The sequence below is a fragment of the Pseudomonas sp. Pseusp11 genome (assembly GCF_047304405.1).
GTDB lineage: Bacteria > Pseudomonadota > Gammaproteobacteria > Pseudomonadales > Pseudomonadaceae > Aquipseudomonas.
In genome coordinates this window covers 1-56,237 of record NZ_JBGLZF010000001.1, presented here as the reverse complement: position 1 = coordinate 56,237, position 56,237 = coordinate 1, and the positions used below count along the sequence as shown (strand labels likewise).

Genomic DNA, 56,237 nt, shown 5'->3' with positions numbered 1-56,237 from the left:
CATTCCGGTGCAGCACGACCTCAACCCCTACCTCGATACCCTGCGTTTCGACGGCGTGCACATTCTGGTGGGCTTGATCGAGCCGATCGATCCGCCGGTGCATGCTGCCAAACTGGTATTGGGTCGTCGCATGCTGGCCGGCTCACTGATCGGCGGCATCGCCGAAACCCAGGAAGTACTGGACTTCTGCGCCGAGCACGGCATCTCCTGCGACATCGAAATGCTCGACATCCGCCAGATCAACGAGGCTTACACCCGCATGATCGCCGGTGACGTGAAATACCGCTTCGTGATCGACATGGCGACGCTGAAACTCTAAACCTTCAGGCCCAATTCCGCCGACAGCCGGGCTGTGACCCCTTTGATCAGGGGAATCAGCTCGGCCATTTTTTCCAGTGGCATGTACGGCACGGTGCTGGCGATGCTGATGCCGGCGACAATGCGCTTGCTGGCATCGCGGATCGGCGCCGCCACGCAGCGAATCGACGGTTCGTTGTCCTCCAGGTCGAAGGCGTAGCCGCCGGCCACGTACTCGATCATGCGCTGCTGAAACTGTTCCCAGGATTGCTCCGGGTGCTGCGGCCAGAACTGATTTTTCCCACCCACCGGCAAGCTGATTTCATACAGCCGTTGCCATTCTTCCTGCGAGTCATCAAGCATCAGCGCCTTACCGATCCCGGTACGCGCCAACGGCATGCGATGGCCGACCCGCGAACGCATTTCCGGGCCATTGCGCCCCGGATTCTTGAGCAGGTACAGCACCTCGTCGCCTTCACGAATCGCCAGGTGAATGGTGTCGCCGGTCAACGCCGACAACTCATCCAGATACGGCCCGGCCAACGTCACCAGCGGCAGCTCTTCGCGCGCCTGAAAACCCAGCTCGATCAGTTTCGGCCCCAACAGATAGCCGACCTGCGGCACTACCCGCAGATAACGCTCGTCCACCAGGCAACTGGCCAGACGATGGGTGGTGCTGCGCGTCGTGCCGATCAGTCGGGCGATTTCCTTGAGATCGCGGGCGCCACTGGCCACCGCCTGCACCACACCCAGGCCACGAAGCAGTGTCTGGGTGCCGGTCGGCGCGGCGTCCTTGGCGATTTTTGGGGCGTCTTCCTGCATATCCAGCCTTTACCGTTGAGCGAGGGAACGGGCGGCATTATGGTCGCCGGACAGCTGCGACTACAACTTGATACGCTCGACCTTGCCCACCAGCAACACGTAGGACAACGCACCCAGCAACGCCAGAACAGAGATATAGGTGATCGCCGGGGCAAACGAATCACCGGAGGCAAGGAAACCGATGACGATCGGCGTGGTAATCGCCGCCAGGTTGCCGATGAAATTGAACACCCCACCGGTCAGTCCGAGCAAGCGTGCCGGGGCCAGGGTCGACACCAGCGACCAGGTGATCGAGGCCAGACCGTTACCGAAGAAGGCCAGCGCGAGAAAGGCGATCACCAGCGGCGTCGACTCGACGAAGTTGGCGCCGATGATCGAGGTGGAAATCAGCAAGCCACCGATGATCGGTAACTTGCGAGCAAAGCCTACGGTGTAGCCGCGACGGATCAAAAAGTCCGAGAAGAACCCCGAACACAGCACGCCGACAAACGCTGCGAGAAACGGCAGTGACGCCAGCAAGCCAGACTTGATGAAGTCCATGCCGCGATATTTCACCAGGTAAGTCGGGAACCATGTCAGAAAGAACCATAAAGTCGAATTGAGGCAGAACTGGCCGAGGTAAATGCCCCACAATTTGCGCTTGCTCAGGACAATTCCGAGGTCGATCCAGCTGAATTTCGCCTTGGCCCTGGCGGCTTCGGCCTGAATATCCACCAACCCGCCACCCTCGCGGATCAGCTCGATTTCCGCGTCATTGGCGCCCTTGAAATCCCGTGGTTCGCGATACACCGCGTACCAGATCACTGCCCAAAGGATGCCCACCACACCGGTGCTGACAAACACCATGTGCCAGCCATATTGGTGTTGCAGCCAGGCAAGCACCGGCGTCAGGAACGCCAGGCCGACGAACTGCCCGGAGGTGTAGAAACCGATGGCCGTGGCGCGTTCGCGCTCGGGGAACCAGGTGGTCACTACGCGGCTGTTGATCGGGTACGCCGGCGCCTCCAGGGCTCCGACCGCCATGCGCAAAACGAACAATGCAATGAAACTGGCGGCGAAACCGAGCATCACCGTGGCCAGCGACCACAACAGCAATGCGACGCTATAGAGAATACGCGGCGGCACCCGGTCCACCAGCCAGCCGCCGGGGATCTGCATGGCGGCGTAGGTCCAGCCGAATGCGGAAAAAATCAGCCCGACGTGGATCGGATCGATGCCCAAATCGCTGGTCAGCGCCGGGGCGGCAATGGACAGGTTGCTGCGGTCCAGGTAGTTGATCACCACCGTGATGAACAACAGGACCATGATGAAAAAACGCTTGCGACTGGGCGTCACCAACGACGCCTGCCCGGTGAGGGTTTGCGGTTGCATGGGGGTGCCTCTTCTTATGTTTATTGAGGTCATGGTGTTTGATCGCTCCTACGCCCTGCGTGGGAACGATCACCGCGTGAGTATCACCACTCGGCAAAACTGCCATCGGCATGGCGCCAGATCGGGTTGCGCCAGCGGTGGCCGACCGCCGCGCGTTCGATCACGTACTCCTCGTTGATCTCGATGCCCAGGCCCGGCCCATTGGGGATCTTCACGAAGCCTTTGTCGTAGTCGAACACCCGCGGGTCTTTCACGTAATCGAGCAGGTCATTGCTCTCGTTGTAATGGATGCCCAGGCTCTGTTCCTGAATGAACGCGTTGTAGCAAACCGCGTCCAGTTGCAGGCACGCCGCCAGGGCAATCGGCCCCAATGGGCAATGCAGCGCCAGCGCCACGTCGTAGGCTTCGGCCATGTTGGCGATCTTGCGGGTTTCGGTGATACCGCCCGCGTGGGACGCATCGGGCTGGATGATGTCGACGTAACCTTCGCTGAGCACACGCTTGAAATCCCAGCGCGAGAACAACCGCTCGCCAAGGGCAATCGGCGTGCTGGTCAGCGGCGCCAGTTCTTTCAGCGCTTCGTAGTTCTCACTGAGCACCGGCTCTTCGATGAACATCAGTTTGTACGGGTCGAGTTCCTTCATCAGCACCTTGGCCATCGGCTTGTGCACCCGACCATGGAAGTCCACGCCGATGCCGACATTCGGGCCGACCGCATCGCGCACGGCGGCAACGTTGGCCAGCGCCTGGTCGACTTTCTCGAAGGAATCGAGGAATTGCAGCTCTTCTGTGCCGTTCATTTTCACCGCGGTGAAACCACGGCTGACCGCTTCTTTCGCGGCGCGAGCAGTGTCCGCCGGACGATCACCACCGATCCACGAATAAACCCGGATCTTGTCCCGCACCTGGCCGCCCAGCAAATCGCTGACCGACACCCCCAGCGCCTTGCCCTTGATGTCCCACAACGCCTGGTCGATACCGGCCAGCGCGCTCATGTGGATCGCCCCGCCCCGGTAGAAGCCGCCACGGTAGAGCACGGTCCAGATGTCTTCGATGTTGCGTGGATCTTTACCGATCAGGTAGTCGGACAACTCCTCGACCGCAGCAGCGACGGTGTGTGCGCGGCCTTCGACCACGGGCTCGCCCCAACCGGTCACGCCCTCGTCGGTCTCGACCTTGAGGAAGCACCAGCGCGGCGGAACGATGAAGGTGGTGAGTTTGGTGATTTTCATCTCTATTGTCTCTCTTGTAGATGCAGCGCTCACAGCGCCAGAAAGTCTTAACGCAGAGCGTTCCATGCAGCGACATATGCCTTGGCGCGCACCGCTACTTCGTCAGCCGTCATGCCCGGTTTGAACAACCCGGAGCCGAGACCGAAACCTTTGACGCCGGCCTCGACAAACACCTGCATGTTGTCTGGCGTAATCCCGCCCACCGGCACCAGCACCGTCCCCGCCGGCAACACCGCCAGCCAGGCTTTCACTACGGCTGGGCCCATCTGCTCGGCCGGGAACATCTTCAGCACATCCGCCCCTTCGGCCAGCGCGGCAAAGGCTTCGGTCGGCGTCGCCACGCCCGGCGACAGGAACAGCCCTGCTGCCTTCGCCGCGCGCAACACCTTGGCATCGCTGTGGGGCATGACGATCACCTGCCCGCCCGCCGCTTTCACTTGCTCGACCTGTTCCGGCGTCAGCACCGTGCCCGCGCCGATCAGGCAATCGGCGGGTAATGTGCTGCGCAGGATGCGGATACTTTCGTACGGCTCAGGGGAATTAAGCGGCACTTCGATGACGCGAAATCCGGCCGAATACAGGACTTCGCCGACGGCTGCCGCCTCTTGCGGACTCAGGCCACGCAAGATCGCGATCAGACCGTTTTGTGCCAATGCTTGCTTGAGCATGTCAGACCTCCAGTCAGGTTTAACGGGATGGGTTTGCAGTGACCAGTCCGGCGGCGACCGCCAACTGCCACAAGCCGCGTTCGGTGGCCTGCTCGGCCAGGGTCACCCGGGTAAAACCGCAGGCGTCGAGCGCCCGGCTGTAGCGAGTGCAGAGTTGGGCATTGCCGATAAGGATGATCGAGGGCAGGTGCACGCTATTGCGTCGACGCCGCTGAACATTGGCCAGGGCCAAAAGTTCATGGCCGATCAACAGGCCGGACAGATAGTCCGGTTGAGCGCTAGCGCTCAGCTCGCCGGTCAGCCCCAGGCTGCGTGCACTGAACAATGTCGACAGCGGCCCGATCTCGCCGTCCGCCGACAGCGCCACTTGCACGCCACGGTCAAAAGCATCGCCATCAAAAGCCCCGCCGCGCTGCTGAGTGCGCCCCAGAATGCTGTGTTCGCTGAGCACGGCGAAGACTTCGCCGGTCATGAAGGTATCGAAATGCACGATGCAGCCGTCGGCCACTTGCACCCATTTCGAATGACTGCCCGGCAGGCCGATCAACAGATCGCTACCCGCCTCGCCCGGCAGATTCTGCAATACGCCGAGGACCTGGGTTTCCTCGCCACGCATGACGTTGGGCAAGTGCGAACGCTGAATCACACCCGGCACGATGTGCACATCGACACCGCGAAGACTGCGAACGGTTTGTAGGGAAGTTCCGAGATTGGCGACGTTCGCCGGCGTGTCGCAGTAAGCCGCTTCGCACCAGCCCTGAGCACTGCCAACCATGCCACAGGCAATCACCGGCACATCGGGCTGCACGTCGAGCCAGTCACCGCAAGCCTCATCGAAGGCCAGTTCAAAGCCGTCGGCGCATGCCTGACCGGCGATGGTTCGCGGCGTCCTGGGCAGCTGCATGATCCCGGACGACAGCGCACGCTGTTCCAGCACCTGGCCACCGAAGCCGAGTTTGTAAGCACGTAATGAGGTTGTCCCCCAATCGAGCGCGATCAATTGCGCCAGCATCGCTTCACCTGTTTTGTTTTTTGGACAGTGAGTGAGCTGGACTATAAACCTGGACGCAGGAAAATCTCAATATATAAATATCAGTCCCATATTATGGGATTTACAAATATAACTAGATTTTCTTCGCCAAAGCTCTGCAACGCAGCCTCACCCACCGCGTGGGTGAGACCGCCGAGATTGCGGATTTCAATCAGGGGTATACGTACTGGAAATCGGCCTTCGATGAGGGAAAGGCCGGGGTTTTTAAGATCACCGTGAGGCAGGCACTTGATGGTTTGATGAGCGGTAACTGTGAAGCGAGTGTGCAGTAAGGCTGCTTGCTAGCCTAACCGTTCGCTATTACTCTTTAGCAGCTGCCTTCAACAGATCTGCTGTCGGCACGCGCATAACATTTGAGAAGTATGTTTTGTAACGAGTGGTATGAACTCTGAACGTGCACAACATGAACTCACGCTTATCGAGAATCTCACGCAGTGCTTGACCGGTGAGAATAGTCTCTTTCCCTTGCAGTTCCTCAGCCTCGCGGAAGAGGATCATTGAAATATAATGCTCACCTGAAGAGTCTTTCACAAATTCGACAGTCCCTCTTCCAGAGCGTTTTATGTAATGCCCGACGGAAAAGTCAAGATCATCTTCCAGCGCACATACCAATCCCTCACCGATCTTGGACTTGAACAAACCCAAAAGCTCTGTATCACTGGTAAACCTTATCTGATAGGAATTACCACTCGGTGAAGTTTCCACCTTCTCGTAATGAAGCGTCGCGATGGGTCTTCCGTGATTTGAAGAGCACGAAGCACACAACACCATAAAAAGACAAAAAACAAAATTGCGCATAGTTATTTCTCTTTAAAGTAGCTGAGTATGGACTCCGCCAACAACTGGCGAGCAGACTTTCCACCGTCTAACGGCTTCGCGAACATAATGTTCGCATCTGCATGATTGACATCCACCCTGCCACTTACATTCGGACCCGACGTAATCTCCCATTGCTCACCGAAGTCCGCAACAAAGTCAGACACGTTCCGGTCTTTTACTTTTGCAGCTCGGACATTGATCCAGAATTCTGCTTTGGGTTTAGGAGTCAACCTGTAAATATTGGAAATGCCGTAGACAATTTTCCCTTCGCCCACCGGGTCCAGAGTAATCAACATCCTTATTTTGTACCCCTTATCCGTCAACACACTGGAGAGGTGTGCACCGTTCCAGCCACCCAGACTGTGTCCAACAATATAAACCGCTGTGGAGGTGTCAGGAATTTCACTCAGAACATTTTTTGCCAAATCTTCATCAGTTATAAATTTATTGTAGGCCATTGCCCGTACAGGGCACCGACAGAGATAGTTCAGAGCATCAGCATCCGCCAACACGTCGTCACGAACATAACTGACGTTCCAGTTAGGACCACTCAAGTAGTAACTTTCCTGATCCCCAGCCCCACCGATAAAAAAGATAAATATTTTCTTTACCGTAATGGCAACCTGCTTCACCGAAGTGTCTTTTGGGTCTGTCAGTGGATGATCGCAAACCTGTCTTTTCGGCAACGCTTCCTTCGCTGCCGCGTTTTCACCTGGCATCCCCAATTACTCCACAAACAATTTAATGGTTTCAGCCAAATGTGAACTGACAGTATGGGTAAACCCGGACGCATCCGTGATGCCATGCTCTTCGCTGCCGTCCCCACGCTGAATGGTGTAGGGGTGATAGGGAACCGGCTCTCCAGTTGCCTCATTGACCACTTGCAACCTGTCCGTGAAATGCACCGGCATCGGCAACAACCCACTGAACGTGGCGCCTCCCCCGCTTTGCCCAATAATGACGGTGCCGGAGCCGCCAACCACCACGTTGCCATGCCCGCCCGTACTATCGAGCGTTGCAGCGTTGAGGCCATTGATAAATACCGTGCTGGAGACCGCGCCGGTGATCGGGCTGCCGCAGGCGGATTTATCGGTCATTCGGGCAGCGCCGAGGCAGTCGAAGAACACGTCCGGGGAACCAGACACGATCGGGTTGGTGCCATGGCCCGGCAACGGGCACGCGGTAGGGTCGGTGACGCGCGCAGCGGGTTTTCCACTCAAGTCAAAGCTCCTTGCTTCTGAGGTTCAGGGTGAGGCTGATAGACATCAATGTCGGCCGCGGCGAAGCGCCAGCGGTTATCGACCGGGTCGAATAGCGCGTGACAATTGTCATGGCTGTCGGGGGATGAAACGTTGTGAAGGGTTTGCCAGGCTTCGGCGACTTGCCATTCCATATCCGCATCCGAGACGCTGTCGAAGTCATTGAGCCAAGCGTTGTAGTCGCGCAAGCCGATCCGGTTATAGGACGTTTGCAGCAGGCTGGTCATCTGCGGGCCGAAGTCGATGTAATGCTCTGCGGTCCATTGACCGACGTCGGAATAGACGTACCAGCCCATGGGCAACAATGTGCCATCGTTCAATAACGATTGATCCGCCAGGACAACGAAGCCACAGCAGACGTGCAGCGTCAGCCAGCCCTGATGATCCTGGATCAACTGATTTGGATCGAATGTGCGAAGCGGGACAACGCGGTACTCCTCAAGACCGCGACTGCGCGCCATCAACTCGGCATCCAGACGCGAGACGAACGCCCGGATCGCCTTACCGCCCGTGCGATTGAGGGTGCAAAGGATGTCCACCGGCTGGCGATGGCGGTCGTCCGTGGAGCCGAGTTTTTTCACCAGGCCATACAAACGCATCGTCGCCCGAAGTCCGCTCATCGCCAGTCACTCATTGACGCGGCGAAGGCTCCACGGGCGTGGAGAAAGGGTGCCAAAGGCATTGCAAGTGTCGTCCGTGAGCGCGCAAAAGGCGCACAGAATGCCGGACTAGGGCGGTGCGGACAACCGATCCGTGTCAGATTGCCATCAATCGATCAGCCGCCCTCGGCAAACTCGCGTAACACCGACCCATCCATCCGGTAGCGCACCCACTCTTCCTGCGGTTGTGCGCCGAGGGATTTGTAGAATTCAATCGCCGGTTTATTCCAGTCCAGCACGCTCCATTCGAAACGGCCGCAGTCGTTGGCACAGGCAATTTTTGCCAGGTGGCGCAGCAAGGTTTTACCGGCGCCGCCGCCCCGTTGTTCAGGGGTGATGTAGAGGTCTTCGAGGTACAGGCAATTGCTGCCCAGCCAGGTGGAATAGCTGAAGAAGAACACCGCGAAGCCGATCGGCAGGCCATCGCGCAGGCAGATCAGGCCATGGGCGGTGGCGCCTTCGCTGAACAGGCTGCGCTCGATGTCGGCGACGCTGGCGATGACTTCGTGGCGGGCACGTTCGAAGTCGGCAAGTTCAGTGATGAACGCGAGGATTTGCGGAGCATCGCTGGGGGTTGCCGGGCGGATTTCGATCGTCATGGACGTGCCTTGTCAAAAGTTGAAAACGCCATACTAAGTCCGCGCGCGGCGCTCGTCACATTTGAAATGGTCGAAGCTGCGTTCGGCCGTAGCAGCTGTCGAGCTTGCGAGGCTGCGTTCGGCTGCGCAGCAGTCGTCAAACCAGAACTTGCGGTGCGTCAGGCAGACCACGTCAGCCGGATTCACGACTGCTTCGCAGCCGAACGCAGCCTCGCAGGCTCGGCAGCTGCTACAGATCGCATTTGCGGTTTGATTTACTGGCATTGGAGTAAGCTCCCTTGCCACAAAAGCGTTTTCATACTTAAGGACATTTATGACCACCGCCGCTTTCGCGCCTCTGCACACTCTGGCTTCCGAACTGCTGCCCCATGCGCTGGAACCTGGCGAGGACGGTGCCCACGATCTGTCGCACTTGCAACGGGTGTGGCACAACGTGCGCACGCTTCATGCCGAAGAAGGCGGTGATCTTGAGGTGCTGCTGGCCGCCGTGCTGTTGCACGATTGCGTGGCGGTGGAGAAGAACTCGCCTCTGCGGTCCCAAGCGTCACGGTTGGCGGCGCAGAAAGCCTCGACAGTACTGATAGCCATGGATTGGCCTGACGCAAAAATCACCGCGGTCGTCCATGCCATTGAGGCCCATAGTTTCAGCGCCAACATCACACCCAACACCCTTGAAGCCCGAATCATCCAGGACGCCGACCGCCTCGACTCACTCGGCATGCTCGGCGTGGCGCGTACCTTCTACATTGCCGGGCGCATGGGCAGCGCGTTGTACGACCCAGTGGACCCGGAGGCAAACGAGCGGGACTACGACGACAAACGCTTTTGCCTCGATCATTTCCAGACCAAGCTGCTGCACCTCGCGGACGGTTTCCAAACGACCACCGGCCAGCGTCTGGCACAGGTTCGCCATCAACGCTTGAAGGGATTCATGGAACTGTTCAAGGAAGAAATCGGCGTCGGCTGAGGGGCCAGGGCTACACCGCTCGTCGTTCATCAGGCACCAATCCCGGTCGGGGACGGACCAATATCGAGTAAGGGCTCGCCAATGCGAGCGAGGAGCAACACTCGTCCATCCCAACCAAGAGGTCACCATGAACGTCGATAAAAACCTGGAAAAAGAAGTCCTGACCCGCCTGCTGCATGCCCATCCAAGCGGCTTGGGCAAGGAGGTTCTGGACAATTACCGGGGGGAGAAAGTCGTGGCCAGCACCCTTGCTACTCTGCAGGAGCGTGGGCTGATCCAGCACGGTCATGTGATCTGCAACGAAGCCGGCGAGCACTCGCTGAGCCTGCCGATCAAACTCAGCGCCGCTGGGGTTGAGGCGGCGCGCAAACTGGATAACTAGCCGCGCAGGAGCTGGCGAAGCCTGCGCCAGCTCCTATAGCCAGGAGAAATCCCATGCCTCGTGGAAGCAAAGACAAATACACCGCCGAGCAGAAACGCAAGGCCGAACACATCGAAGAAAGCTACGAACGCAAAGGCGTGTCGAAAGATCAAGCCGAGGCTCGCGCCTGGGCGACGGTGAACAAGCAGTCGGGTGGCGGTGAGCGCGCCGGCGGCTCGGGACGCAAAAAACCGGCCGCGGCCAAGTCCGCCGATCGCAAGGAATCAGCCCGCCGTGCTGTCGCCACCCGTGAGGGCAAACCGCGCAACAGCAAGGCTTCACGCGATACGCAGACGGTGGACAGCCTGATGAAGGAAGCCCGGGCGAAGAGGATTCCCGGGCGTTCGAGCATGCGCAAGCAAGAGCTTATCGAGGCGTTGCGCAAGGCGGGTTGAAAGTCAGGATTGAGGGTGAATTTGAGGGCCGATGGCGGCTGATCAGGCGCTAAAAGTCTCGAGGATCAACGCATCCACCTCAGCCGCCCCCGGCGAAGTCGCCGGCCCCCAACGAGTGACCGCCAACGCCGCTGCCGCATTCGCCCGCCGTGCCGCTTCAGCCGCCGACAAGCCCTGCGCCAACCCGGCCACAAACACCCCGGCATGGGCATCCCCCGCACCGTTGCTGTCGACGGCCGAGACCTTGAATCCCGGCACCTGCTGACGGTCGCCATGCTGGCTGATCCAGCAACCCTGCGGCCCATCGCGAACCACCATCAGGGCGTCCGTCGGCAACTGATCCGCCAAAATATTCAACGCCTCGGCAATGTCCGACGCCCCGGTAAACCACAGCGCCTCGACCCGGTTGCTGGTCCACAGATCGATGCGCGGCAGCAAGGCCTTCATCAGCGGTGCGTCAGGCGAATCCACCAACGGTCCCGGATCGAATACCACTTTGATCCCGTCCGGCAACTCCAGCACCCAATCCACCAGCACCTGAGCCTTGCCGTCATGCAGCAGGCTGTAGCCGCTGACATAGACAAAGTCGCCCGCCTCGGCCGGCACACTCGCCAAGTCTTCGGCGGTCAATTCGCCTTCGGCACCGATGCAGGAAATGAACGTGCGTTCGGCCGAGGCTTCAGTCAGTGCGACACACAACCCGGTGTCGCGCTCAGCACGGTGAGCGATGCCGATCCGAATGCCTTCTGCCGTCATCGCCTCCCGGGCCAGATCACCAAAACGGCCGTTGCCATGGCGCCCGAGGTAGACCACCGGCAAGCCGTTTCGCTGGGCCGCGGCCATCACATTGAAGCCGCCGCCTGCCTCGAAACGGGCGGATTGCGCCAACACGTCACCGCCCGAATGAGGCAGTTTATCCACGGCCATGACCAAGTCGATGATGACCTGGCCGGTGTGCAGCAGCCTAGACATGCGCAGGCTCGAGCAACGCGGTACGACGGTCCTTAGCACCGCCGAGCGCCCAGTAAATCCCGCCAGCCACCACGAACGTCACGATCCAGCCCAGACCGTTGTGGCCCAGCCAGGAGTCGGACAGGAAGCCCCGGAACCAGACATCTTGTTCAGTGGTGCCAATGGTGGTGAAGCTGAAACCCAACACAATCGCCACCGCCCACGCACCGAATGCACGCCACTCGACGCCGCCGCGATACCAGTAGGCGCTGCTCGGGCTGACGTCCAGCAGGTCCTTGGGGCTGTAGTAATGACGATGGATCAGGTCGACCAAGAAGATTCCGACCCACGCCGTGATCGGCACCGCCAGCAAGGAAATGAAGGTGATGAACGGACCGTAGAAGCTCTCGGCGATCAGCATGAAGTAGATCGAGCCGGCGAAGATCGCAATGATATCGACCACCACCGCATACACGCGCTTGACCTTCAGGCCGAGGGTCAAGGTGGTCAAACCGGCGGAGTACACCGACAGGTTGTTCGACAGCAGTAGCCCGCCGAACGCGGTGATCAGGTACGGCACCGCCATCCAGGTCGGCAGCATGTCGCGGATCGCGACAATCGGGTCAGTGGCCGAGGCCAGATCGTTGTTACCCACCGACAGCAGACCGCCAAGGGTGATCAGCAGCACCAGCGGAATCCCCGCACCGAACGCCGCCGACGCCACCAGGCGCACCGCTTTGACGCTGCGGTGCTGGTAGCGCGACATGTCCGCGCCGGCGTTGGCCCAGCCGATCCCGGTACCGGCGGCCATGGTGCCGATGCCGATGATCATCGCGCTCAGCGGTGCTGGCGTGGCATTGAATACGGCGCTCCAATCGATGGTCGCGCAGAGGAAACCGCCGACCAGGATGTTCAGCGCACCGAACACATAGGTTGCCCATTTCTGGATCACCAGCAATGTGGCGTGGCCGAGGCCGGACACCGACAACGTCAGCAGCACGAAAATCGCGATGAACACCAGGGTCAGCAGCGGCGCGCTTTTGGCTTCCACCGGCGAGCCGAACACTATCGAGCACAGCGACAGCAAGACGAACGCGGCGGTGGTGGTGTTAACGGTTTCCCAGCCCAGACGCGACATCAGCGAGACCAGCGTCGGGCCGATATTGCCGCGTACGCCGAAGATCGCTCGCGACAACGTCAGGCTCGGTGCGCGACCACGACGACCGGCAATGGAGATGATCCCGACCACCGCGAAAGAACCGGCGGCACCAAGGATCGCGACGATGATCGCTTGCCAGATCGCCAGGCCGCGAAAGGCCACCAGCGTGGCACCCAACGGCAAGCCGAGAATGGAAATGTTGGCTGCAAACCAGACCCAGAACAGTTGCAGCGGATGACCGTTGCACTCCCCCTCCGGCACCGGTTCGATGCCACGGGTTTCCAGTTGTCCGGCACTTTGTCCGGCGCTCGATGAACTCATGAAAAATGCTCCTTGCAATTATTTTGGTTGCGGGCGACTACCTTGTAGGAGCTGCCGAAGGCTGCGATCTTTTGATCTTCAGCGGTCGTCAAGTCGCCGCAGATCAAGATCAAAAGATCGCAGCCTTCGGCAGCTCCTACGGGGGTTGTGCGTTCCTCAGCGTAGCGTGAGGAGTCCTTGCACCAACGGCTCCAACTCCAACGAGTTAACCGCTTTAACCTGCTCGATCATCGTCACCGGCCAACTCTCAAGCCCCAGACAGGCCCCGAGCATGGCGCCGAGCATCGCCGCGATGGTGTCGGTGTCACCGCCCAGGCTCGCGGCCATGCACAGCGCTTCGAAAGCCGTCATCTCGCCGATGGCCACTTGCTGGGCCAGCGCAAACGACACCACCACCGATTCCTGTGAGGCCACCGAAGTGCCGATCACGTCGTACAGCAAATCCGCCAGCAATGCCTTGTCGCTGTCGATGCCGATGCTCCGCGCCCAACTGATACGCGAGGCGATCCGCCCGCCGGCGACCCAATGGCCATGACTTTCAGCCTGCTGCGCGAATTGCTGGCCAAGGTTCAACGCCTCACCCAGGTCCATGCCGTTGATCCCGGCGGAAACCACCGCCGCCACCGCCGCCGCACTGGCAATCCCCAGCGTGGTGTTGTGGGTCACCTGACAGGCTTGCACCACGGCACGGATGAAACGCTCGGGATCGGCGACATCGGCCGCAATCCCCACCGGGGTGATGCGCATCGCCGCGCCATTGGTGGTGCCGTAGCGCCCGGCCTCTTCCAGCGAGTGGCCGGCGAGGATCATTTCGATCGCGCGTTTGGTCGAAGGGCCAAGCAAGTCTTGCGAGCCCTTGGCCTGCATCCCGGCTTCCCATTCGATCAATCGTTGGGCCAGTACCGCCGGTTCGATCCGGCCCTCGCCTTCGATCAACAACTGGCCGACCAGAATCGCCTGCTCGGTATCGTCAGTGATCGAACCCTTGGGCAGATTCGCGGCGATCGGTTGATCGGGACCTGCGTCTTGCAGATCGATGATTTCAACGAAGCGCGCCTTGATTTCGGCGCGGCTCAGGGATTGGGTCGGCATGCCCAGCGCATCGCCCAGGGCCAGTCCATAGAACGCGCCGAGGGCACGGTTGAGCGCGGTCATTTTGGCGTTCCAAACTGCAAATGCAGACGAAAGTGCACCGGATCGAGCAGGCTTTCGACCTGCTCCATAAAACGGTTCTGACGGTCGTAGGTGGTGCGCAGGGCCTTGAGGAACACTGTGCCGACCGGACGCCCGAGCAGCTCGGCGTCTTCGGCGTTCAAGGGTTCGGCACCGATCCACTGATCGCCGTGCTCGCCGACATAGCCGTAGGCAGCCAGCGTGATGGTCAGGGAGTTATCAATCAGTCCCACTCGCGGCAGGCCTTCCAGGCCTCCGGTCGCAGGCATCAACGCGCGTTCCAGAGACACCAGCGTGCCGTCGGTGGCGCGCCGACGCCGGTCGAGGGTAACGAATTGATCGGTGCCAAAACGTGACAACAAGTCAGGCCGAGTCACCGCCTCCAGCCGCAGCACTTCGGTATTGATCAACGCTCCGCTGTCCGCCAGCGCCTGGGCCCAGCCGCTGCTCTGATCGAGCACTACGCCGTCGTAAGTAACGATGGAACCGACTCCGCTTTGCGTGGCGATGTAGTGACGCCGTTTCAGTTCGGCCAGGGCTTCACGCAGCGTGCCGCGGCTGACCTTGAATTCTTGAGCCAACTGATGTTCACCCGGCAATAGCAAGCCGTCCTCCATGAGGCCGCTTTCGATGCGCCGGACAAGCTCATCGACTATCTGTTGTTTCTTGTCAAATCGTACCGGTCTAATCATGTACACCTCGGGTGTACTGTCATAGCTGAAACGGGTTAAGACGAGCAAGGAATTTTTTGTGGGGCGCGAAGATCGTTCCCATGCTCCGCGTGGGAATGCCTCATTGGACGCTCTGCGTCCGCTTCTGGGACGCTGAGCGTCCCGGGCTGCGTTCCCACGCAGAGCGTAGGAACGATCGGTGAAGGGAGGGCGTCAGCGTTGTTTCAGTCGGTCGATCACAACCGCCAGCAACAGGATCGAACCGCGAATCACGTACTGGTAAAACGTATCGATGTTCTTCAGGTTCATCGCATTCTCGATGATCGCCAGAATCAGCACCCCGGCAATCACATGCCGAATCATCCCGATCCCGCCGCTCAGCGACACCCCGCCCAACACGCAGGCCGAGATCACTGTCAGTTCGAAACCCTGGCCAATCATCGGCTGACCCGAAGTCATGCGCGACGCCAGAATCACCCCGGCCAATGCACCAATCACCCCGTGCACGGCGAAGATAATGATCTTGGTCCGGTCAACGTTGACCCCGGCCAGCAACGCCGCTTCCTGGTTGCCACCGATGGCCATGGTGTTGCGCCCGTAGGTGGTGTAATTCAGTAGCCAGCCGAAAAACAGGAAGCAAACGATGGTGATCAGAATCGGCACCGGCACACCGAACAACTGGCCGTTACCGAAGACGAAAAACGACTCCTGGGACACGCCCACCGCTTTGCCGTTGGCAAAGATGTAAGCCAGGCCGCGAACGATCTGCATGGTCGCCAGCGTGGTAATCAACGCATTGACCCGCAGCTTGGCAATCACTATCCCGTTGATCAGCCCGACAATCAGCCCCATCACCAGCGCCGCACTGACGCCGAGGAACACGCTGTTGGTGTCGCGCATCACCACCGCCGCGACCACGCCGGCGCAGGCAATCACCGAGCCCACCGACAAGTCGAAGTGCCCCGACGCCAGGCAATACAACATGGTGCAGGCGGCAATTCCGGTGGTGGAAATCGCCAGGCCCAGACCGCGCATGTTCAGCGGCGACAGGAAGTTGTCGATCAGCAAGGTGCAGAGCACGAAGATCCCGACGGCCGCCAGCAGCATTACCCAGTCATCGAGAAAGCGTCGCAGGTCCAGCGGTTTGCGCGGGGTTGGCAGAGCATTGTTTTGGATGGTCATAGTCACCTCTCAGTTCGCCACGTCGGCAGCGCGTTGGCGTGGCAAAGCCAGTTGCAGCAGGTTGGATTCATTGGCTTGTTCGCGGGTCAGTTCGCCGCGCATCGTGCCTTCGCAGAGCACCAGGATGCGGTCGGAAATGCCCATGACTTCCATCAGGTCGCTGGACACCACAATCACGGCAATACCGCTGGCGGCCAGGTTATGAATGATCTGGTAGATCTCGGCTTTAGCGCCGATGTCGATGCCACGGGTGGGCTCATCGAGCAGCAGGATTTTCATCGGCATCGACAGCCAGCGACCGAGAATCGCCTTCTGCTGATTGCCGCCGGACAGGTACATGATTTTCTGCGCCGCGTTGGGCGTCTTCACCTTCAGCGCCTTGATCTGCTTATCGGCGTTGCCCTTTTCCCACAGCCCGCGCAACAGGCACCCGAAGGTGGAATGAGCACCGCGGGCGCTTATGTTGATGTTCTCGGCGACGCTGGCCAGCGGCAGGATGCCCTCCTTCTTGCGGTCCTCGGGGCACAGCAGAATCCCCGCCGCAATGGCATCGCGCGGTGAACGCAGTTTCAGTTCATGTCCACGCAACTCCAGGCGTCCGGCCGTGTTGCGGGTAAGTCCGCTGAGCATGCGAAACAGCTCGGTGCGGCCCGCGCCAACCAAGCCGAACAGCCCCAGAATCTCGCCCTTGTGCACCTCGAAACTCACCGGTTCACGCAAACCCGGCCCCAGTAAACCGTCAACCTTGAGCGCCACTGCGCCACGCGGGCGGCTGCGGTAATCGTAGATATCCTGAATGTCGCGGCCGACCATGCACGTCACCAATTGGTCATGGGTCAGCGCGCTCATGTCCTCGAAGGTGCGCACGAAGCGACCGTCCTTGAACACCGTTACCGCGTTGCAGATGCGGAAGACCTCTTCCATGCGATGGGAGACGTAGAGCACCACTTTGCCTTCGTCGCGCAGACGACCGATGATCGCCATCAAGCGATCGATCTCCCGCGCCGACAGGCTGCTGGTGGGTTCGTCGAACGCAATCACATGCGCGCCACGGGACAACGCCTTGGCGATTTCCACCAGTTGCCGCTGGCCGAGGGACAAGCGCCCGACTTTCTCTTGCGGATCGATTTCATCGGCCAGGCCTTTGAGGCAGGCCAGTGCCTGTTGCCGTAAAACGCTGCGATTGATCAGGCCGAAACTCGCCGGCAGATGCCCAAGAAACAGGTTCTCGGCCACGGTCATTTCCGGCACCAGGTGCAGCTCCTGATGGATCACCGCAACCCCGCTGCCAATGCTGTCGGCAGTGGATTTGAAGACCCTCGTCTGTTCGCCGATCCGCAGGTCGCCGCTGCTCGGCGTGTAAGCACCGCCGAGGATTTTCAGCAGCGTGGATTTACCGGCACCGTTCTCGCCCATCAAGGCGTGAACCTGCCCCGGATGCGCGACGAAGCTGATGCCGTCCAGCGCCTTCACCCCGGGAAAGGTTTTGCCGATCCCGTTGAAGCGCAGGCTGCCGCCAATGCGCTGTTCATCTGTTTGTACGTGTGCGTGCATAACCCACCTCATCACACCGATCAGGCGGCCCCGTCGCCGGGGCCGCCAATGAAATCAACCGACCCTCAATTCCACAGGCCGATCTTTTCCAGTTCCTGCTTGAAGTTGTCGCGCGTGATCAGCGTCACGTCGTCCATGGCGGTGTATTTCGGCGGTTCTTTGCCGGTGGTGACCCACTCGTGCATCATGCTGGCGGTGTTGTAACCCTCGATGTGCGGGCTCGGCAGCATCGAGCCGAAGAAGCCGCTGTTGGCTTTCTTCAGTTCGCCGATGGCATCGGTGCCGTTGATGCCGATGCCGATCACGTTGGCCGCGGCAAAACCGGCGCTTTCGGTGGCGCGCACGCCGCCCAGCACGGTGTTGTCGTTCATCCCGCCGATGATCAGGTTTTTCGCCGCACCCGGCAGTTTCACCAGCGCCGAGTTGGTGGCGTCCATGCTGCCCGGTACGTCGAGGGTTTTCAGGGCCGAGAACAGAATATGGTCTTTCGGCATCCCGGCGTCTTCCAGGGCTTTAACCGAACCGTCGGTGCGTTTCTTGCCGGTGTCGAGTTCGTTGAAGGTGTTGATCACCGCATAGGTCTGTTTCCAGTCCCAGCCGCGTTTTTTCGCTTCGGCGGCCATGGCGGCGCCCTGCTTCTGGCCGACTTCGAAGGCCGCCATGCCGAGGTACGGCACGTCCTCCATGAACTTGCCGCCGGCATCGACGAAACGGTCATCGACAGCGATCACTTTCAAACCGTTGAGCTTGGCCTTGGCCATGATCGCCGGGCCCAGGGAGACGTCCGGCGGGCAGATCACAAAGCCCTTGGCGCCGTTCGCCGCCAGGCTGTCGATGGCCGAAAGGGTTTTCTCGCCATCAGGCACAGCGATCTTGATGACGGTGAAGCCCTTGTCCTTGGCGGCCTTTTCGGCGAATGCCCACTCGGTCTGGAACCAGGGCTCTTCGGCTTGCTTGACCAGAAAACCGATCTTCACTTCCTCGGCCGCCAGCAACGTACTGCTCAGGCTGACCGCGGTGACCGCCAAAGCGGCACAGCACAGGGAACGGATCCCACGACGACGTTTCATAAGCTGACTCCTTGTTATTTTTTTTGAGCGTTAGTTGAAAGCCAATACAGCGGTCGAAGCATGTAGCCAATAGTCATATCGTATGATGATTGAATTTCAGACGTAGTTTTGCGCCTGAAACCCAAGTTGTTCAGTCGTGGTACATGACCGAACGACCACCATCGATAGTGATGCACGAAGCGTTGATGAATGGCGCCTCATCACTGGCCAGGAACACGGCGGTCATCGCCACTTCAATCGGCTGACCGATGCGTCGCGGTGGATGCAGATCGAAGGCGCGCTGACGTTCGGCCTGGGGGTCGGCAAAACCGTTCCAGTAATCGACGTTCAGTTGGGTTTCGATGTAGCCCGGCGCGATAGCGTTGACCCGAATGCCCTTGGGGGCGTATTCGATGCCCAAGGCGCGGGTCAGCCCGAGCAAGCCATGCTTGGCCACCGGGTACGGGAAGCAGCCGGGGATGATGTGGGAGGAATGGGTCGAGGCGATGTTGATGATACTGCCGATGCCCTGCTCGATCATCTGCGGCAACACGGCTTTGCAGCCATACCAGGCGCCGTCCAGGTCGATGGCGAAGCAGCGATGCCAGTCTTCTTCAGTCATTTGCAGCGGATCGCGGAACACGTTGACCCCGGCGCAGTTGACCAGCACGTCGATGCGGCCGTGAAGCTCAATGGCCAACTTGGCCATGGCGTGCAGGTCTTGCTGGCGCGATACGTCGGCCTTGATCGCCACGACATCCGCGCCTTGTTCACGCCAGTGCGCCGCGACCTTTTCGACTTTCTCGCCCTGGATATCGCTGATGATCAGCTTGGCCTGCTGGGACGCGAAGGTCGCGACGATCGCTTCGCCGATCCCCTGAGCGGCGCCGGTCAACAGCACGACCTTGTTTTTCAGGCGCTCACCCTTGGGCGGTTCGGGCACCGGTGGCAAGGAAAGAGGCTCAGCCATGGATCAACACTCCTGTTTTAAGACACGACGAAAACCAGACATCTGTCGATGTCCGGTCAAAAGGCTTTTTGGAATAGGCAGGCAGGCGCGACAACGCCCGGACGCCGGGGCGGCCTGAAGCACTGTCACCCCAAGGGAGGACGGTGGAATATCGCTGCATCACTTCACCTGTTTTGTTTTTTTAAGTGTGAGTGCGTGTAACTGATGGGGCCGACTATAAACCTGGCCATCAACAAATCTCAATATATAATTTTACATCCCATATTTTGGGATTTAGCCCGCAAACCTCTGACAAGACTTTCCGGGCACATCAACTCGAACCGATAGCAACGCGCCGTCCAACGGGTGGTTGAGCGGGCTCGCCGCACTGGTGATGTACAGGGTTTTGAAGTCTTCGCCACCAAACACGCAACTGGTGGGGCGACTGACAGGCAGTTCGATCACCCGATCGACATGACCGTCCGGGGCCAGCCTGAGCAGGCAACTGCCGTCCCAGCGGGCGTTCCAGATATAGCCCTCGGCATCCATCGCCGAGCCGTCGGGGCCACCCCGTTCGTGGGGGCCAAACCAGACGCAGGCAGTGTCGAGGTTGCCGTCGGTATGGATGAAATGTTGGTACAACGTGCCGTCGAGGCTGTCGGCGAAATACAGGGTTGTGCCGTCGTCGCTCCATAGCAATGTGTTGGGGATGCCGAGCCCTCGAAGCAGCGGCGTGACCCGAGCATCGCGGTCGATGCGAAACAGGCCACCGGAGCGGCGCACGACAGGCAAATCTTCGCCCTGCTCGCCGATGTTGTTTTGCATGGTGCCCAGCCAGAGCCGGCCCAAGGCATCGCAGCGGGCTTCGTTGGCGCGATTGCCGGGTTGCGGATCGGCCACACAGAGCAAGGTCAGCCGAGGTTCCAGGCCGGGAGAGTTCAGGTCCAGCCGATAAACCCCACTGCTCAATGTCACCAGGGCATCGCCGCTTTCGCAGGGGATGAACGCGGACACGTGTTCCGGCATCTGCCAGATTTCCACATTGGCGCCGATCAATCGCAGCGCCTGCTGGCCGGCGATATCAGCCCAGTACAGCGCCTGGGTCGGTGCATCCCAGAACGGACCTTCACCGAGTCGCGCCCGGTGCTCCGTAACCGCAGTCCACGTCATGAAACCTCCTTTTTTATTGCTTTTATCTGGGAGCGAGCCTGGTCAGCTTGCCTTCTTGTCGGCCATGACTTGGGGGTAAAAACGCTTGATAGCCAGGTCGGCGTTATCGATCAGGGTCATGCAGGCCCACACACCCCGTGCGGCATCCCGGGCGGCGATGGCGTCGGCCATGTCTTTGTGAATCGGCAAGGTACGGCGCAGTTCGTCCGGGTCGGCGGCAGACACTTCGAACGACACCGCCAGCAGCGCGCCGAGGGCCGGAACCATTTGTTCGATGAATTGATTGTGGCTGGCGGCGAGGATGCACTCGTGGAAGTACTGGTCGGCGCGGTTGTAATCGATGCCGCTGTCTACGGCTCGTTCCAGCGCGTTGTAGGCCTGAAGCACCGCTTGCACTTGTTCCACCGTCGCGCGCTCGCAGGCCCAACGCACCGCCATCGGTTCGATGGTACGACGCAGGTCAAGCAAGTCGTCGACGAAGTTTTCCGGCAAACCGCTGCGCGACAACCAGCCGACGACTTGTGGATCGAAGAGGTTCCAGCGCCGTACCGGCAACACCCGCGTGCCGACTTTCGGCCCGACTTCGAGCATGCCTTTGGCCACCAGGGTTTTGATCGCCTCGCGGATGACCGTACGGCTGACCCCAAGCTGCTCGCCCAGGTCGGCTTCAACCTTGATGGTTTGACCGGGTTTCACCTGGCCGGCGGCAATCCAGCACCCTAGCCAATCAACTGTCGACGCGTGAAAACTGCTGGACATGGGTACCTCACCGCCCGGTGAAAAAAGCGAAACGATACGAAAGCCGTTCGTGATGGATGCACACGCTAATCATCATATGATTGGGTGTCAATTGGATTTTTCAGGCGTCCTTGAAAATAACGACTTGCCTGCCTTGATCGAAGGGATTTGAACCCTCCCGCTTTGTAAACTACGGTTAGCCCGCAACAGATCAGGCAGCTTCACTAAAATCCACTATCGACAGGTATGAACATGGACATGGATGCGTCTACGAAATACCCCATTGTGTTGGTTCACGGTCTTTTCGGCTTCGACAGAATCGCCGGTTATCCGTATTTCTTCGAAATCGAGGAAGCCCTGGAGCGCGCAGGTGCCCAGGTGTTTGCCGTGAATATTCCAACCGTCAACGGCAATGAAGAGCGCGGTGAAAAACTGCTCGAACACGTCAATCGCATTTTGCGGGAAACGGGAGCCGCCAAGGTCAATCTGATCGGCCATAGCCAAGGCCCGCTGGCCGCACGCTACGTCGCAGCCCTGCACCCGGAAAAGGTCGCGTCGGTCACCTCGGTCAGTTGCCCCAATCACGGCTCCGAGATTGCCGACCAACTGCACAAGGCGCTGACACCCGGAGAGTTGCCCGAAGCGTTGGTACTGGCTCTGCTGGGCGCAGTCGGCACCTTCATATCGTTGATCAGCGGCCACCCGGAAAATCCCGTCGACCCTCAAGCGGCGTTCGAATCGCTGACCAGCGCAGGCCTGGCCGCCTTCAACCGCAAATACCCGCAAGGGCTGCCAAAGGTTTGGGGTGGTGAAGGCAAAGAAATTGAAAACGGCGTGCATTACTACTCCTGGAGCGGGATCGTGCAGAACTTTCAAAGCCTGCAACTCCTCGACCCGACCCATTTGAACTGTAAAGTGCTGTCGCAGTTATTTTATAAAGAGAAGCACGCCAATGATGGGCTGGTCGGCCGCTACAGCTCTCATTTGGGCAAAGTGATCCGCTCGGATTACCCCATGGACCACTTTGATGCAGTCAACCAGATGGCCGGGATCAACAGTTGGAACGTGAGCCCGGTGATGCTCTACCTAGAACATGCCGCCCGGCTCAAGAGCAAGGGTTTGTAAGCCCATAAAAAAACGGCCCGTTGCAATAACGGGCCGTTTGGTTTCCAGCGCTCAGCGCGTTACGGCTCAAGCCCGATCGGGAAGAACTCGCCACCGCTCCAGACGCCGAGCCAGCTCTGCCCGTCAATCTCACGACTCACCGCCAGCTCCACCAGTTGGTAGAACACATTGCGGTGAATCAGCGCTTCAAGGTTGCTGCGCACATGCACGTACGGCGCGGGTTCCTGAGTCACCGGGTCGATCACCACACGCATGGGGTGCTCGACACCGGCATCGGTGGTTTCATCGACGTTGGTGGTAAAGCGCAAGACCTGAGCCTCACCCTCGCCTTCGACTTCCACGGCTATCGCCACGAACGGTGCATCGTCGACCTTGATGCCGACCTTTTCGACTGGAGTAATCAGAAAGTAATCATCGCCGTCGCGGCGAATGATGGTGGAGAACAGCTTGACCATCGGCTTGCGCCCGATCGGCGTGCCCAGGTAATACCAGGTGCCGTCGCGGGCGATGCGCATGTCGATGTCGCCACAGAAGTCGGGGTTCCACAAGTGGACCGGTGGCAAGCCTTTGGTTTTGGGGATTTGTCCCAACAGGTCATTGGCTTTTTGCGGGCCACTCATGGCGTTCTCCTTTGAATTACTGGTCGCTGATCCCCAGCAGGCTACGAGCGTATTGCTCAAGCGGCGGGCCCAGCAGATCTTCTGGCTTGTTATCGTGGAACGTCAGTAAACCGCCACGACTCTTGATACGTGCAGTATCGATCAAATACTGGGTGCTGGTCTCGATCAACATGATCTGAATCACGCCACTGTCGATCCCGAGGCGATCCGAGCGTTCCTGATCGATCAATTCGTCCGTGTTGCCGATGCGGTCGTCGGCCTTGGCAAAACGTGTATAGAGCAGGTAGTGAGCACCGGCGGCACGGGCTTCGCCCATGGCGGCGTCGAGGCCTTCCGGCGCGCGGGCACGGCGGACCATCGGGAAATATTCGATAAAGCCGTTGAAGGCTTCTTCGGCCACCACGTTAGGTCGCGGATAAGCAGTACCCGGCGGCGCGAAGGCGCCCTGGGCGATGTAGATGAACGAATCTGGCTGAATGCGGATGTTATTCACGCGACGGCTGTCGCTGTGGTCCAGCAGCCCCGCGTCGCTCATGTGGTAGCGAGTTCCTTCGGCCATATCGCTGACATTCATGCAGCCACCAAGCGCCAAAACGGCCAGCAGCAAAACCAGGCTACGCATCCTTCCCTCCAGAAGCCGGTGACGGAAAACCGGCGAATGGCCGAGGGATGCAGCTTCCGCGCCAGCTCAGGTCATGTGCATTTTCAGTCTGAACAGACCTGTGGCGAGGGAGCTTGCTCCCGTTCGGCTGCGCAGCAGTCGTAAGTTCCAGGGAATGCGGAGCGTTTGATAATTCTAGGGCCGCTTCGCGCCCCAGCGGGAGCAAGCTCCCTCGCCACAGCAAGCGCCCTTCACCGCAAGGCCCGATCAGCCGCCGATGATTTTCATGATGGTCGCGCCACCGGAGAACGCCACTTCCTGCTTGTCCCCCAGAGCCTTCACCAGCAGTCGCTGCAACGCCGGCAATGCCTGGTGACGAGGTTTGTCCAGCAGATCGCCGACATAGTGGCGATTGCTCGACGACAGGCAGCCATGCAGCCAGCCAGTGGACGACAAGCGCAGACGCGAGCAGGTACGGCAGAACGGGACGCTTTCGTTGGCGATCACACCGAAGTGGCCCTGCCCCAGGATCTCGTAGCGCACCGCCGTGGCATCGACCGGCGCGTCGGCCTGCAGGTATTCGTAGTGTTCGCCGATCAGGCTCAGCAATTGCTGAAGGCTGACGAACTGTTGCAGGAAGGCGTTGGAATCGCTGGCCAGGTGGCCCATGCGCATCAACTCGATGAAGCGCAGCTCGTAGCCGCGTTCCAGGCAGTAATCGAGCAGTGGCATCACCTGATCGAGGTTTTGCCCACGCAGCGGCACCATATTGACCTTGATCTTCATGCCGGCTGCCGCGGCCTGGGCCATGCCGTCGAGCACGGTCGCCAGATCGCCGCCGCGGGCAATGCTGCGGAAAGCCCCGGCGTCCAGGGTATCGAGGGAAACGTTGATGCGCCGAATGCCGGCATCCACCAGCAGCGGCAGCTTCTTCGCCAACAACTGGCCATTGGTGGTCAGGCTGATGTCCGCCAGGCCCATCTGCCCGACGGCGGTCATGAAGGCTTCGAGTTTGGGGCTGACCAGTGGCTCGCCACCGGTAATGCGCAGGCGCTCGATGCCGGCTGCTTCGATCAGATAGGCCACGCCGCGTGCCATCGCCTCGGCCGACAACTCATCCTGCGCAGCCACCAGTCGCTTGCCGTTGGGCACGCAGTAGGTACAGGCGTAGTTGCAGGCGGAGGTCAGACTGATCCGCAAATTGCGAAAACGCCTGCCTTGACGGTCAACGATCATGGATCACTCCGGCGAAAGAAGATTCGAACGCGCAAAACTTGACTCACAAATCAAGTTTTAGCAAGCCCTATGCCTGAGTATATTCCTGCGGTACTGCGCCACGTAGCTAAATCATGGCTCATGGCGCAATTAGACAACTGGATGGCTCAGCTGCTCGGAGTGTCGGTATCGCGCTTGCGCTTGTTGCCCATGCGCACGCCGATGTCCATCAGGAACTGGAAGAAACCTTCCTGATCTTCCAGCACATTGCTCCAGAACGGAGAGTGATACAGCGCCACGGCGCCATGCACCAGCGCCCAGGCTGCGCAGTAATGGAAGTAAGGCGGCACGTCTTCGAGCTTGCCTTCGCTGATCCGGCCCTTGATCAGCAAGGTCAGGCGTTCAAAGTTCGAGGCGCGGATCTTGTGCAGCTCCTCGACCATCTCCGGCACCTGATTGCCCTTGACCACCTTTTCTTCCAGGCGATCGAACAACCGGTAGCGTTGCGGATCGCGCATGCGGAATTCGAAGTAGGCCCGGGACAGGGCTTCCTTGTCCTTATCGACATCGGCGGAATGCAACAGCTCGTTCAAATCGCGCTCGTAATCGAGCATCAGGCGCAGGTAGATCTCCGCCTTGGATTTGAAGTGCTTGTAGATCGTGCCTTTGCCGATACCTACGGCATCAGCAATCATCTCGACGGTGACACTGTCTTCACCTTGATCGAGGAACAGCTTGAGCGCGGTATCGAGAATTTCTTGCTCGCGGCGACGAAACTCACGGACCTTACGAGGTTCTTTATGCATAAGAAAAGGTCTGTAGGGGTCAAAATTCGAAGCCGCGTATTATGCCTAACTTGCGCCAAAATGCACGGATCATCCGACCATATATGTGTTTCTTGATGAATTCACGCGACCTCGCCGGTTGATGAGAACTCAACCGAAGCGCACGTATTCCAAATTTGTTTAAAAACCCGACCAACCAAACTGGACTCGGCGCGATACTGATCAATACTTCAACTGTCGGCGAGGCATCTCCCCCAAGTGTCGCGCCGATGAAGGTACCAAAGGATTGCGTGCCTTTGTTTTACTCCTAATGGTCTTAACCCGGATTCACCCCCCAGAACCCGGGTTTTTTTTGCCTGCGATTTGAGAGCAAAGCCCGCCACAGGTTGCGACTTTTTCCAACGTTACGCCGATGCCCTGACGTGCGCCAACGGAAATAACCGCTTGAAATTCTCGGTAGTCTGCTCGGCAAATCGCTCGTAGGGCTCGCCTCGCAACATTGCCAGAAATTCCGCTACCTCACGCACGTACTGCGGCAGGTTCGGTTTGCCGCGATACGGGATCGGCGCCAGGTACGGCGAGTCGGTTTCCACCAGCAAGCGGTCGGCCGGCACTTTGCTGGCCACATCGCGCAAGGCATCGGCATTGCGAAAAGTGACAATACCGGACAGGGAAATGTAATAACCCATATCCAGCGCAGCCTTGGCCATGTCCCAGTCTTCGGTGAAGCAATGCAGCACGCCTGCTTGGGGCAGCGCCGCCTCACGCAGCAGTTCGAGGGTGTCGGCCCGGGCGCCACGGGTGTGGATGATGACCGGTTTGCCGGTCTGTTGCGCCGCTTGCAGGTGCAGACGGAACGACTCCTGCTGCAACTCTGCCGCTTCCGGTTCGTAGTGGTAATCCAGGCCGGTTTCCCCGATCGCCACCACCCGCGGATGATTGAGTTCGCGCAACAGCCAATCCAGCGCCGGAGCGGCACCCGGCTGTACGTCCAGCGGATGCACACCAACCGAACAATCGACATCGTCGTAGCGTTCGGCCAGGGCTTTGACGTCGGCGGCGTTGTCGACGCTGACGCCAATGCACAGAAAGTGCCCTACTCCCCTCTGACGGGCCGCGTCGAGCGCGGCATCCAGGGAGCCGTCGTGGGCGGTGAGGTCGAGGCGATCAAGGTGACAATGGGAATCTACAAGCATAAAAGGGCTGCAACTTACATCGTATGAGTGGGACGGTCGGACTTCAGGGCTCCGGCCAGATGGGTTTCGATTCGACTGCGCGCGGTGTCATCGCCTTCGTTGAATTGCACGCCGACTCCAGCGGCGCGGTTGCCTTGGGCACCTTTAGGGGTAATCCAGGTGACCTTGCCGGCGACCGGGATCTTTTCCGGTTCGTCCATCAGGTGCAGCAGCATGAAAACCTCATCACCCAACTTGTAGCTCTTGTTGGTCGGGATAAACAGGCCACCGTTCTTGATGAATGGCATGTAGGCCGCGTAGAGCACGGACCTGTCCTTGATGGTCAAGGACAAAATGCCATTGCGCGGCCCCGGACTGATGGGTTCGTTCATGCTGACCTCCATTTCTGATGATCAGAGTCTAGTAGGCAAGGATACCCATTGCACCAACAGCGCCTCCAGCAACAGCGCCGGATTGAGGTTGGCCTTGCTCATCACTTTCTGGCGCTGGGCGAGAATCCAGTCCTGGATATTCAGGACTTTATCCTGAGCGGCTTTTTGCGCCAGGTATTGAATCACCTTGCGCATATCCGCCAGCCCCAGCCCTGCTTCATCCTGAGTCAACTGATACCGCAAGATCAGGCTCGACCAGTCGCAGAACCAGTCGAACAGCAGCAACATGGGAATGGTTTTCCATTCCTCGGCCAGTTGCGTCGGTGATTGCTGCTGCTTGAGCAACTTCTTCACGCCCTCGACCACCAGCGCCCGCTGCTCGCGCACGCCCTGGGCCTGCAATTTGACCGCGGCCAATGGCGAACCGGCAGCAAGGGTCAGCAGTTCAATGCGCTCGTCTTCCGAGCAGTCCGGCAACGTCTTGGCCAGCCACGCCAGGCTCATGGCTTCGCTCGGTAACGGACAAGCCTGCTGTACGCAACGGCTCTTGATAGTCGGCAGCAGACGACTGGTCTGGTGGCTGACCAGCAGCAGCACGGTGTCGCCGGACGGCTCTTCAAGGCTTTTGAGCAGGGCGTTGGCGGCGTTGATGTTCATCGACTCGACCGGCTCGATCAGCACCACTTTGCGACCGCCCATCTGCGAGGTCTGAACCACGAAGCTGACCAGGTCACGCACCTGATCGACCTTGATCGCCTTGTCCGCTTCTTCCGGCTCCAGAATGTAGTTGTCGGGATGACTACCGGCCTTCAGCAGCAAACAGGATTTGCACTCACCGCAGGCGCCCTGGGCGGTCGGACGCTGGCACAACAAACTGGCCATCAACCGCTCGGCCAGCGCCCGCTTGCCGATCCCGGCCGGGCCATGCAGCAGATAGGCGTGGGCGTGCTGGGCACGACCGGCCAATTGCTGCCAGAGACTGTCCTGCCACGGATAGGCTTCAGCCACGGGTCAACTCCAGCAGACGTGGCAGCAAGGCATCCAGAGACTGCTGAACCTGCGCCAGCGGTTGAGCGGCATCCACCAGGACATAACGCGCAGGATCCGCTTTGGCACGCTCAAGGAAGGCACTGCGCACGGCATCGAAGAACGTGCGGCCTTCAAGCTCGAAACGGTCCAGGCGACCGCGGGCGCTGGCGCGGGCCAGGCCCACTTCCACCGGCAGATCGAAGATCAGCGTCAAGTCCGGGCGCAGATCGCCCTGGACGAATGTTTCGAGGGTCGCGATACGCTCCAGCGACAAACCGCGACCACCGCCCTGGTAGGCATAGGTCGAATCGGTAAAACGATCACACAGAACCACCGCACCACGGGCCAGCGCCGGGCGGATCACCTCCGCCAGGTGCTGGGCTCGCGCGGCGAACACCAACAGCAGCTCGGTGTCAGGGTTCATGACCTCATCGACCGGCGCCAACAGCACGTCGCGGATTCGCTCGGCCAGGGGCGTGCCGCCCGGCTCCCGGGTCAACACCACCTCGATCCCGGCTGCGCGCAGACGCTCGGCCAGGTATTCGCGATTGGTGCTCTTGCCGGCACCTTCCGGGCCTTCCAGGGTAATAAACAAGCCAGTCACAGGCAGTCCTTAATCAGAGTCATTGCGGGCTTTGCGACGCGGGCGCTGGCGCTGGCGCAGACTCTTGTGCAGAGTCTTTCGGCGCAACTTGTGGCACGTCTTCGGCCGCCGTATCGGGTGAAGCCGCCGGGATTGGCGCCTGGGCATCCTCTGCCTGCGGCGCGGTAATCGGTGCCGGGCTGGAACGGTAATCGGCACGGCGATTGAGCTGGAACTCCCGCACTGCATTGTTATGGGCGTCCAGATCATCGGAGAACACGTGGCTGCCATCACCGCGCGCAACAAAATACAGGCTGTTGCCGTCCGCCGGATTCAACGCCGCATGGATCGCCTCGCGGCCGACCATCGCAATCGGTGTCGGCGGCAGGCCAGCGATCAGGTAAGTGTTATACGGCGTCGGCTCCTTGAGGTGGGCGCGGGTCAACTTGCCGTTATAGCGATCGCCCAAACCGTAGATCACCGTCGGATCGGTCTGCAGCAACATGCCCATCTCCATGCGCCGCACGAACACGCCGGCGATTTGCCCGCGCTCCTGCGGCACACCGGTTTCCTTTTCCACCAGCGAGGCCATGATCAGCGCCTGATAGGGTTCGGTGTAGGGCACGTCGGCAGCACGCTGGCTCCACTCCTTGGCGAGGACTTCGTCGAGGCGGTCGTAAGCCTTCTTGAGCAGATCGACGTCGGTCATGCCACGCACGAAACGGTACGTATCGGGGAAGAAGCGCCCTTCCGGGAAAATCCCGCCGTGCCCGAGCTTGTCCATCACCTGGCTGTCGCTCAAACCGTTGAGGGTCTGTTCGAGCTTTTCATCCTTGGCCAGGGCTGCGCGGACCTGATGGAAATTCCAGCCTTCGACCAGTGTCAGGCTGTACTGAACCATTTCCCCGCGCTTCCACAGGTCGATCAGCCCTTCGACTGTCATGCCGGGAACCATGCGGTATTCGCCGCTGTGCAGCGGTTGACCCGCCAGGTTGAAGCGCCAGTACACACGCAGCCAGAAAGCGTCCTTGATGACGCCATCGGCTTCAAGTCGAATGAAAGTGCGGTTCGGCGTAGTGCCTTTGGGCACTTCCAACAGCTGTTCCTGGGCGATGTTCAGCGGCTGTTCCAGCGCCGAATGGATTTTCCAGGCGCAAGCGCCCGCCAACAGCCCCGCCAGAACCAGTCCGGTTTCCAGCAGCAGCAATAATTTACGTCTCACGAATCAAGCATCCAGTAGCGCACGGGCAATGGTTTGGAGTTTACGGGTGAGCGGCCCAACCGGCCAGCTCAGTGCGGCATAGGCGCGCACCGGCCAAACGCCATAAACGCTGTTGCAGACAAAGACCTCATCAGCCCATTGCAGCTGTTCGAGGGTAATGTCGGTGATTTGTGTGGGGATCCCCAGTGTCTCGGCTTGAAACAATAATTCGGCACGCATTACGCCTGCCACGCCACAACGCTTGAGATCGGCAGTCACCAGCACGCCATCGCGCACCAGGAACAGATTACTGAACACACCTTCGATCACCCGCCCGACCTGATCCAGCATCAAGCCTTCGGCATGCTCGGTGTCCTGCCATTCGGAACGGGCGATAACCTGCTCCAGACGATTCAGGTGCTTGAGACCGGCAAGCAATGGCTGCTTGGAAAGCCGTGTTGTACAAGGGAACAGGCGCACGCCCTGCTTCGCATGCACAGCCGGATAGGCAGCGGGAGGATTGCCTTGCAGAATGCGCCGGGCCTGGGCCGAGGGATCGGGGGCGTAACCGCGCAGGCTGTCGCCGCGGGTGAGGATGAGTTTGAGCACGCCCTCGCCCAGTGCGGCGGCATAGGCCAGCAGCTCCGCGCGGATCAGCTCATGATCGGTGGTAATCGCCAGGCGCGAACAGCCTTCGGCCAGACGCGACAAATGTCGATCCAGCAACAACGGCTGCCCGCCCTTGACGGCGATGGTCTCGAACAGACCATCGCCGTAAGCCAGGCCGCGATCTTTCAGCGACAAAGCGTCAGCCGGTTGACCGTCGACCCAGCTGTCCATCAGTCAGCGAACCGGCGGAACACCAGCGAGCCATTGGTACCGCCAAATCCGAAGGAGTTGGACAGCACCACGTCGATATCCATGCTGCGCGCGGTGTGGGGTACGAAGTCGAGGTCGCAGCCTTCGTCCGGCTCATCGAGGTTGATGGTCGGCGGGGCTACCTGACTGTTGATGGCCAGCACGCTGAAGATCGCCTCGACCGCGCCTGCCGCACCCAGCAGGTGACCGGTCATGGACTTGGTCGAACTGACGGCCAGTTTGTAGGCGTGATCGCCGAACACCGATTTGATCGCACAGGCTTCGGCGAGGTCGCCAGCCGAGGTCGAAGTGCCGTGGGCATTGATGTACTGCACCTGATCGCCATTGATCTTCGCATCGCGCAAGGCATTGGTGATGCAACGCGCAGCACCCGCGCCATCGGCCGGTGGCGAGGTCATGTGGTAGGCATCGCCACTGGTGCCGAAACCGATCAGCTCGGCGTAAATGGTCGCGCCACGGGCCTTGGCGTGCTCCAGCTCTTCGAGAACCAGTGCGCCGGCACCGTCGGACAGCACGAAGCCATCACGACCCTTGTCCCATGGACGGCTGGCACGGGTCGGCTCGTCGTTGCGGGTCGACAGCGCGCGGGAGGCACCAAAGCCGCCCATGCCCAGACCACACGCGGCCATCTCGGCGCCACCGGCGATCATTACGTCGGCTTCGTCGTACATGATGTTACGTGCCGCCATGCCGATGCAGTGCGTACCGGTGGTACACGCCGTGGCGATGGCGTAGTTAGGTCCCTGTGCACCCAAGTGAATGGACAGGAAACCGGAAATCATATTGATGATCGAGCCAGGCACGAAAAACGGAGAAATCCGCCGTGGGCCGGAATCATGCAGTGTGCGGCTGGTGTCTTCGATATTGGTCAGACCGCCAATACCCGAACCCATGGCCACGCCGATACGCTCGCGATTGGCGTCGGTAACCTCAAGACCTGCGTTACGCACGGCTTGAAAACCTGCAGCCAGACCGTATTGAATGAACAGGTCGAGTTTGCGGGCTTCCTTGACCGACAAGTATTCCTCGACATTGAAGCCCTTTACCGAGCCGCCAAAGCGGGTGGAATAGGCAGAAAGGTCGGTGTGTTCGATCAGACCAATGCCACTGCGGCCAGCCAGAATGCCCTGCCAGCTGCTCGGCACATCCGTGCCCAGTGGCGACAACATACCCATACCGGTGACTACGACGCGTCTACGCGACACAGCACTCTCCTTTTTTCAAATGACGACTTCGCACAAGGCCTAAAGAAAAAACCGCACGCCATGATGGCAGTGCGGTTTTTCCATGACAGCGAGCGACGACTAAAAACTATTACGCCTGATGGCTGGTAACGTAGTCGATTGCTGCTTGTACAGTAGTGATCTTTTCAGCTTCTTCGTCAGGGATTTCGGTCTCGAATTCCTCTTCCAGAGCCATCACCAGCTCAACGGTGTCAAGGGAGTCGGCACCCAGGTCTTCAACGAAGGAAGCGGTGTTGACCACTTCTTCTTCTTTAACGCCCAGTTGCTCAGCAACGATTTTCTTGACGCGCTCTTCGATGGTGCTCATACCTTGTTTTCACTCCTAATGGACAAATTCAGGCAGCTGGCCAGTGGGTAAGTGTATAGAAAGACTTTTCAGTTTTTCAACTGAAAGCTTCACTCCTCAAACCCTGCGGCCCTCTGCCGATAAAATAGATTGCAGCTTTATAACGGATTTTAGACAGCTCGTATGACATTTTTTTGAAGCAATCCGTCACATTTAACTCATGTACATCCCGCCGTTCACCGGGATTGTAGCCCCAGTAACGTAAGCCGCACCGTCGGACGCAAGAAAAGCGACCACAGACGCGATCTCTTGAGCTTGCCCCAGACGACCCAGCGGAATTTGCGTCTGCAAGGCTTCACGCTGCGCCTCGGGCAGTTCGCGGGTCATATCGGTGTCGATGAACCCTGGGGCCACCGAGTTTACCGTAATCGAACGCGAACCGACTTCACGCGCCAGCGCACGGCTGAAACCTTCCAGACCGGCCTTGGCGGCTGCGTAGTTTACTTGGCCTGCGTTGCCCATGGCACCCACAACCGAGCCAATACTGATAATTCGTCCCCAACGGGCTTTGGTCATACCGCGCAAAACGCCCTTGGACAGGCGGAACAGACTGTTCAAGTTGGTATCGACAACGTCATGCCATTCGTCATCTTTCATGCGCATCATCAGGTTATCGCGGGTGATACCGGCATTATTGACCAGGATCGCCGGCGCACCGAACTGCTCCTGAATGCTCGCCAGCACGGCCGCTACGGACTCGTCGCTGGTGACATTGAGTTCCAGGCCGGTGCCCTGAATACCGTTTTCTTTCAGAGTGGCGGCAATACGCTCGGCACCCGATTCGGAGGTCGCAGTGCCGACAACGATGGCACCCTGACGACCCAGCTCCAGAGCGATAGCCTGGCCGATACCACGGCTGGCACCGGTGACCAGTGCAACTTTACCTTGCAGACTCATGCAAGCTTCTCCTTGATCAGACCAGCGCTGCACGGGCGGCAGCGAAAGCATCTGGGGTATTGAGGTTAGAGGTCGACACGCCTTCGGCGCAACGCTTGTTCAGACCGGCCAGGACCTTGCCCGGGCCGCACTCGACCAGTTGGGTCGCGCCCTTGGCAGCCAGCGCCTGGACCGATTCGACCCAGCGCACAGGCTTGTAAAGCTGTTCAAGCAGATCGCGCTTGAGGGTTTCCAGATCGGCCGGCACGTCGGCACTGACGTTCTGCACTACCGGAATCTGTGGCGCCTGCCAGTCGATCGCTGCGATCGACTCGGCGAACCGCTCGGCGGCCGGACGCATCAGTTCGCAGTGGGACGGCACGCTGACCGGCAACGGCATGGCGCGCTTGGCACCACGCGCCTTGCAGCCTTCGATGGCGCGTTCGACCGCAGCCTTGGCGCCGGCAATCACTACCTGGCCCGGCGAGTTGAAGTTGACTGCGCTGACCACTTCACCTTGCGCCGCTTCGGCGCAGGCTGCCAGTACGTCAGCATCGTCCAGACCGAGGATAGCGGCCATGCCGCCCTGCCCGGCCGGAACGGCTTCCTGCATCAATTGACCGCGACGCTCTACCAGCTTCACCGCGGCGCCCAGGCTCAGGCTGCCCGCAGCCACCAGAGCGCTGTATTCACCCAGGCTGTGACCGGCAACGTAAGCCGGACGCGCACCGCCTTCAGCCAGCCACAGACGCCACAAGGCGATCGAGGCGGTCAGAATGGCCGGTTGGGTTTTATCGGTTTGATTGAGTTGTTCTTCCGGCCCTTGCTGGGTCAGCGCCCACAGGTCGTAACCCAGAGCATCGGAAGCTTCTTTGAATGTTTCGAGGACCACCGGGTGTTGCGCGCCCAACTCGGCCAGCATGCCGAGGGACTGCGAACCCTGTCCTGGAAAGACGAATGCGAGGGAAGCAGACATGTAACAAGCCCCTAATGATCTTGTCGTCGGAGAATTGACGTCCCGCCAGGGGAACGCAAGAAACTGACAGTTGGATGGCTCATTGAACTGAGCGGTCACATTTAAGCATTGTCTGACGAAAACGCCTAAGGCAACAAATCTTCCAGGCGCCCGTGAAGGCGTTCCGGCAAGTTTTCCTGGATCTCTATCAGAGCGCGTTGAATCGCTCTCTGAAAGCCCTGAACCCCCGCCGAACCGTGGCTTTTCACGACAATTCCCTGCAAACCGAGGAAACTTGCGCCGTTATGGCGTGCCGGCGCCAGCTCGGCCTGCAAGCGCTTCATCAGCGGCAGCGCCAGTGCGCCTACCAGTTTCGACGCGAAATTTTTCTTGAACTGGGCTTCGATGCGCCCGGCAATCATGGTCGCCAGGCCTTCGCTGGACTTGAGCAGGATGTTACCGACAAAGCCGTCACACACCACCACATCCGCCTCGCCACGGTACAAACCGTCGCCCTCGACAAACCCGATATAGTTCAGGCCACGCGCATTTTGCAGCAGGGTCGCCGCCAGCTTGACCTGCTGATTGCCCTTGATGTCTTCGGTGCCGATATTCAGCAACGCGACCCGTGGCCGAACGACACCCAAGGCTTGCGCCGCCACAGACCCCATCACCGCAAACTGCAACAGATGCTCGGCACTGCAATCGACATTGGCGCCCAGATCGAGCAACTGGCAGAAACCTTTCTCTGTCGGAATGGCGGCAACCATGGCCGGCCGATCGATCCCCGGCAAGGTTTTGAGCACAAACCGCGACAACGCCATCAGCGCACCGGTATTGCCGGCACTGACACACGCCTGGACCTTGCCATCACGCAACAACTCCAGCGCCACGCGCATCGACGAATCAGGCTTGCCACGCAGGGCCTGGGCAGGCTTTTCATCCATGGTGATGACTTCGGACGCCGGCACAATCGACAGACGCGAGCGATCCACAGCCGATTGGCCAGCGATCAATTCTTCAAGTAGGGAGGGTTGACCGACAAGGGTCAGGTGCAGCGAGGGCGTAGCTGACAGACAAGCAAGGCTGGCCTGAACAATGCTGCGGGGACCGAAGTCCCCGCCCATTGCGTCAATCGCGATGACTTGAGCGGACAAGGATTACTCGTCAGCGCCCTTGTCGATCACTTTACGGCCACGGTATACGCCTTCTGGCGATACGTGGTGACGCAGGTGAACTTCACCGGTGGTTTTTTCTACAGACAGGGTGCTAGCCTCGAGAGCATCGTGCGAACGACGCATGTCACGGGCAGAGCGGGATTTTTTGTTCTGCTGAACAGCCATAATTGATTAACTCCTAAACGTTTGGGTCACGCTTTAACTGCGCCAATACACTGAACGGGTTGGACCGCGTTACCTCGTCCTCGCTCGGTTCGGGCTCATCTGCTCCCGCCGGCTGCTGGCATTCTTCCGGATGATGAGCAGGCACAATGGGCAAGGCGAGCAGAAGCTCCTCCTCGATCAGTGACTGCAGATCCAATGGATCTTCGCCCAGTTCCAGCACGTCATAACCTTTCGGCAACGACTGGGTATTCGCACCCTCCTTCACCACAGCATAACTGCATTCGCTATGGATCGGCAGGGTGACCAGCTCAAGACAACGCTGGCAAACCATTTTGACTTCGGTGTCGATAAAGCTGTGGATTACCACAGACTTACGTTCATCTCGTTCAAAAACGAATTTAGCCTGCACCGTACCGACATTGTCGGAAAGCGGATCGCAGAGTCTCTCCAAATCGGCCAGCAGCATTTCACCTTGAAGGGTGGTGCCACGGTCAGCCAATTTGCGCGGGTCAACGTGAGGTGGAATCGGGTCATTCAACATAGGCGCAGCATTATAGGGATGCCCCCAGCCATGTCAAAGGAAATTCAGCCCTGCCCGCCACTTGAGCCTGCGTTAGAATTCGTCCCTTGCCCTTTGGAGATGCGCATGCTGCCTTTATTACTCGCTTCAAGCTCGGTTTATCGCCGGGAATTGCTGGCCCGCCTGCAGTTGCCGTTTACTTGCAGCTCGCCGGATATTGACGAAAGCCATCGCCCGAACGAGTCAGCCATCGAACTGGTAAAGCGCCTCGCCGAAGAAAAAGCCCGCGCACTTACCGCCAGCCACCCCGCCCACCTGATCATCGGCTCGGACCAGGTCGCGGTACTTGGCCAGCGAATTATCGGCAAGCCACACAGCTTCGAAAAGGCCCGCGAACAACTGCTCGCATCGAGCGGTGCCAGCGTGACATTCCTCACCGGCCTGGCATTGCTCAACAGTCAGACCGGCCACTGCCAGGTCGACTGCGTGCCGTTTACCGTGCACATGCGCGAACTCGACGCAACACGCATCGAACGATACCTGCACGCGGAACAGCCCTACGACTGCGCTGGCAGCTTCAAGGCTGAAGGGTTGGGGGTGAGCCTGTTTCAAAGCACCGAAGGTCCTGACGCCACCAGCCTGATCGGCCTGCCACTGATTCGCCTGGTCGACATGTTGCTGGCTGAAGGTGTGCAAATACCCTGAACCGCTGCGCGCGCACAAAAAAACCGGCCACACAGGCCGGTTTCTTATGCAGACAACGATCAGCGCAACGCCGGCCCCTGGAAGCCCATCCACATCGCCAGATGCTCAGCCACGCTGGCACCGAGCTTTTTCGAGAAGCGATCAAACGGCGACTCCTCGATAGTAAAGTCCACCATCTCTTTCTCGCCAATCACGTCACGCGCTACCGAACTGGCACTGCCCAGACCATCAATCAAGCCCAGCGGCAGCGCCTGCTCCCCGGACCAGACCAGCCCAGAGAACAGCTCCGGATGCTCTTTGTCCTTGAGACGATCGCCACGCCCCTTCTTGACGCTACTGATGAACTGCTGATGAGTGGTATCGAGCACACCCTGCCAGAACTGAGTTTCTTCAGGCTTCTGCGGCTGGAACGGATCGAGGAATGATTTGTGCTCGCCAGAGGTGTAGGTACGACGCTCGACACCCAACTTCTCCATGGTGCCGACAAAACCGTAACCGGCCGCGGTCACGCCAATGGAGCCCACCAGACTCGCCTTGTCGGCATAGATCTGATCTGCGGCGCTGGCAATGTAATAGGCACCGGAAGCCCCCAGATCCGAGATCACCGCGTAAACCTTGGTATCCGGATGCAGGCCACGCAAACGACGGATCTCGTCGTAGACATAACCCGACTGCACCGGGCTGCCGCCCGGGCTGTTGATCCGCAGGATCACACCCTTGACCTTGTTGTCCTCGAAGGCTTTACGCAGACTGCCGACGATATTGTCAGCACTGGCCGGCTCTTTCTCGGCGATCATGCCGGTTATATCGATCAATGCCGTGTAACCGGAACCGCGAGTGGCGCTTTTTTCCACATCCATCAGCGGCGTGAACAAGAACAACGCAAGCAACAGATATGCAAAGGTCAGCAGCTTGAAGAAAATCCCCCAGCGGCGGGACCGGCGATGCTCCTGCACGCTGGCCAGCAGAGTAGTTTCCAGCAACTTCCAGCTTTTCTCGTCACCGCTCTCTGCGCTCGCCTTGGCGGGTGCTTTCCATTCGTCGGTCATGACATTTACCCCTGCAAAAACCCGTTAAGCCCGCTGATTCAGCCAGGCGCGCAATTCTGAAAAACGATCAATGGACAGTCGTGGCTCGAACTGCTGCAACGCCTCAATCGACTGAGCGCCATAGCTGACCGCCACCGAATCCATGCCAGCGTTGCGCGCCATCTGCAGATCGAAGGACGAATCCCCGACCATCAGCGCCTGCTCCGGGCGAACCTCGCAATGGGCGAGGATCTGCTCGAGCATCAACGGATGGGGCTTGCTGGCCGTTTCATCGGCCGCACGAGTGACATCAAAATAATCTTCCCAACCGTGGGCTTTCAGCACCCGGTCCAGCCCGCGCCGAGCCTTGCCGGTGGCAACCGCCAGGTGATAGCCGTCAGCACGAAACGCTTCCATCGACTCGAGCACGCCCTCGAACAACGGCGAAGGAACAGCCTCCGCCGCAATGTAGTGCTCCGCGTAATAATCACGGAACGCTACCAGTTCGCCATCGCTGATCTCGGGATACAAGGTGCGAATCGCTTCCGGCAGCCCGAGACCGATGATGCCTTTGACCGCAAAATCATCACGCAACGGGAAGCCGGAGCGCCTGGACGCCACGTGCATCGCCTCGACAATCCGACCAATGGAGTCTGCGAGCGTACCGTCCCAATCGAAAATCAGCAGCTTGTAATCAGATGGGCGCACTCAATCGCTCCACGGTTTTGGCCCACATTTCGTCGACCGGTGCCTGCAACTTCAGCTCGCCGCCATCAGGCAGCGGCACGGTCAGCATGTAGGCATGCAGGAATAGACGCTTGCCGCCCAGGTCACGAATTTCTTTGCTGAAATCTTCATCGCCGTACTTGGTGTCGCCGGCGATGCAATGCCCGGCATGCAAAGTATGGACGCGAATCTGGTGAGTGCGACCGGTGATCGGCTTGGCTTCGACCATGGTGGCAAAGTCACCGAAGCGGCGCAGGACCTTGAATACGGTCACGGACTCCTTGCCCTCCTCCTCGTCGACCTCGACCATACGCTCGCCGGAGCGCAGATTGCTCTTGCCCAGCGACGCCCGGACTTGCTTGATCGAGGCCGCCCAGTTGCCGCGAACCAGCGCCATATAGCGCTTATCGACGCCATCGCCGCGCAATGCCGTGTGCAAGTGACGCAGCATGCTGCGCTTCTTGGCGATCATCAGCAGGCCGGAGGTGTCACGGTCGAGACGGTGAACCAGCTCGAGCTCCTTGCAATCGGGACGCAACTGACGAAAGGCTTCGATCACCCCGTAAGTCAAGCCGCTGCCACCGTGAACCGCGATGCCGCAAGGCTTGTTGATCACGATCAACGCCTTGTCCTCGAAGACAATCGAGGCTTCGAGGCGCTGGAGCAGGCCTTGTGCCAGCGGCACGGGCTCGTCGCGCTCAGGCACGCGCACCGGCGGCACGCGCACGATATCGCCCGCCTGCAGCTTGTATTCGGGCTTGATCCGACCTTTGTTCACCCGCACTTCGCCTTTACGCAAAATGCGGTAAATCAAGGTCTTGGGCACGCCTTTGAGCCGAGCGAGAAGGAAATTATCAATACGTTGGCCGGCATATTCCGGCGAGACCTCAAGCAGTTGTACGCCTGGGGTCGAAGGGGCAGTAGTCGTCATGGTGCGGATGATAACAATTTTTTATGGAATTGAAGCACTTAATCATTGCTGCTATAGTCGCGAACGCCGCCAAAAGTGGCCTGGACAGCGGACTAACGGTCAAAAACCGGCCCTGACCAACGCAATTCACGAGGACGAGAGGCCGTCCTACGGGGCTTTCGCTACGTAACGGCAGAGTTTGCAGTTGTAACAAGCGCAGGTGACATAAGGCCTGAATCATGCCGCAAAGCAGAGTTTTCACTCGCCTTCCGAGCAAATATTCACGGCCAGTTCACAAAGTGCAGTCAGCTGCAAACGACCCCGAGCGAACGCTTCGGAAACAACGCCTAAATTAGCCATGATGCGTGACCTCCCCTTTCGGAGCTCACGGTAAATGCCAACCCGCTGCGGATTCTGCGCGCGGCAGCACCCGAATTATCAGGGATACGTGTAGGGTGGAGATGCACAACCGCTGGACTGTGTAGCAATAGGCTTTATCAAGACGCTTCATCTCGTCCACAGCCGCCGGTTGATTCCTCCTCCTGACTGAGTGCTTAAGTAGCCACAGCAAGCAGGACGCGTACGTCGCGACACCGGCCCAATTGACCGGGGTTCGCTAGACACTGGAGTGGCCAACCACTCCTGACGCACCTGACACCGACCGTGAGAAGTCGTGTGTGCCGAACGCCGTTTCCGGCAGCCCGGAAACCGACGGTACTACATGAAAAGAATGCTGATTAACGCGACTCAACCCGAAGAGTTGCGTGTTGCACTGGTAGATGGCCAACGCCTCTACGACCTGGACATCGAATCCGGTGCACGCGAGCAGAAGAAGGCCAACATCTATAAAGGCCGGATTACTCGCATCGAACCAAGCCTTGAGGCTGCCTTTGTCGATTTCGGCTCTGAGCGCCACGGCTTCCTGCCCCTCAAAGAAATCTCCCGCGAATACTTCAAGAAAACCCCTGAAGGCCGCGTCAATATCAAGGACGTCCTGAGCGAAGGCCAGGAAGTCATCGTTCAGGTCGAAAAAGAAGAACGTGGCAACAAGGGCGCCGCCCTGACCACCTTCATCAGCCTGGCCGGTCGTTACCTGGTTCTGATGCCGAACAACCCGCGTGCCGGCGGTATCTCCCGTCGCATCGAAGGTGAAGAGCGCAACGAACTGCGTGAAGCCCTCAACGGTCTGGTTGCCCCGGCTGACATGGGCCTGATCGTTCGCACTGCCGGCCTTGGCCGCAGCAGCGAAGAAATGCAGTGGGACCTCGACTACCTGCTGCAACTCTGGACCGCCATCAAAGAAGCCTCGCTGGACCGCGCCGCGCCGTTCCTGATCTACCAGGAAAGCAACGTGATCATCCGCGCCATCCGCGATTACCTGCGCCAGGACATCGGCGAAGTGCTGATCGACAGCGTTGAAGCCCAGGACGAAGCCCTGACCTTCATTCGCCAGGTGATGCCGCAGTACGCCAGCAAGATCAAGCTGTACGAAGACAGCGTTCCGCTGTTCAACCGCTTCCAGATCGAAAGCCAGATCGAAACCGCCTTCCAGCGCGTCGTCGAACTGCCTTCCGGCGGCTCCATCGTCATCGATCCGACCGAAGCCCTGGTGTCCATCGACATCAACTCGGCGCGCGCCACCAAAGGCAGCGACATCGAAGAAACCGCTCTGCAGACCAACCTTGAAGCCGCCGAAGAAATCGCCCGTCAGTTGCGCTTGCGCGACATCGGCGGCCTGATCGTCATCGACTTCATCGACATGACCCCTGCCAAGAACCAGCGCGCCGTGGAAGAGAAAGTCCGCGAATGCCTGGAAGCCGACCGCGCCCGCGTGCAAGTCGGTCGCATCTCGCGCTTCGGCCTGCTGGAAATGTCCCGTCAGCGCCTGCGCCCATCGCTGGGCGAAAGCAGCGGCATCGTTTGCCCGCGTTGCAACGGCACCGGCATCATCCGTGACGTTGAATCGCTGTCGCTGGCGATCCTGCGCCTGATCGAAGAAGAAGCCCTGAAAGACCGTACCGCCGAAGTTCGCGCCCAAGTGCCGATCCCGGTGGCGGCGTTCCTGCTCAACGAAAAACGCAACTCGATCACCAAGATCGAACTGCGCACCCGTGCCCGCATTGTCATTCTGCCGAACGATCACCTCGAAACGCCGCACTTCGAAGTTCAGCGTCTGCGCGATGACAGCCCGGAAGCCAGCATCAATCAGTCCAGCTATGAAATCGCTGCTGCCGCTGCCGAAGTCGAAGAAGTCCAGCCAGCCGCCGCGACCCGCACCCTGGTTCGCCAGGAAGCCGCGGTCAAGACTGCACCGGCCCGCGCCAACGCTCCGGTTCCGACCGAAGTCGTCGCCGCTCCAGTAGCTGCACCGGTTGCTGCGCCTGAGCCAAGCCTGTTCAAGGGTCTGGTGAAGTCGCTGATCAGCCTGTTCGCGACCAAGGAAGAGCCTGTTGCTCCGGTTGTGGTTGAAAAACCAGCGACCACCGAGCGCCCTGCCCGCAACGAAGAACGTCGCAACGGTCGTCAGCAGAGCCGCAACCGTAATGGTCGCCGCGATGAAGAGCGCAAGCCTCGTGAGGAACGTGCACCGCGTGAAGAGCGCGCACCACGTGAGCCACGCGAAGCCCGCGAAGAAACGCCAGCAGTCGCCCGCGAAGAACGCGCTCCACGTGCCCCTCGTGAAGAACGTGCACCGCGCGCACCGCGTGAAGATCGCAAGCCACGTGGCGAGCGTGAAGAACGTCCGGTTCGTGAACTGCGCGAGCCTCTGGATGCCGCTCCGGCCGCCGCTGCCACCGCTGAAGAGCGTCCGGCCCGTCAGCCACGCGAAGAACGCGCTCCACGCCCACCGCGTGAAGAACGTCAGCCACGCACCGAGCAAGCTGCTGCCGCCGTAGCCGAAGAAGAGCTGCCAACCAACGAAGAGCAACTGCAGGAAGACGGTCAGGAAGTCGCCGAAGGCGATCGTCCACGCCGCCGCTCCCGTGGCCAGCGTCGTCGCAGCAACCGTCGTGAGCGTCAGCGCGATGCCAACGGCAACGTGATCGAAGGCTCGGAAGAATCCGAAACCGCTGAAAACGCCGAAGCACCAAGCGCTGCCGATCTGGCCGCCGGCCTGGCTGTTACCGCAGCCGTTGCCAGCACCGTGATCAGCGCACCTGCTGAAGCACAAGCCAACGAGCAAGCCGAACGCGCCACTGCTGCCGTTCTGGAAACCGCTCCGGTTGAAGCGCCAGTAGTTGAAGCGACCACGCCGGTAGAAGTCATCGCCGCTCCGGAAATCGAAGTGGCCCCGGTGCGTGAAGCACAGCCGGAAGTTGAAGCTGCCGCCGAACCAGTGGTTGCTGCAGAACCTGTAGTTGAAGCACCAGTGGCTGAACCGGCACGTGAAGTTCGCGAAGTTCGTGAAGAACAAACCACGTTCAACTGGGTTGCCGAGCCACCGGTTGCTGTCGAAGCTCCAGCGCCAGTCGCTGAGGCTCCGGTTGCTGAAGCCCCAGCGGCTGAAGCCACGGTCTCCGAGCCAGTGGTTGCAGCTGCCGAGCCTGCTCCGCTGCTTGAAGCACCGGTGGTTGCCGAAGCTGCACCCGTGGTCGAAGCCGCCCCTGTCAGCGCTCTGACTCCAAGTGGCCGTGCGCCAAACGACCCGCGTGAAGTACGTCGTCGCAAGCGTGAAGCCGAGCGTCTGCAGAAGGAAGCCGAACTGGCTGCCGCTGCTGCTCCGGCCGCTGCCGAGCCAGCACCGGTTGTTGCTGAAGTCGTCGAGGCAGCCCCTGCCCCGGCCGCTGAAGTCCCTGCCGAGCTGGTTGAATCCGCGATCGACGAAGCACCGCGCTCCGTTCAGGAAGCGGTACAGCAACACGAGCAGGCCCTGGAAAAAGAGCACGAGCCTAAACCCCTCGCCTGATTCCATCGGCCACTAAAAAGCCCCGCCTGGTGATCCCAGGCGGGGCTTTTTTATACCGGTTGCTTCGCAGGAAAACCGCGATGGCGGTGCATCAGGCGAAGACCAACCTCTCTGGGGTATCCACGTCCCACAACACCCCGCGGTCCTCCACCGCCACCTCGACCACCCTCGCCTGCGCAAACAGTGACTTGGCGCCCTGATCGCCGGTCAGCGCCATCAATCCCGGACCGAAGCTTCGCCCGAACCCCACCGGATGCCCATATTGCCCTTCATGCACCGGCACACTGATGGCGTCATCCGCAATGGCCGCGACGACCTGTTCAATGCTCGACGGCAGGATAAACGGCATATCCCCCAGCATGATCAGCCAGCCATCGAGTTGCGAACAGGCCGCCACACCCGCCGCAATGCTGTCGCCCAGGCCGGTCGTCTCGATTCGCACAATCTCGCAACCATAGGCCTGCGCCATGCGAATCACTTGCGGGCGGTCCGCGGTGGTGACCAGCACACGCTTCTCGAGTGTCGCTGGCAGATTCACCAGCACCTGCTCGATCACTGAGTGCACGGTGATGCCATCACGGGCGGTGCAGTCCACCAGCAACTTGTCCTTATCGTCACCCGCTACCTGTCGAAACCGACTGCCCTGCCCGGCGGCTAGAACGATAACGCCAATGGAGTCACTCATACGCCCTCCTGCAACGGCCTCTTCTGCTTGAGCTCGATGCCGTTCTTGATCGCCACAATCTCGGCCAGCAGCGACAAGGCGATTTCCGCCGGAGTATGGCTGCCGATGTGCAAGCCGATCGGGCCGTGCAAGCGCTCGATGGCCTGTTGGGACAAGCCTAGCTGAGCCAGGTTGTCCCGGCGCTTCTGGCTGTTGGCCCGAGAACCCAGCGCACCGACATAAAATGCCCTGGAATCCAGGGCCGTGAGCAGCGCCATATCATCCAGGCGCGGATCGTGGGTGAGCGCGACGATGGCGGTGCGTTCGTCGGTCTGGATGGTCAGCACTGCTTCGTCGGGCATGCCCGAAACGAAGCGACCGTGTTGCTCTTCCCAACCGTAGACGAACTCGGTGCGCGGATCGCAAATCAGCACTTCGAAATCCAGCAGCCGCGCCATCTCGGCGACATACCGCGATAGCTGCCCCGCGCCGATCAACAACAATCGCCAACGCGGGCCATAAATGGCGCGCAGTGTGTTGCCATCAAAACTCAGCACATCGTGCTTGTTCGCCGGCTGCAGAACCACTTCACCGGTTGCAACATCCAGCGAGCGCGCCACGATTTCATGTGCCTCGCAGCGCGCCAGCAACTGGGCGACCCACGCCGGATCGCCGACGCGCTCCTCGGTCAGGCGCAACGTGCCGCCGCAGGGCAAACCAAACCGCGCGGCCTCCTCACGAGTGACGCCATAAGTAATCAACTGCACCGGAGGCCCATCGGCCGGGATACGGCCATCGTGCAGCCGGGCAATCAGGTCATCCTCGACACAGCCACCGGACACCGAGCCAATCACTACGCCATCGCCACGCAAGGCGAGCATGGCGCCAGGTGCCCGGGGCGCGGTGCCCCAGGTCTGGACCACGCTGTACAACATCACCCGCTGACCGGCGCGGCGCCATTCCAGCACGCTGCGCAGGACGTTCAGATCGACGCTGTCCATCAGGCGTCAGCCTTCTGCCAGCCTTGCAGCTGATAGCGAACCGGCAAGCTGCGGATGCGCTTGCCGGTGGCGGCGAAGATCGCGTTGCACAGCGCAGGCGCAATCGGCGGCACGCCCGGCTCACCGACCCCGCCCAACGGTACATTGCCCGGTGGCGTGACCAGGTGCACGGCGACTTCCTTCGGTGCCAGGGACATGCGCGCCACTTCGTACATGTGGAAGTTGTCCTGCTGGACCTTGCCGTCCTTGAAGCTGATTTCCCCCAGCACCGCGTTGCCCAGGCCCATGACGCAGGCGCCTTCGAACTGCGAGCGAATCCGTTCGGGGTTGATCTGCGGGCCGCAATCCACGGCAATGTCGGCCTTGTGTACGATCAGCGTGCCATCGTCTTTGACTTCGACTTCGATCACCGCCGCCACATAAGTCACGAAGCTGTAATGCACCGCCAGGCCCAGGCCTCGGCCCTTGGGCAACTTACGCCCCCATCCGGCGGCTTTGGCGGCGGTTTCCAGCACGGTGCGCATCCGCGCGGTATCGATCGGATAACGCTCGGGGGATTCACCGTAGTTCCACTCTTCACTCAAGGTACGCGGATCGATCTGACGGTCCGGGCCGAGCAGCTTGATCTGATATTTGAGCGGATCCTGGCCGGCCTTGTGGGCCAGTTCATCGACAAAACTCTGAATCGCAAAGCCGTGGGGGATGTTCGACACCGAGCGATACCAGCCGACCCGCGTGTGGACCGCCGCTTCAGGGTTTTCCAGGCGCACGTTGGGGATCGCATAAGCCATGTTGGTAAAACCCATGCCCAGCTCGAAAGCCGCTTCATGGTTCATGCCCGGCGCGAACAGCGCGGTGATGCTCGGCGCCACCGTACGGTGCAACCAGCCAGACGGCAAGCCGTCCTTATTCAGACTGGCCTTGAGGTATTCGGCAGACACGGTGTGGAAATACGAGTGGTGGATGTCGTCTTCACGGGTCCACTGCACCCGCACGGCCTTGCCCGGGAACTCTTTGGCCAGCAGCGCTGCTTCAATCACGAAGTCCGGCTTGGACTTACGACCGAAACCGCCGCCGAGCAAGGTAACGTTGAACGTGACGTTATCGAACGGAATGCCCAGGCGCTCGCCAATCCGTTCGCGGGTGACTTGCGGCGCCTGGCTTGGCGCCCAGGCCTCACACACACCGTCCTTGAAACGGGCGATGGCGACCATCGGCTCCATCGGCGATTGCGCCAGGTGCGGTAGATAGTAAGAAGCTTCGAGGGTGCTGTCGGCAGCGCTCATGGCCTGGTCGATGTTGCCGGTATTGCGCACCACTTTGCCGGGTTTGAGCGACGCGGTTTCGAGTTCCTTGCGGTAGGCGATCGAGTCGTAACTGGCGTTGGGGCCGTCATCCCACTCGATCTTCAGCGCTTCGCGGCCCTTGATCGCCGCCCAGGTGTTGCTGGCCACCACGGCCACACCGCCAAGCGGCTGGAACTCGGAGGGCAATGGACGGTTTTCGATTTGCAAAACCTTGATCACCCCCGGGACTTTCATCGCGGCGCCGGCATCGAAGGATTTGACCTTGCCGCCGTAGACCGCCGGACGTGCGATGGTGGCGAAAAGCATGCCGTCGAAATGCACATCGGCGCCATAGACCGCACGACCGTTGACGATGTCCGCACCGTCGATGGCCTTGGTGCCCTCCTTGCCAATGTAGCGAAACTCCGACGGCTGTTTGAGCCGCAGGCTGTCGCGTGCCGGCACCGCCAGCGCACTGGCAGCCGCGGCCAACGCGCCGTAGCCCAGTTCACGGCCAGTCGGTTTATGGATGACTTTGTGCAATTGCGCATGGCATTCGCCGGCCGGCACTTTCCATTGCTCGGCAGCGGCTTGCTCAAGCATGGTCCGCGCGGCAGCACCGCAACGGCGCATTGGCTCGAACCAGTGACGCATACTGCGCGAACCGTCGGTGTCCTGGTTACCGAAACGCACTTCGTCGCCCGGCGCCTGCTGCACTTTGACCTGCGCCCAGTCGGCGTCCAGTTCATCGGCCACCACCATGGACAGACTGGTGCGCACGCCCTGGCCCATTTCCGAGCGGTTGCAGATCACGGTCACGCTGCCATCGGCGGCAATGCTGATGTAAACCTTGGGGTCATCGATCCAGCCGTTGGGCATGCCATCGGCGCCGAACTGTTTTTCCTTTTCGGCCGCCAATGCGTCTTGCCAGCCCCAACTGGCGGCCAGCACCAACGCACTGGTGGCGCCCACGCCCTTGAGGAAACCGCGGCGACTGAGGTTGCTCAGATTGCTCAGCGCAAAATCATTCGGTAGCTGGCTCATGCCTTGGCCTCCTTCAGGTGAGTGGATGCCTGGCGGATGGCGGTCTTGATCCGGTTGTAGGTGCCGCAACGGCAAATATTGCCGACCATCGCCTCTTCAATCTGCTCGTCGCTGGGGTTCGGGTTGGTTTTCAGCAGCGCGGTGGCCGACATGATCTGTCCGCCCTGGCAATAACCGCACTGAGCCACGGCGCTGTCGAGCCAGGCTTGCTGGACGACTTTGCCCACCGGGTCGGCGTGCAAGTTGTCGATGGTGCTGACGTTCTGGCCGATAACCGAGCCGATCGGCGTGATGCAACTGCGCGCGGGCGCGCCGTCGATATGAATGGTGCAAGCGCCACACAGGCCCATGCCGCAGCCGAATTTGGTGCCGTTGTAGCCAGCCACGTCACGGATCGCCCAGAGCAGCGGCATGTCCTCGGTGACATCGAGTTGATGATCTTGACCATTGAGTTTCAGGGTAATCATGGGCACGCCCGCATAGTTATAGAGGTTATGGGGTCGAGCAATCTGCCGCTTGGGGTTCGCGGTTCACTACACGCAGATCGACTCAGGCTAATCGGCTCTCTTATGCAGACACGACGTCTGCACCGGGCCTTTGGTGAAGAAAATGTTTGCATCGTTAGCTGGCTAAGTTAACTGAGCATTAACAAAAAAGCCCTGCACATTTGAAAATGTGCAGGGCTTTTTAATCAGCCTGAAAGCGTAGCCTCAATACTGGTTGGGTTCCATTTCCAGGTCGACCTTGAAACGCTCTGCAATGTCTTTCTGAATGCGCTGCGCCAGATTCAGCAATTGCAGGCCCGTTGCGCTGCCGTAGTTGACCAGCACCAGCGCCTGTAATTTATGCACACCGGCATCGCCGTCGCGAAAGCCTTTCCAGCCGGCGCGTTCGATCAGCCAGCCCGCCGCCAGCTTCATTTGCCCGTCGGGCTGCGCATACGCCACCAGATCCGGGTATTCACCCTTGAGTTGTGCCACAAGTGCGGCTGGCACCAACGGATTCTTGAAGAAGCTGCCGGCATTGCCGAGCACCGCCGGGTCCGGGAGTTTTTCGCTGCGGATGCTGCAAATGGCCTGGCTGACATCGGTCGGCGTCGGGTGATCAATACCCTGCTCGGTCAGGCGCTGACGCACCGGACCGTATTCCAGGTGCAGATGCGCGATGCGCGTGAGGGTAAAACGCACCCGCAGGATCAACCAGCGCCCAGGTTCCTGTTTGAACAGGCTGTCGCGGTAGGCAAAGTTGCACTCGGCCAGCGTGAAGTCCCGCAGCTCGCCGGTCTGGCGATCGAGGGCCGTCAGGCCGGCGAATACGTCCTTTATCTCGACACCGTAAGCGCCGATGTTCTGCATCGGTGCCGCGCCGACGGTGCCGGGGATCAGGCTGAGGTTTTCCAGCCCCGACCACCCTTGCGCCAGGGTGTGTTGCACAAACGGGTGCCACGGCTCGCCGGCCTCGGCTTCGATCACCACCTGGTTGCCGTCATCGCTCAGCAGGCGAATCCCCCGTGTAGCCATGCGCAACACCAGTGCCGGCACATCGGCGGTCAGCAACAAATTGCTGCCACCACCGATCACCAGCACCGGCACTTCGTGTTCCACCGCGTAGGCCAGGGCTTCGCGCACGTCGGCATCGCTATGGGCTTCGGCAAACAGCCGCGCCTGAACGTCCACGCCAAAGCTGTTGAACGGTTTGAGCGAAACCCGGGGTTGAACCTGCAAACTCATAACCGTCCCTTCAATTCGATCACCAGCAGATCGCTGGCGCGCTCGATCAGGTCCAGTACCTGTTCGAAGCCTTGGTCGCCGTCGTAATAAGGATCCGGCACTTCATCGATTTCCGACTGGTAGCGACGCAGGAACAAATCCAGTTCGGCCTTGCCCTTGGCCGGTTGCATGGCCTTGAGGTGGCGCAGGTTGCTGTTGTCCATCGCCAGGATCAGGTCGTAGGTGGCGAAATCGGCGCGGGTCACTTGCTGGGCGCGCTGGGCGGACAGGTCGTAGCCGCGCAGTTTCGCCGCGGCCTGGCTGCGCTTGTCCGGAGCCTTGCCGACGTGCCAGTCACCGGTGCCGGCGGAAGCCACTTCGACTTGATCGGCCAGCCCCGCCTCACGCAGCTTGTGCCGCAATACGCCCTCAGCCGTGGGGGACCGGCAGATGTTGCCCAGGCAGACGAACAGGACCCGCATCAGGCCTCCAGCAGGCGACGAACGCGCTCGAGGTCTTCAACGGTGTCGACGCCGGTGGGCGGCGCGATCAGCGCGTCGGCGACGTGAATCCGCACGCCGTGCCACAGGGCACGCAGCTGTTCCAGAGACTCGGTGTTTTCCAGCCAGCACGGGCCCCAGGTGACGAAGTCCTGCAGGAAACCGGCGCGGTAAGCGTAGATACCGATGTGGCGGCGATACGGCACGCCCTCCGGCAATTGCTCGCGGCTTTTGGCAAACGCGTCCCGAGCCCACGGCAAGGTGGCACGACTGAAGGTCAGCGCCAGGCCATTAAGGTCGCTGACCACTTTGACCACATTGGGGTTGAACAGGGTTTCGACGTCTTCGATCGGCTCGGCCAGGGTGGCCATGCGTGCTTCGGTGTGAGCGGCCAGGTTGGCGGCGACCTGATCGATCACGCTTGGCGGGATCAACGGCTCGTCGCCCTGAACATTGACCACGATCGCGTCCGGGACCAGGCCCAGTTTCGCCGCAACTTCGGCCAGGCGGTCAGTGCCGGAATTGTGGTCTTCGCGGGTCAGCACCACTTCGGCGCCAAAGCCCTTGCAGGCCTCGACAATGCGCGCATCGTCAGTGGCGACCACCACGCGCTGGGCGCTGCTTTTGCTCGCCTGTTCCCAGACGTGCTGGATCATCGGCTTGCCGGCGATCAGCAGCAGGGGCTTGCCCGGCAGACGAGTGGAGGCATAACGCGATGGAATGACAACGGTAAAGGCTGTGGTCATTTATCCAGACGCTCATCGGTAGTCAGGGTGCGTGCTTCGCTTTCGAGCATCACCGGGATGCCGTCGCGAATCGGGTACGCGAGGCCGGCGCCCTTGCTGATCAGCTCGGTTTTGTCGGCGCTGAGCTTGAGCGGGCCTTTGCAGACCGGGCAAGCGAGGATATCGAGCAATTTGGTGTCCATGTACATTCCCTGGATAGAAACGGAGTTAAGGCAAAAGACGAGCCGGCAACAGGCGCATCAGCTGCGTATCGAACCAGGCCACGAAGGCCGGCGATGGCGCAGCATCGACCGCCAGGTACCACCAATCGGCGGCGGCGAAGGCACGGCACTTCACCGCGTCCTTTTCTGTCATCACCACTGGCAATGACGGTGTGAAATTCAAGGCCTGCACGCTGTACTCGGCGTGGTCGGCAAATGCATGGGGCACTGGCCGCCAGTGTAGCGTTTCGAGGGTCGTGAAGAAACGCCGGGGATTGCCGATCCCGGCCACGGCGTGCAGGGCCTGACCAGCGGGAAAGTAGTCCAGAGGCCGCCGTTCGCCGCTGTGCAGGTTGACCAGTTCGGTGGGTTGCAACTGGAAGGCAAAACCGTCTTCGCGATCATTGGCAGCGCCGTTGTACAGCACCGCATCGACGCTTTGCAGGCGCTCGACCGGTTCGCGCAATGGTCCGGCGGGCAGACAACGGCGGTTGCCCAAGCCGCGAGCGGCGTCGATCAGCACCAGTTCCAGGTTTCGAGCCAGCCGGTAATGCTGCATACCGTCGTCGGAGAGGATCAGGTCCAGCGGCTCACTCGCCAGCAAGGCTTTGACCGCACGGCTGCGGTCCGGGTCGATCATCAGCGGCACGCCGGTGCGCTGGACGATCAACAGCGGCTCATCGCCCGCCACGTCCGCGCCTTGATCCGCCGCGACCCGCCACGGTAATTGCGGCGGTTTGGCGCCGTAACCACGGCTGACCACACCGACCCGCAGACCGCTGCGCTGGCAGTGCTGGATCATCCACAGAATCAGCGGCGTCTTGCCCGTGCCGCCCACCGTGATGTTGCCGACCACGATCAGCGGCACCGGCGATTGGTAGATCTCGCCCTCGCCCGCCAAAAAGCGCTCGCGCTTGCCGGTGACCACGCGTCGATACAGCCACTCAAGCGGCTGCAACAGCTTCAACGCCGGATGACCTTCGTACCACGCGGCGAGCAATCGATCGGACATGGCCATCAGGACGCCGGCGCCGCCTCGACAGTGGTCATGCGCAAGTGGCTGAAACCGAGCTTGCCGGCAGCGTCCATCGCGGTGATGACGGACTGATGGGGGGTTTTGCCATCGGCGCTGATGGACAGCGGCAGATTGGTGTCGCCATTGGATTCTTTCTGTAGCGCTTCCATCAGGCTGGTGAGGTCGTTCTTCGGCAACAGCTGGTTGTTGACCGAATACGCCCCGTCGGCGCTGATGGCGATGTCCAGTTGCTTGAGCTGCTGGTCTTCGGCCGGGGAGCCGCTGACCGCTTCCGGCAGGTCGACGCGCAACTGGGTTTCACGGGTGAAGGTGGTGGTCACGACGAAAAACAGCAACAGGATAAACACCACGTCGATCAGCGACGCGAGGTTAATGTCTACCGTTTCCCGTGGTTTACGACGGAACTTCACGCTTTACCCTCGGCCAGGTCCACGTCGCGATCGCCCTGAATAACCTCGACCAGTTTGATCGCCTCTTGCTCCATGCCCACCACCAGCTCATCGATCCGGCGTTGCAGGAAGCGGTGGAAGAACACGGCCGGGATACCGACCATCAGGCCCGCGGCGGTGGTGATCAGTGCCTTGGAAATACCCCCGGCCAGCACCGCGGCGTTGGTGCTCATGCCCGTGCCCATGAACGCACTGAAAATATCGATCATGCCCAGCACCGTACCCAGCAGCCCCAGCAACGGAGCCATGGCGGCGATGGTGCCCAAGGCGTTGATGTAACGTTCGAGCTCATGAATCACCCGCGCGGCGGCCTCTTCGATGCACTCTTTCATGATCTCGCGACCATGCTTGGAGTTCGCCAGACCGGCAGCCAGGATCTCGCCCAGCGGAGAGTTGGCGCGCAACTCCTTGAGTTTTTCTTTATTGAGTTGCTTGTCCTTGATCCAGACCCAGACCTGCCCGAGCAAGTGCTCCGGGGTCACGCGGCTGGCGCGCAGGGTCCAGAGACGCTCGGCGACGATCGCCATGGCCGCGATGGAACTCAGAATGATCGGCAGCATCATCCAGCCGCCGGATTTGACCAATTCCCACACAGTGACAGTCCCCTCGAAAAAGTGCGCCACTCTAACATAGGGGGTGGGCGCACCGAAGACCGCGATGTCGCATCCGGTCGGGCTTTAATGACGCGGGCTACTGGCGCAATACTGGCGGATCGCGCCAGAAACGCCGTTCCTGAAGCATCGTCCAAGGTGGTTTGAAGCGCCCCAGTTGTAGACGAATGGCACCCTGCTCGGCACTGTCGTAGATCGCCATGCCACGCTTTTGATAACGCGCCACGACTGTGGGATGGGGATGACCGAAAGAATTACCGTTGCCACGGGAAATCAGTACCGCTTTAGGCTGCAGAGCGCTGAGCAACGCCATCGAAGATGAACTGCGACTGCCGTGGTGCGGGGCCTGCAACCAGTCCGTCGGCACCGCCAATGGACTGTCGAGCAGCGCCCGCTCGGCCGCCGTATCGATATCGCCGGTCAGCAGCAACCGCTCACCGTTGGCTTCGACCTGCAGCACGCAGGATTTCTGATTGCTGTCACTGGCCGACGGCCACTGCCAGAGCTGGAACCGCACGTCGTCCCAGGTCCACTGTTGACCGCTCTCACAGCCCTCGGCATGTAACTCGTCCGGCAGGGCCAGTGGATCGCCACTCAGTACCCGCGTCACCGGCACACCGCTGGCAATCGCTCGCGCACCGCCGGCGTGATCGGCGTCGGCGTGACTGATCAGCATCAGATCAAGTCCATTCACCCCCAGTTTGCGCAACGATGGCAACACCACCCGCGCGCCCAGGTCGATATCGCCGAAACGCGGCCCGGCGTCATACAGCAGAGTGTGATGGCGGGTGCGCACCAGGATGGCCAACCCTTGGCCGACATCCAGTTGCCAGACCTCTGCGACGCCTTCAGGCAATGTGTGCCGGGGCACAAAAGCCAGCAACAGCAACATCGGCCAGCCCAACAGGCGCAACGGCACGCCACGTGGCAGTAACAGCAGAAATGCGCCCAGCGTGCCGAACGCCCAAACCCACAACGGAACCGCCACCGGCACCCACGCGGGCAATTGCCCGGCCACCAACGCCAGCCCCTTGAACAAAAGGTCGATCAGACCGCCAGCCAACCACAGTAACCCCTCGCCCACATAGGGAACGGGCAACAGCAGCGTTCCGAGCAAGGCCGGCGGCAAGACCAGCAGGCTGATCCAGGGCACCGCCAGCAGATTGGCCAGCGGCCCGCTGAGACTGATCGGCAACCCCAGCACCAACAACAGCGGGCACAGCCCGATTGCGATCAGCCATTGGGCACGGGTCCAGGTTTGCCACCAACGCCACGGCCCCAATCGCCCGCCAAAGGTGAAAATCAGCACCGCTACTGCCGCAAAGGACAACCAGAAACCCGGTTGCAGGCTTGCCAGCGGGTCCAGCAGCAAAACACCGTCAAGCGCCAGCAACAGCGGCCACCAGGCGCCGAGGTGACGAAACCGTAGCCGCCACAACAACAGCAGACCGATCATCAGGCAGGCCCGACGCACCGGCACCTCGAAACCGGCCAGCAGCCCATAACCGAGCGCCGCCGCGAACGCCAGCCCACACGCCCATGGCAGCCACGGCAAGCGCCTGGGCCATAAGCCATAGCGCGCCAGCCCGGCGATCAGCAGATACACCAGCCCCGCCAGCAAACCAATGTGCTGCCCGGAAATCACCAACAAATGCACAGTGCCGGTGTCTTGCAGCACCTGCCAGTCCTCACGGCTGAGCCCGGCGCCGTCCCCCAGCACCAACGCCGTCAGCGCCCCCGTTCGCCCCTGCGCATCCACGGCCTGCAAACGCTGACGAATGCCGTCGCGCCAGGCCCACTGCGCTTGCCCCAGTCGCTGACCGTCCTTGACGGTCCCGGTGGCGCCAATACGTTGGGCCAGCAACCAGGCGTCGTAATCAAAACCATGGGGGTTGAGCAGCCCGGCAGGACGCTTCAATTTGACTGCCAGCCGCCACCGCTCGCCACTGTTGACGGGCGGCCCACCATACCAAGCCAGACGCAGGTGCCGGGGCAGTTGGGTGCGACGCGACTGACTGTCTGTCAGTTCGAAACGCACTACACCCTCGGCCTGCTGCGGCAAACCGGTGACACGACCTTCGACCCAGCGAGTCTCGCCATCGAGCTTCAGCGCCAGACGATCATCCAGCGCCCATTGCGCATTCGCACACGCCCAGCTGAAACCAAATAGAAAAAATGCCAGTGGAAAGGTTCGAAACGGCAGCAACATCAAACCCACTACCGGCAACAACAGCCACAACCCTGTCGGCGGCAGTGCCGGTAAAAAACGCAGGGCCAGCAGACCCAACGCCAGCGCCATCATCCCTGTGCGCATAAGCCCGTCCTTGAGAGTCCCCTCCCTAGGCTTAGCCGTCGCGCCGCACAGGCGTCGTTAACAATTGTCACAAAGTCTGAATGGGCGGTTCGTAGAATCCAGACATACTTGCCGCCTTAACCGACCGAGAAGCCTTATGCCCCGGCGCTTATTCAAACGTTACATGCCAGACCCGACCAGCATCAGGGAACACAAATCCTTACGCTTTCTTGGCACCCTGCTGCATGACCCGAACCTCTGGCACCTCAATCGTCATTCCGTTGCTCGGGCCATGGCCGTTGGCCTGTTCGCGGCATTCCTGCCCATCCCGTTGCAAATGCTGTTGGCGGCCATCCTCGCCATCGTGGTGCGCGGCAACATGCCGATAGCGGTCAGCCTGGTCTGGCTGACCAACCCGATCACCATGCCGGCGGTGTTCTTCTGCACCTACCAGACCGGCGCCTGGCTGATGGACGTCCCCGCCAGGAGCTTGCCGGACGAGTTGACCTGGGAATGGATCAGCGGCGAGCTCTCGACTTTGTGGCAACCGTTTTTACTGGGCTCGGTGGTAACGGGGCTGGTGCTTGGGGCGTTGGCTTATTGTCTGGTGATGATGTATTGGCGCTGGTGGGTGAGTCGGCAGTGGGCACGGCGTAAGCGCAGCCGGATGCAGGAATGAAAAACGGCCTCCACTTGGGAGGCCGTTTTTTTATATGGGGGACATATCCATTGCTGCGGTAACGGCTACTTATGGTTTCGCTCTTACAGCGAGTCACTTTCGAAAAGCGCGAAAGTAACCAAAGCGCTCTTGCCCCGCCATTCGGTGCCTCGCTTAGGCTCGGCATGCCCTCACTCCGGCATTACTCCGGGGGCCCGCCGCCATCGGCCATCCATGGCCGGGGGCGGCTACCGCGGCATCCTTGCCGCGGTGCCCCCTGCGCAACGCCTGCGTTCGGCCTCTGGGAAAGGGGCTGCAGATCCAAAGCCAAAGCAGAAGCCACAGCAAGATCAAAAGATCGCAGCCTCGCTTCGCTCGACAGCTCCTACAGGGAAATG

60 protein-coding genes (1 of these 60 running past the window's edge) are annotated in these 56,237 nt (G+C 60.3%); 8 read left to right on the top strand and 52 right to left on the bottom strand.

Annotation, left to right across the window (positions count from 1 at the left end; genetic code table 11):
• A protein-coding gene (locus tag ACCC96_RS00300) for an NAD(P)-dependent alcohol dehydrogenase (protein ID WP_019650465.1) crosses the window boundary here: on the top strand, positions 1-319 show its end. 734 nt of this gene lie to the left of the window's left edge; the window shows 319 of its 1,053 coding nt (coding positions 735-1,053); its start codon lies beyond the left edge, outside the window; the stop codon is at positions 317-319.
• On the opposite strand, the gene ACCC96_RS00295 is transcribed toward ACCC96_RS00300, so the two are convergent.
• The 10 genes from ACCC96_RS00295 to ACCC96_RS00250 form a co-directional block, all read right to left on the bottom strand.
• Positions 316-1,119 (bottom strand): IclR family transcriptional regulator, encoded by an 804-nt coding sequence (locus ACCC96_RS00295; RefSeq protein ID WP_018926186.1) that lies wholly within the window; start codon positions 1,117-1,119, stop codon positions 316-318. The two genes, ACCC96_RS00300 and ACCC96_RS00295, sit on opposite strands and share 4 nt — an antisense overlap.
• A 60-nt stretch (positions 1,120-1,179) precedes the next feature.
• Positions 1,180-2,490 carry an MFS transporter gene (locus tag ACCC96_RS00290; RefSeq protein WP_019582752.1) on the bottom strand — a complete coding sequence of 437 codons (1,311 nt, stop codon included), beginning with the start codon at positions 2,488-2,490 and terminating at the stop codon, positions 1,180-1,182.
• An 83-nt stretch (positions 2,491-2,573) separates the two neighbouring features.
• On the bottom strand, positions 2,574-3,722 hold the full coding sequence (gene dgoD, locus ACCC96_RS00285; RefSeq protein WP_018926188.1) for a galactonate dehydratase: 1,149 nt from the start codon (positions 3,720-3,722) through the stop codon (positions 2,574-2,576).
• Between the two features lie 47 nt (positions 3,723-3,769).
• Positions 3,770-4,390, bottom strand: coding sequence for a 2-dehydro-3-deoxy-6-phosphogalactonate aldolase (locus ACCC96_RS00280; protein WP_019650463.1), 621 nt, complete (start codon positions 4,388-4,390; stop codon positions 3,770-3,772).
• Between the two features lie 19 nt (positions 4,391-4,409).
• Positions 4,410-5,402 (bottom strand): 2-dehydro-3-deoxygalactonokinase, encoded by a 993-nt coding sequence (locus ACCC96_RS00275; RefSeq protein ID WP_413694674.1) that lies wholly within the window; start codon positions 5,400-5,402, stop codon positions 4,410-4,412.
• Positions 5,403-5,741: 339 nt separating this feature from the next.
• Positions 5,742-6,239, bottom strand: coding sequence for a hypothetical protein (locus tag ACCC96_RS00270; RefSeq protein ID WP_019650460.1), 498 nt, complete (start codon positions 6,237-6,239; stop codon positions 5,742-5,744).
• A gap of 2 nt (positions 6,240-6,241) precedes the next feature.
• Positions 6,242-6,979, bottom strand: coding sequence for a hypothetical protein (locus tag ACCC96_RS00265; protein WP_019650459.1), 738 nt, complete (start codon positions 6,977-6,979; stop codon positions 6,242-6,244).
• Positions 6,980-6,985: 6 nt separating this feature from the next.
• Entirely contained in the window at positions 6,986-7,480 is a 495-nt protein-coding gene (locus tag ACCC96_RS00260) for a PAAR domain-containing protein (RefSeq protein ID WP_413694673.1), read from the bottom strand.
• A complete protein-coding gene (locus tag ACCC96_RS00255; protein ID WP_413694672.1) occupies positions 7,477-8,139 on the bottom strand; it encodes a hypothetical protein in 663 nt (220 codons plus the stop codon). Before ACCC96_RS00255 ends, ACCC96_RS00260 begins: the two co-directional genes overlap by 4 nt.
• Before the next feature lie 155 nt (positions 8,140-8,294).
• Positions 8,295-8,777 (bottom strand): GNAT family N-acetyltransferase, encoded by a 483-nt coding sequence (locus tag ACCC96_RS00250; protein WP_019650456.1) that lies wholly within the window; start codon positions 8,775-8,777, stop codon positions 8,295-8,297.
• A gap of 313 nt (positions 8,778-9,090) precedes the next feature.
• Between ACCC96_RS00250 and ACCC96_RS00245 the strand changes: the two genes are divergently transcribed.
• From ACCC96_RS00245 to ACCC96_RS00235, 3 genes are all read left to right on the top strand, one after another.
• On the top strand, positions 9,091-9,744 hold the full coding sequence (locus ACCC96_RS00245; protein ID WP_413694671.1) for an HD domain-containing protein: 654 nt from the start codon (positions 9,091-9,093) through the stop codon (positions 9,742-9,744).
• Positions 9,745-9,871: 127 nt separating this feature from the next.
• Positions 9,872-10,126: a hypothetical protein gene (locus ACCC96_RS00240; RefSeq protein ID WP_019650454.1), complete on the top strand. Its 255-nt coding sequence runs from the start codon at positions 9,872-9,874 to the stop codon at positions 10,124-10,126.
• A 53-nt stretch (positions 10,127-10,179) separates the two neighbouring features.
• Positions 10,180-10,560, top strand: a complete 381-nt coding sequence (locus ACCC96_RS00235) for a Rho termination factor N-terminal domain-containing protein (protein WP_413694670.1) — start codon at positions 10,180-10,182, stop codon at positions 10,558-10,560.
• Between the two features lie 42 nt (positions 10,561-10,602).
• On the opposite strand, the gene ACCC96_RS00230 is transcribed toward ACCC96_RS00235, so the two are convergent.
• The 10 genes from ACCC96_RS00230 to ACCC96_RS00185 form a co-directional block, all read right to left on the bottom strand.
• Positions 10,603-11,532, bottom strand: coding sequence for a PfkB family carbohydrate kinase (locus tag ACCC96_RS00230; protein WP_413694669.1), 930 nt, complete (start codon positions 11,530-11,532; stop codon positions 10,603-10,605).
• Entirely contained in the window at positions 11,525-12,991 is a 1,467-nt protein-coding gene (locus tag ACCC96_RS00225) for a purine-cytosine permease family protein (protein ID WP_413694668.1), read from the bottom strand. The genes ACCC96_RS00230 and ACCC96_RS00225 overlap by 8 nt, the downstream gene beginning before the upstream one ends.
• A 156-nt stretch (positions 12,992-13,147) precedes the next feature.
• On the bottom strand, positions 13,148-14,146 hold the full coding sequence (locus tag ACCC96_RS00220) for an ADP-ribosylglycohydrolase family protein (protein ID WP_413694667.1): 999 nt from the start codon (positions 14,144-14,146) through the stop codon (positions 13,148-13,150).
• Positions 14,143-14,856 (bottom strand): GntR family transcriptional regulator, encoded by a 714-nt coding sequence (locus ACCC96_RS00215; RefSeq protein WP_026345957.1) that lies wholly within the window; start codon positions 14,854-14,856, stop codon positions 14,143-14,145. The genes ACCC96_RS00220 and ACCC96_RS00215 overlap by 4 nt, the downstream gene beginning before the upstream one ends.
• A 192-nt stretch (positions 14,857-15,048) precedes the next feature.
• Positions 15,049-16,017, bottom strand: a complete 969-nt coding sequence (gene araH, locus ACCC96_RS00210) for an L-arabinose ABC transporter permease AraH (protein ID WP_018926203.1) — start codon at positions 16,015-16,017, stop codon at positions 15,049-15,051.
• 9 nt (positions 16,018-16,026) lie between these two features.
• Complete coding sequence (gene araG / locus ACCC96_RS00205; protein WP_007942023.1) at positions 16,027-17,571, bottom strand: L-arabinose ABC transporter ATP-binding protein AraG; 1,545 nt, start codon at positions 17,569-17,571, stop codon at positions 16,027-16,029.
• Between the two features lie 65 nt (positions 17,572-17,636).
• Positions 17,637-18,641, bottom strand: a complete 1,005-nt coding sequence (locus tag ACCC96_RS00200) for a substrate-binding domain-containing protein (RefSeq protein ID WP_007942021.1) — start codon at positions 18,639-18,641, stop codon at positions 17,637-17,639.
• A 130-nt stretch (positions 18,642-18,771) separates the two neighbouring features.
• The gene (locus ACCC96_RS00195; RefSeq protein WP_413694666.1) at positions 18,772-19,590 is read right to left on the bottom strand and encodes an SDR family oxidoreductase; all 819 of its coding nucleotides are present in this window, start codon (positions 19,588-19,590) and stop codon (positions 18,772-18,774) included.
• A 273-nt stretch (positions 19,591-19,863) separates the two neighbouring features.
• Positions 19,864-20,739 carry an SMP-30/gluconolactonase/LRE family protein gene (locus tag ACCC96_RS00190; protein ID WP_413694665.1) on the bottom strand — a complete coding sequence of 292 codons (876 nt, stop codon included), beginning with the start codon at positions 20,737-20,739 and terminating at the stop codon, positions 19,864-19,866.
• A gap of 42 nt (positions 20,740-20,781) precedes the next feature.
• A complete protein-coding gene (locus tag ACCC96_RS00185) occupies positions 20,782-21,498 on the bottom strand; it encodes a FadR/GntR family transcriptional regulator (protein ID WP_413694664.1) in 717 nt (238 codons plus the stop codon).
• Positions 21,499-21,729: 231 nt separating this feature from the next.
• On the opposite strand from ACCC96_RS00185, the gene ACCC96_RS00180 reads away from it, so the two are divergent.
• A complete protein-coding gene (locus ACCC96_RS00180; RefSeq protein ID WP_019650442.1) occupies positions 21,730-22,602 on the top strand; it encodes an esterase/lipase family protein in 873 nt (290 codons plus the stop codon).
• A gap of 59 nt (positions 22,603-22,661) precedes the next feature.
• On the opposite strand, the gene ACCC96_RS00175 is transcribed toward ACCC96_RS00180, so the two are convergent.
• The 17 genes from ACCC96_RS00175 to ACCC96_RS00095 form a co-directional block, all read right to left on the bottom strand.
• On the bottom strand, positions 22,662-23,222 hold the full coding sequence (locus ACCC96_RS00175) for a DUF1285 domain-containing protein (protein WP_019582739.1): 561 nt from the start codon (positions 23,220-23,222) through the stop codon (positions 22,662-22,664).
• A 16-nt stretch (positions 23,223-23,238) separates the two neighbouring features.
• Positions 23,239-23,844 carry a DUF4823 domain-containing protein gene (locus ACCC96_RS00170; RefSeq protein ID WP_019650440.1) on the bottom strand — a complete coding sequence of 202 codons (606 nt, stop codon included), beginning with the start codon at positions 23,842-23,844 and terminating at the stop codon, positions 23,239-23,241.
• Between the two features lie 246 nt (positions 23,845-24,090).
• Positions 24,091-25,059, bottom strand: a complete 969-nt coding sequence (locus tag ACCC96_RS00165; protein ID WP_413694663.1) for a GTP 3',8-cyclase MoaA — start codon at positions 25,057-25,059, stop codon at positions 24,091-24,093.
• A 146-nt stretch (positions 25,060-25,205) separates the two neighbouring features.
• Positions 25,206-25,844 (bottom strand): TetR/AcrR family transcriptional regulator, encoded by a 639-nt coding sequence (locus tag ACCC96_RS00160; protein ID WP_186611511.1) that lies wholly within the window; start codon positions 25,842-25,844, stop codon positions 25,206-25,208.
• A 383-nt stretch (positions 25,845-26,227) separates the two neighbouring features.
• Positions 26,228-27,019, bottom strand: a complete 792-nt coding sequence (locus tag ACCC96_RS00155; RefSeq protein ID WP_026345956.1) for a TatD family hydrolase — start codon at positions 27,017-27,019, stop codon at positions 26,228-26,230.
• 14 nt (positions 27,020-27,033) lie between these two features.
• On the bottom strand, positions 27,034-27,390 hold the full coding sequence (locus ACCC96_RS00150) for a PilZ domain-containing protein (RefSeq protein ID WP_019650437.1): 357 nt from the start codon (positions 27,388-27,390) through the stop codon (positions 27,034-27,036).
• A gap of 21 nt (positions 27,391-27,411) precedes the next feature.
• Entirely contained in the window at positions 27,412-28,398 is a 987-nt protein-coding gene (locus ACCC96_RS00145; RefSeq protein ID WP_413694662.1) for a DNA polymerase III subunit delta', read from the bottom strand.
• On the bottom strand, positions 28,391-29,023 hold the full coding sequence (tmk, locus tag ACCC96_RS00140; RefSeq protein WP_007942008.1) for a dTMP kinase: 633 nt from the start codon (positions 29,021-29,023) through the stop codon (positions 28,391-28,393). The genes ACCC96_RS00145 and tmk overlap by 8 nt, the downstream gene beginning before the upstream one ends.
• Before the next feature lie 19 nt (positions 29,024-29,042).
• Complete coding sequence (gene mltG, locus ACCC96_RS00135; RefSeq protein WP_413694661.1) at positions 29,043-30,224, bottom strand: endolytic transglycosylase MltG; 1,182 nt, start codon at positions 30,222-30,224, stop codon at positions 29,043-29,045.
• Between the two features lie 3 nt (positions 30,225-30,227).
• Complete coding sequence (pabC, locus tag ACCC96_RS00130; RefSeq protein WP_413694660.1) at positions 30,228-31,043, bottom strand: aminodeoxychorismate lyase; 816 nt, start codon at positions 31,041-31,043, stop codon at positions 30,228-30,230.
• A complete protein-coding gene (gene fabF / locus ACCC96_RS00125) occupies positions 31,043-32,287 on the bottom strand; it encodes a beta-ketoacyl-ACP synthase II (RefSeq protein ID WP_026345954.1) in 1,245 nt (414 codons plus the stop codon). Before fabF ends, pabC begins: the two co-directional genes overlap by 1 nt.
• 109 nt (positions 32,288-32,396) lie before the next feature.
• Positions 32,397-32,633 carry an acyl carrier protein gene (gene acpP / locus ACCC96_RS00120; protein WP_003175607.1) on the bottom strand — a complete coding sequence of 79 codons (237 nt, stop codon included), beginning with the start codon at positions 32,631-32,633 and terminating at the stop codon, positions 32,397-32,399.
• A gap of 192 nt (positions 32,634-32,825) precedes the next feature.
• A complete protein-coding gene (gene fabG / locus ACCC96_RS00115) occupies positions 32,826-33,569 on the bottom strand; it encodes a 3-oxoacyl-ACP reductase FabG (RefSeq protein ID WP_413694659.1) in 744 nt (247 codons plus the stop codon).
• A gap of 16 nt (positions 33,570-33,585) precedes the next feature.
• Positions 33,586-34,524: an ACP S-malonyltransferase gene (gene fabD, locus ACCC96_RS00110; RefSeq protein WP_258672804.1), complete on the bottom strand. Its 939-nt coding sequence runs from the start codon at positions 34,522-34,524 to the stop codon at positions 33,586-33,588.
• A gap of 125 nt (positions 34,525-34,649) precedes the next feature.
• Positions 34,650-35,660 carry a phosphate acyltransferase PlsX gene (gene plsX, locus ACCC96_RS00105; RefSeq protein ID WP_413694658.1) on the bottom strand — a complete coding sequence of 337 codons (1,011 nt, stop codon included), beginning with the start codon at positions 35,658-35,660 and terminating at the stop codon, positions 34,650-34,652.
• 3 nt (positions 35,661-35,663) lie between these two features.
• Positions 35,664-35,846, bottom strand: a complete 183-nt coding sequence (gene rpmF, locus ACCC96_RS00100; protein ID WP_003179396.1) for a 50S ribosomal protein L32 — start codon at positions 35,844-35,846, stop codon at positions 35,664-35,666.
• Positions 35,847-35,859: 13 nt separating this feature from the next.
• Positions 35,860-36,387, bottom strand: a complete 528-nt coding sequence (locus tag ACCC96_RS00095; RefSeq protein ID WP_007942001.1) for a YceD family protein — start codon at positions 36,385-36,387, stop codon at positions 35,860-35,862.
• Between the two features lie 105 nt (positions 36,388-36,492).
• Here ACCC96_RS00095 and ACCC96_RS00090 point away from each other — a divergent pair, with 105 nt between their 5' ends.
• Complete coding sequence (locus ACCC96_RS00090; RefSeq protein WP_413694657.1) at positions 36,493-37,071, top strand: Maf family protein; 579 nt, start codon at positions 36,493-36,495, stop codon at positions 37,069-37,071.
• A 59-nt stretch (positions 37,072-37,130) separates the two neighbouring features.
• On the opposite strand, the gene sppA is transcribed toward ACCC96_RS00090, so the two are convergent.
• From sppA to rluC, 3 genes are read right to left on the bottom strand one after another with little or no spacing between them, the layout of a single operon-like run.
• A complete protein-coding gene (sppA, locus tag ACCC96_RS00085; RefSeq protein ID WP_413694656.1) occupies positions 37,131-38,120 on the bottom strand; it encodes a signal peptide peptidase SppA in 990 nt (329 codons plus the stop codon).
• Positions 38,121-38,144: 24 nt separating this feature from the next.
• Positions 38,145-38,807 (bottom strand): HAD-IA family hydrolase, encoded by a 663-nt coding sequence (locus ACCC96_RS00080; protein ID WP_413694655.1) that lies wholly within the window; start codon positions 38,805-38,807, stop codon positions 38,145-38,147.
• Positions 38,794-39,756, bottom strand: coding sequence for a 23S rRNA pseudouridine(955/2504/2580) synthase RluC (gene rluC / locus ACCC96_RS00075; protein WP_413694654.1), 963 nt, complete (start codon positions 39,754-39,756; stop codon positions 38,794-38,796). The genes ACCC96_RS00080 and rluC overlap by 14 nt, the downstream gene beginning before the upstream one ends.
• 700 nt (positions 39,757-40,456) lie before the next feature.
• Between rluC and rne the strand changes: the two genes are divergently transcribed.
• A complete protein-coding gene (gene rne, locus ACCC96_RS00070; RefSeq protein ID WP_413694653.1) occupies positions 40,457-43,642 on the top strand; it encodes a ribonuclease E in 3,186 nt (1,061 codons plus the stop codon).
• Positions 43,643-43,733: 91 nt separating this feature from the next.
• On the opposite strand, the gene ACCC96_RS00065 is transcribed toward rne, so the two are convergent.
• The 12 genes from ACCC96_RS00065 to ACCC96_RS00010 form a co-directional block, all read right to left on the bottom strand.
• A complete protein-coding gene (locus ACCC96_RS00065) occupies positions 43,734-44,327 on the bottom strand; it encodes a nucleotidyltransferase family protein (protein ID WP_413694652.1) in 594 nt (197 codons plus the stop codon).
• The gene (locus ACCC96_RS00060) at positions 44,324-45,307 is read right to left on the bottom strand and encodes an XdhC family protein (RefSeq protein WP_413694651.1); all 984 of its coding nucleotides are present in this window, start codon (positions 45,305-45,307) and stop codon (positions 44,324-44,326) included. Before ACCC96_RS00060 ends, ACCC96_RS00065 begins: the two co-directional genes overlap by 4 nt.
• On the bottom strand, positions 45,307-47,637 hold the full coding sequence (locus ACCC96_RS00055; RefSeq protein WP_413694650.1) for a molybdopterin cofactor-binding domain-containing protein: 2,331 nt from the start codon (positions 47,635-47,637) through the stop codon (positions 45,307-45,309). Before ACCC96_RS00055 ends, ACCC96_RS00060 begins: the two co-directional genes overlap by 1 nt.
• Complete coding sequence (locus ACCC96_RS00050) at positions 47,634-48,104, bottom strand: (2Fe-2S)-binding protein (RefSeq protein ID WP_019650423.1); 471 nt, start codon at positions 48,102-48,104, stop codon at positions 47,634-47,636. The genes ACCC96_RS00055 and ACCC96_RS00050 overlap by 4 nt, the downstream gene beginning before the upstream one ends.
• 243 nt (positions 48,105-48,347) lie before the next feature.
• The gene (murB, locus tag ACCC96_RS00045) at positions 48,348-49,367 is read right to left on the bottom strand and encodes a UDP-N-acetylmuramate dehydrogenase (protein WP_413694649.1); all 1,020 of its coding nucleotides are present in this window, start codon (positions 49,365-49,367) and stop codon (positions 48,348-48,350) included.
• Positions 49,364-49,828, bottom strand: a complete 465-nt coding sequence (locus ACCC96_RS00040) for a low molecular weight protein-tyrosine-phosphatase (RefSeq protein ID WP_019650421.1) — start codon at positions 49,826-49,828, stop codon at positions 49,364-49,366. The genes murB and ACCC96_RS00040 overlap by 4 nt, the downstream gene beginning before the upstream one ends.
• The gene (gene kdsB / locus ACCC96_RS00035) at positions 49,828-50,592 is read right to left on the bottom strand and encodes a 3-deoxy-manno-octulosonate cytidylyltransferase (RefSeq protein ID WP_413694648.1); all 765 of its coding nucleotides are present in this window, start codon (positions 50,590-50,592) and stop codon (positions 49,828-49,830) included. Before kdsB ends, ACCC96_RS00040 begins: the two co-directional genes overlap by 1 nt.
• Positions 50,589-50,774, bottom strand: a complete 186-nt coding sequence (locus tag ACCC96_RS00030) for a Trm112 family protein (RefSeq protein ID WP_003179363.1) — start codon at positions 50,772-50,774, stop codon at positions 50,589-50,591. Before ACCC96_RS00030 ends, kdsB begins: the two co-directional genes overlap by 4 nt.
• A 25-nt stretch (positions 50,775-50,799) precedes the next feature.
• On the bottom strand, positions 50,800-51,810 hold the full coding sequence (gene lpxK, locus ACCC96_RS00025) for a tetraacyldisaccharide 4'-kinase (protein ID WP_413694647.1): 1,011 nt from the start codon (positions 51,808-51,810) through the stop codon (positions 50,800-50,802).
• A complete protein-coding gene (locus ACCC96_RS00020) occupies positions 51,810-52,238 on the bottom strand; it encodes an ExbD/TolR family protein (RefSeq protein WP_018926235.1) in 429 nt (142 codons plus the stop codon). Before ACCC96_RS00020 ends, lpxK begins: the two co-directional genes overlap by 1 nt.
• Positions 52,235-52,870, bottom strand: coding sequence for a MotA/TolQ/ExbB proton channel family protein (locus ACCC96_RS00015; protein ID WP_413694646.1), 636 nt, complete (start codon positions 52,868-52,870; stop codon positions 52,235-52,237). The genes ACCC96_RS00020 and ACCC96_RS00015 overlap by 4 nt, the downstream gene beginning before the upstream one ends.
• 97 nt (positions 52,871-52,967) lie before the next feature.
• Complete coding sequence (locus tag ACCC96_RS00010; RefSeq protein ID WP_413694645.1) at positions 52,968-55,202, bottom strand: DNA internalization-related competence protein ComEC/Rec2; 2,235 nt, start codon at positions 55,200-55,202, stop codon at positions 52,968-52,970.
• 136 nt (positions 55,203-55,338) lie between these two features.
• Between ACCC96_RS00010 and ACCC96_RS00005 the strand changes: the two genes are divergently transcribed.
• Positions 55,339-55,860 (top strand): DUF2062 domain-containing protein, encoded by a 522-nt coding sequence (locus tag ACCC96_RS00005; protein ID WP_205889459.1) that lies wholly within the window; start codon positions 55,339-55,341, stop codon positions 55,858-55,860.
• Positions 55,861-56,237: the final 377 nt, after the last annotated feature.

Coding starts and splice junctions, on each gene's coding strand:
- ACCC96_RS00295 (WP_018926186.1), bottom strand. CDS start 1,119: ATGCAGGAAGACGCCCCAAAAATCGCCAAGGACGCCGCGCCGACCGGC.
- ACCC96_RS00290 (WP_019582752.1), bottom strand. CDS start 2,490: ATGCAACCGCAAACCCTCACCGGGCAGGCGTCGTTGGTGACGCCCAGT.
- dgoD (WP_018926188.1), bottom strand. CDS start 3,722: ATGAAAATCACCAAACTCACCACCTTCATCGTTCCGCCGCGCTGGTGC.
- ACCC96_RS00280 (WP_019650463.1), bottom strand. CDS start 4,390: ATGCTCAAGCAAGCATTGGCACAAAACGGTCTGATCGCGATCTTGCGT.
- ACCC96_RS00275 (WP_413694674.1), bottom strand. CDS start 5,402: ATGCTGGCGCAATTGATCGCGCTCGATTGGGGGACAACCTCATTACGT.
- ACCC96_RS00270 (WP_019650460.1), bottom strand. CDS start 6,239: ATGCGCAATTTTGTTTTTTGTCTTTTTATGGTGTTGTGTGCTTCGTGC.
- ACCC96_RS00265 (WP_019650459.1), bottom strand. CDS start 6,979: ATGCCAGGTGAAAACGCGGCAGCGAAGGAAGCGTTGCCGAAAAGACAG.
- ACCC96_RS00255 (WP_413694672.1), bottom strand. CDS start 8,139: ATGAGCGGACTTCGGGCGACGATGCGTTTGTATGGCCTGGTGAAAAAA.
- ACCC96_RS00250 (WP_019650456.1), bottom strand. CDS start 8,777: ATGACGATCGAAATCCGCCCGGCAACCCCCAGCGATGCTCCGCAAATC.
- ACCC96_RS00245 (WP_413694671.1), top strand. CDS start 9,091: ATGACCACCGCCGCTTTCGCGCCTCTGCACACTCTGGCTTCCGAACTG.
- ACCC96_RS00240 (WP_019650454.1), top strand. CDS start 9,872: ATGAACGTCGATAAAAACCTGGAAAAAGAAGTCCTGACCCGCCTGCTG.
- ACCC96_RS00235 (WP_413694670.1), top strand. CDS start 10,180: ATGCCTCGTGGAAGCAAAGACAAATACACCGCCGAGCAGAAACGCAAG.
- ACCC96_RS00230 (WP_413694669.1), bottom strand. CDS start 11,532: ATGTCTAGGCTGCTGCACACCGGCCAGGTCATCATCGACTTGGTCATG.
- ACCC96_RS00225 (WP_413694668.1), bottom strand. CDS start 12,991: ATGAGTTCATCGAGCGCCGGACAAAGTGCCGGACAACTGGAAACCCGT.
- ACCC96_RS00220 (WP_413694667.1), bottom strand. CDS start 14,146: ATGACCGCGCTCAACCGTGCCCTCGGCGCGTTCTATGGACTGGCCCTG.
- ACCC96_RS00215 (WP_026345957.1), bottom strand. CDS start 14,856: ATGATTAGACCGGTACGATTTGACAAGAAACAACAGATAGTCGATGAG.
- araH (WP_018926203.1), bottom strand. CDS start 16,017: ATGACCATCCAAAACAATGCTCTGCCAACCCCGCGCAAACCGCTGGAC.
- araG (WP_007942023.1), bottom strand. CDS start 17,571: ATGCACGCACACGTACAAACAGATGAACAGCGCATTGGCGGCAGCCTG.
- ACCC96_RS00200 (WP_007942021.1), bottom strand. CDS start 18,641: ATGAAACGTCGTCGTGGGATCCGTTCCCTGTGCTGTGCCGCTTTGGCG.
- ACCC96_RS00195 (WP_413694666.1), bottom strand. CDS start 19,590: ATGGCTGAGCCTCTTTCCTTGCCACCGGTGCCCGAACCGCCCAAGGGT.
- ACCC96_RS00190 (WP_413694665.1), bottom strand. CDS start 20,739: ATGACGTGGACTGCGGTTACGGAGCACCGGGCGCGACTCGGTGAAGGT.
- ACCC96_RS00185 (WP_413694664.1), bottom strand. CDS start 21,498: ATGTCCAGCAGTTTTCACGCGTCGACAGTTGATTGGCTAGGGTGCTGG.
- ACCC96_RS00180 (WP_019650442.1), top strand. CDS start 21,730: ATGGACATGGATGCGTCTACGAAATACCCCATTGTGTTGGTTCACGGT.
- ACCC96_RS00175 (WP_019582739.1), bottom strand. CDS start 23,222: ATGAGTGGCCCGCAAAAAGCCAATGACCTGTTGGGACAAATCCCCAAA.
- ACCC96_RS00170 (WP_019650440.1), bottom strand. CDS start 23,844: ATGCGTAGCCTGGTTTTGCTGCTGGCCGTTTTGGCGCTTGGTGGCTGC.
- ACCC96_RS00165 (WP_413694663.1), bottom strand. CDS start 25,059: ATGATCGTTGACCGTCAAGGCAGGCGTTTTCGCAATTTGCGGATCAGT.
- ACCC96_RS00160 (WP_186611511.1), bottom strand. CDS start 25,844: ATGCATAAAGAACCTCGTAAGGTCCGTGAGTTTCGTCGCCGCGAGCAA.
- ACCC96_RS00155 (WP_026345956.1), bottom strand. CDS start 27,019: ATGCTTGTAGATTCCCATTGTCACCTTGATCGCCTCGACCTCACCGCC.
- ACCC96_RS00150 (WP_019650437.1), bottom strand. CDS start 27,390: ATGAACGAACCCATCAGTCCGGGGCCGCGCAATGGCATTTTGTCCTTG.
- pabC (WP_413694660.1), bottom strand. CDS start 31,043: ATGGACAGCTGGGTCGACGGTCAACCGGCTGACGCTTTGTCGCTGAAA.
- acpP (WP_003175607.1), bottom strand. CDS start 32,633: ATGAGCACCATCGAAGAGCGCGTCAAGAAAATCGTTGCTGAGCAACTG.
- fabG (WP_413694659.1), bottom strand. CDS start 33,569: ATGAGTCTGCAAGGTAAAGTTGCACTGGTCACCGGTGCCAGCCGTGGT.
- fabD (WP_258672804.1), bottom strand. CDS start 34,524: ATGTCTGCTTCCCTCGCATTCGTCTTTCCAGGACAGGGTTCGCAGTCC.
- rpmF (WP_003179396.1), bottom strand. CDS start 35,846: ATGGCTGTTCAGCAGAACAAAAAATCCCGCTCTGCCCGTGACATGCGT.
- ACCC96_RS00095 (WP_007942001.1), bottom strand. CDS start 36,387: ATGTTGAATGACCCGATTCCACCTCACGTTGACCCGCGCAAATTGGCT.
- ACCC96_RS00090 (WP_413694657.1), top strand. CDS start 36,493: ATGCTGCCTTTATTACTCGCTTCAAGCTCGGTTTATCGCCGGGAATTG.
- sppA (WP_413694656.1), bottom strand. CDS start 38,120: ATGACCGACGAATGGAAAGCACCCGCCAAGGCGAGCGCAGAGAGCGGT.
- rluC (WP_413694654.1), bottom strand. CDS start 39,756: ATGACGACTACTGCCCCTTCGACCCCAGGCGTACAACTGCTTGAGGTC.
- rne (WP_413694653.1), top strand. CDS start 40,457: ATGAAAAGAATGCTGATTAACGCGACTCAACCCGAAGAGTTGCGTGTT.
- ACCC96_RS00065 (WP_413694652.1), bottom strand. CDS start 44,327: ATGAGTGACTCCATTGGCGTTATCGTTCTAGCCGCCGGGCAGGGCAGT.
- ACCC96_RS00060 (WP_413694651.1), bottom strand. CDS start 45,307: ATGGACAGCGTCGATCTGAACGTCCTGCGCAGCGTGCTGGAATGGCGC.
- ACCC96_RS00055 (WP_413694650.1), bottom strand. CDS start 47,637: ATGAGCCAGCTACCGAATGATTTTGCGCTGAGCAATCTGAGCAACCTC.
- ACCC96_RS00050 (WP_019650423.1), bottom strand. CDS start 48,104: ATGATTACCCTGAAACTCAATGGTCAAGATCATCAACTCGATGTCACC.
- murB (WP_413694649.1), bottom strand. CDS start 49,367: ATGAGTTTGCAGGTTCAACCCCGGGTTTCGCTCAAACCGTTCAACAGC.
- ACCC96_RS00040 (WP_019650421.1), bottom strand. CDS start 49,828: ATGCGGGTCCTGTTCGTCTGCCTGGGCAACATCTGCCGGTCCCCCACG.
- kdsB (WP_413694648.1), bottom strand. CDS start 50,592: ATGACCACAGCCTTTACCGTTGTCATTCCATCGCGTTATGCCTCCACT.
- ACCC96_RS00030 (WP_003179363.1), bottom strand. CDS start 50,774: ATGGACACCAAATTGCTCGATATCCTCGCTTGCCCGGTCTGCAAAGGC.
- lpxK (WP_413694647.1), bottom strand. CDS start 51,810: ATGGCCATGTCCGATCGATTGCTCGCCGCGTGGTACGAAGGTCATCCG.
- ACCC96_RS00010 (WP_413694645.1), bottom strand. CDS start 55,202: ATGCGCACAGGGATGATGGCGCTGGCGTTGGGTCTGCTGGCCCTGCGT.
- ACCC96_RS00005 (WP_205889459.1), top strand. CDS start 55,339: ATGCCCCGGCGCTTATTCAAACGTTACATGCCAGACCCGACCAGCATC.